Source organism: Bovifimicola ammoniilytica, from assembly GCF_025567085.1.
GTDB classification, from domain to species: domain Bacteria; phylum Bacillota; class Clostridia; order Lachnospirales; family Lachnospiraceae; genus Bovifimicola; species Bovifimicola ammoniilytica.
This window is the reverse complement of the sequence record NZ_JAOQJN010000001.1, coordinates 230,687-288,357: the sequence shown is the minus strand read 5'-3', so window position 1 is coordinate 288,357 and position 57,671 is coordinate 230,687. Positions and strand designations below refer to the sequence as shown.

The 57,671-nt window shown below is 34.2% G+C and carries 45 protein-coding genes, 1 tRNA gene and 2 pseudogenes (2 of these 48 running past the window's edge); 9 read left to right on the top strand and 39 right to left on the bottom strand.

Annotation, left to right across the window (positions count from 1 at the left end; translation table 11 throughout):
* The 34 genes and pseudogenes from uvrB to OCV48_RS01145 form a co-directional block, all read right to left on the bottom strand.
* Positions 1-1,413, bottom strand: the 5' portion of a protein-coding gene (gene uvrB, locus OCV48_RS01310) for an excinuclease ABC subunit UvrB (RefSeq protein ID WP_147590908.1). Its footprint begins 573 nt before the window's first position; only the first 1,413 of its 1,986 coding nucleotides appear in the window; the start codon lies at positions 1,411-1,413; the stop codon falls past the left edge of the window.
* 292 nt (positions 1,414-1,705) lie between these two features.
* Entirely contained in the window at positions 1,706-3,133 is a 1,428-nt protein-coding gene (locus tag OCV48_RS01305; protein WP_262558562.1) for a S41 family peptidase, read from the bottom strand.
* Positions 3,134-3,168: 35 nt separating this feature from the next.
* Complete coding sequence (locus OCV48_RS01300; protein WP_147590906.1) at positions 3,169-4,440, bottom strand: murein hydrolase activator EnvC family protein; 1,272 nt, start codon at positions 4,438-4,440, stop codon at positions 3,169-3,171.
* A 112-nt stretch (positions 4,441-4,552) separates the two neighbouring features.
* Complete coding sequence (gene ftsX, locus OCV48_RS01295; RefSeq protein WP_147590905.1) at positions 4,553-5,461, bottom strand: permease-like cell division protein FtsX; 909 nt, start codon at positions 5,459-5,461, stop codon at positions 4,553-4,555.
* On the bottom strand, positions 5,451-6,137 hold the full coding sequence (ftsE, locus tag OCV48_RS01290; RefSeq protein WP_021981986.1) for a cell division ATP-binding protein FtsE: 687 nt from the start codon (positions 6,135-6,137) through the stop codon (positions 5,451-5,453). Before ftsE ends, ftsX begins: the two co-directional genes overlap by 11 nt.
* A gap of 194 nt (positions 6,138-6,331) precedes the next feature.
* Positions 6,332-7,420: a PucR family transcriptional regulator gene (locus OCV48_RS01285; RefSeq protein WP_147590904.1), complete on the bottom strand. Its 1,089-nt coding sequence runs from the start codon at positions 7,418-7,420 to the stop codon at positions 6,332-6,334.
* Between the two features lie 138 nt (positions 7,421-7,558).
* Entirely contained in the window at positions 7,559-8,671 is a 1,113-nt protein-coding gene (locus OCV48_RS01280; RefSeq protein WP_021981988.1) for an ABC transporter ATP-binding protein, read from the bottom strand.
* 244 nt (positions 8,672-8,915) lie between these two features.
* Positions 8,916-9,953, bottom strand: coding sequence for a type II CAAX endopeptidase family protein (locus OCV48_RS01275; protein WP_021981989.1), 1,038 nt, complete (start codon positions 9,951-9,953; stop codon positions 8,916-8,918).
* A 110-nt stretch (positions 9,954-10,063) separates the two neighbouring features.
* On the bottom strand, positions 10,064-10,438 hold the full coding sequence (locus tag OCV48_RS01270) for a RidA family protein (protein WP_021981990.1): 375 nt from the start codon (positions 10,436-10,438) through the stop codon (positions 10,064-10,066).
* A gap of 88 nt (positions 10,439-10,526) precedes the next feature.
* Entirely contained in the window at positions 10,527-11,354 is an 828-nt protein-coding gene (locus OCV48_RS01265; RefSeq protein ID WP_147590903.1) for a CvfB family protein, read from the bottom strand.
* 129 nt (positions 11,355-11,483) lie between these two features.
* Positions 11,484-12,200 carry an acyl-[acyl-carrier-protein] thioesterase gene (locus OCV48_RS01260; protein ID WP_021981992.1) on the bottom strand — a complete coding sequence of 239 codons (717 nt, stop codon included), beginning with the start codon at positions 12,198-12,200 and terminating at the stop codon, positions 11,484-11,486.
* Positions 12,201-12,316: 116 nt separating this feature from the next.
* Positions 12,317-12,389: transfer RNA gene (locus tag OCV48_RS01255), tRNA-Gln, on the bottom strand.
* Positions 12,390-12,492: 103 nt separating this feature from the next.
* The gene (locus tag OCV48_RS01250) at positions 12,493-12,909 is read right to left on the bottom strand and encodes a hypothetical protein (protein WP_021981993.1); all 417 of its coding nucleotides are present in this window, start codon (positions 12,907-12,909) and stop codon (positions 12,493-12,495) included.
* A gap of 247 nt (positions 12,910-13,156) precedes the next feature.
* Positions 13,157-14,587 (bottom strand): ATP-binding cassette domain-containing protein, encoded by a 1,431-nt coding sequence (locus OCV48_RS01245; protein ID WP_021981994.1) that lies wholly within the window; start codon positions 14,585-14,587, stop codon positions 13,157-13,159.
* A gap of 38 nt (positions 14,588-14,625) precedes the next feature.
* A complete protein-coding gene (locus OCV48_RS01240; RefSeq protein ID WP_021981995.1) occupies positions 14,626-15,423 on the bottom strand; it encodes an ABC transporter permease in 798 nt (265 codons plus the stop codon).
* Between the two features lie 26 nt (positions 15,424-15,449).
* Positions 15,450-16,388, bottom strand: a complete 939-nt coding sequence (locus OCV48_RS01235; protein WP_021981996.1) for an ABC transporter permease — start codon at positions 16,386-16,388, stop codon at positions 15,450-15,452.
* A gap of 52 nt (positions 16,389-16,440) precedes the next feature.
* Positions 16,441-17,949, bottom strand: a complete 1,509-nt coding sequence (locus OCV48_RS01230; protein WP_147590901.1) for an ABC transporter substrate-binding protein — start codon at positions 17,947-17,949, stop codon at positions 16,441-16,443.
* Between the two features lie 387 nt (positions 17,950-18,336).
* Positions 18,337-18,810: pseudogene (locus OCV48_RS01225) on the bottom strand (GNAT family N-acetyltransferase); the annotation flags it as partial.
* A gap of 30 nt (positions 18,811-18,840) precedes the next feature.
* Positions 18,841-19,515, bottom strand: a complete 675-nt coding sequence (locus OCV48_RS01220; RefSeq protein WP_147590899.1) for an HAD family hydrolase — start codon at positions 19,513-19,515, stop codon at positions 18,841-18,843.
* Positions 19,509-20,033 (bottom strand): peptidylprolyl isomerase, encoded by a 525-nt coding sequence (locus OCV48_RS01215; RefSeq protein WP_021982000.1) that lies wholly within the window; start codon positions 20,031-20,033, stop codon positions 19,509-19,511. The genes OCV48_RS01220 and OCV48_RS01215 overlap by 7 nt, the downstream gene beginning before the upstream one ends.
* Before the next feature lie 113 nt (positions 20,034-20,146).
* Entirely contained in the window at positions 20,147-21,157 is a 1,011-nt protein-coding gene (locus OCV48_RS01210; protein ID WP_262558554.1) for a TPM domain-containing protein, read from the bottom strand.
* Positions 21,157-22,194 (bottom strand): hypothetical protein, encoded by a 1,038-nt coding sequence (locus OCV48_RS01205; protein WP_262558553.1) that lies wholly within the window; start codon positions 22,192-22,194, stop codon positions 21,157-21,159. Before OCV48_RS01205 ends, OCV48_RS01210 begins: the two co-directional genes overlap by 1 nt.
* A gap of 618 nt (positions 22,195-22,812) precedes the next feature.
* Positions 22,813-23,109: a helix-turn-helix domain-containing protein gene (locus OCV48_RS01200; RefSeq protein ID WP_021982177.1), complete on the bottom strand. Its 297-nt coding sequence runs from the start codon at positions 23,107-23,109 to the stop codon at positions 22,813-22,815.
* Positions 23,110-23,121: 12 nt separating this feature from the next.
* Positions 23,122-23,460, bottom strand: coding sequence for a type II toxin-antitoxin system RelE/ParE family toxin (locus tag OCV48_RS01195; RefSeq protein WP_021982176.1), 339 nt, complete (start codon positions 23,458-23,460; stop codon positions 23,122-23,124).
* A 338-nt stretch (positions 23,461-23,798) separates the two neighbouring features.
* The gene (locus OCV48_RS01190; RefSeq protein ID WP_021982003.1) at positions 23,799-25,916 is read right to left on the bottom strand and encodes a glutamine synthetase III family protein; all 2,118 of its coding nucleotides are present in this window, start codon (positions 25,914-25,916) and stop codon (positions 23,799-23,801) included.
* 313 nt (positions 25,917-26,229) lie between these two features.
* Positions 26,230-27,096, bottom strand: a complete 867-nt coding sequence (gene srtB, locus OCV48_RS01185) for a class B sortase (RefSeq protein WP_262558550.1) — start codon at positions 27,094-27,096, stop codon at positions 26,230-26,232.
* A 70-nt stretch (positions 27,097-27,166) separates the two neighbouring features.
* Positions 27,167-30,937 carry a phosphoribosylformylglycinamidine synthase gene (locus OCV48_RS01180; protein WP_147590895.1) on the bottom strand — a complete coding sequence of 1,257 codons (3,771 nt, stop codon included), beginning with the start codon at positions 30,935-30,937 and terminating at the stop codon, positions 27,167-27,169.
* Positions 30,938-31,057: 120 nt separating this feature from the next.
* The gene (locus OCV48_RS01175) at positions 31,058-33,424 is read right to left on the bottom strand and encodes a helicase C-terminal domain-containing protein (RefSeq protein WP_147590894.1); all 2,367 of its coding nucleotides are present in this window, start codon (positions 33,422-33,424) and stop codon (positions 31,058-31,060) included.
* Entirely contained in the window at positions 33,424-33,804 is a 381-nt protein-coding gene (locus OCV48_RS01170; protein ID WP_147590893.1) for a hypothetical protein, read from the bottom strand. The genes OCV48_RS01175 and OCV48_RS01170 overlap by 1 nt, the downstream gene beginning before the upstream one ends.
* A 128-nt stretch (positions 33,805-33,932) precedes the next feature.
* Positions 33,933-34,799 (bottom strand): class II fructose-1,6-bisphosphate aldolase, encoded by an 867-nt coding sequence (gene fba / locus OCV48_RS01165; RefSeq protein WP_021982008.1) that lies wholly within the window; start codon positions 34,797-34,799, stop codon positions 33,933-33,935.
* Positions 34,800-34,862: 63 nt separating this feature from the next.
* On the bottom strand, positions 34,863-37,223 hold the full coding sequence (locus OCV48_RS01160; protein ID WP_262558548.1) for a transglutaminase-like domain-containing protein: 2,361 nt from the start codon (positions 37,221-37,223) through the stop codon (positions 34,863-34,865).
* A gap of 32 nt (positions 37,224-37,255) precedes the next feature.
* Positions 37,256-38,278 (bottom strand): DUF58 domain-containing protein, encoded by a 1,023-nt coding sequence (locus OCV48_RS01155; RefSeq protein ID WP_147590891.1) that lies wholly within the window; start codon positions 38,276-38,278, stop codon positions 37,256-37,258.
* Positions 38,275-39,204, bottom strand: coding sequence for an AAA family ATPase (locus tag OCV48_RS01150; RefSeq protein WP_021982011.1), 930 nt, complete (start codon positions 39,202-39,204; stop codon positions 38,275-38,277). Before OCV48_RS01150 ends, OCV48_RS01155 begins: the two co-directional genes overlap by 4 nt.
* Positions 39,205-39,231: 27 nt before the next feature.
* Positions 39,232-42,519 carry a tetratricopeptide repeat-containing diguanylate cyclase gene (locus OCV48_RS01145; RefSeq protein ID WP_147590890.1) on the bottom strand — a complete coding sequence of 1,096 codons (3,288 nt, stop codon included), beginning with the start codon at positions 42,517-42,519 and terminating at the stop codon, positions 39,232-39,234.
* Positions 42,520-42,943: 424 nt separating this feature from the next.
* On the opposite strand from OCV48_RS01145, the pseudogene nadA reads away from it, so the two are divergent.
* The 4 genes and pseudogenes from nadA to OCV48_RS01130 all read left to right on the top strand — a co-directional run.
* Positions 42,944-43,849: pseudogene (gene nadA / locus OCV48_RS14000) on the top strand (quinolinate synthase NadA); the annotation flags it as partial.
* Positions 43,847-45,040, top strand: coding sequence for an L-aspartate oxidase (locus OCV48_RS13995; protein ID WP_394803211.1), 1,194 nt, complete (start codon positions 43,847-43,849; stop codon positions 45,038-45,040). The pseudogene nadA and the gene OCV48_RS13995, both read left to right, overlap by 3 nt.
* 10 nt (positions 45,041-45,050) lie before the next feature.
* Positions 45,051-45,902, top strand: coding sequence for a carboxylating nicotinate-nucleotide diphosphorylase (nadC, locus tag OCV48_RS01135; RefSeq protein ID WP_147590888.1), 852 nt, complete (start codon positions 45,051-45,053; stop codon positions 45,900-45,902).
* An 18-nt stretch (positions 45,903-45,920) separates the two neighbouring features.
* The gene (locus tag OCV48_RS01130; RefSeq protein WP_147590887.1) at positions 45,921-46,430 is read left to right on the top strand and encodes a transcription repressor NadR; all 510 of its coding nucleotides are present in this window, start codon (positions 45,921-45,923) and stop codon (positions 46,428-46,430) included.
* Between the two features lie 154 nt (positions 46,431-46,584).
* Here the strand turns inward: OCV48_RS01130 and OCV48_RS01125 are convergent, their stop codons facing one another.
* Complete coding sequence (locus tag OCV48_RS01125; RefSeq protein WP_147590886.1) at positions 46,585-48,339, bottom strand: ammonium transporter; 1,755 nt, start codon at positions 48,337-48,339, stop codon at positions 46,585-46,587.
* A gap of 295 nt (positions 48,340-48,634) precedes the next feature.
* On the opposite strand from OCV48_RS01125, the gene OCV48_RS01120 reads away from it, so the two are divergent.
* The 5 genes from OCV48_RS01120 (at position 48,635) to OCV48_RS01100 (ending at position 54,359) form a co-directional block, all read left to right on the top strand.
* Complete coding sequence (locus OCV48_RS01120) at positions 48,635-49,309, top strand: ABC transporter ATP-binding protein (RefSeq protein ID WP_147590885.1); 675 nt, start codon at positions 48,635-48,637, stop codon at positions 49,307-49,309.
* A 113-nt stretch (positions 49,310-49,422) separates the two neighbouring features.
* The gene (locus tag OCV48_RS01115) at positions 49,423-51,201 is read left to right on the top strand and encodes a hypothetical protein (RefSeq protein ID WP_147590884.1); all 1,779 of its coding nucleotides are present in this window, start codon (positions 49,423-49,425) and stop codon (positions 51,199-51,201) included.
* A gap of 19 nt (positions 51,202-51,220) precedes the next feature.
* Positions 51,221-52,462, top strand: a complete 1,242-nt coding sequence (locus tag OCV48_RS01110) for an ABC transporter permease (RefSeq protein ID WP_147590883.1) — start codon at positions 51,221-51,223, stop codon at positions 52,460-52,462.
* Positions 52,462-53,517, top strand: a complete 1,056-nt coding sequence (locus OCV48_RS01105) for a hypothetical protein (RefSeq protein ID WP_147590882.1) — start codon at positions 52,462-52,464, stop codon at positions 53,515-53,517. The genes OCV48_RS01110 and OCV48_RS01105 overlap by 1 nt, the downstream gene beginning before the upstream one ends.
* A 35-nt stretch (positions 53,518-53,552) precedes the next feature.
* Complete coding sequence (locus tag OCV48_RS01100) at positions 53,553-54,359, top strand: Cof-type HAD-IIB family hydrolase (RefSeq protein ID WP_021981798.1); 807 nt, start codon at positions 53,553-53,555, stop codon at positions 54,357-54,359.
* Between the two features lie 162 nt (positions 54,360-54,521).
* Here OCV48_RS01100 and OCV48_RS01095 read toward each other — a convergent pair whose 3' ends face one another.
* The 4 genes in view from OCV48_RS01095 to OCV48_RS01080 are tightly spaced (at most 36 nt apart) and all read right to left on the bottom strand, a layout consistent with a single transcriptional unit that may run on beyond the window.
* On the bottom strand, positions 54,522-55,496 hold the full coding sequence (locus OCV48_RS01095; protein ID WP_147590881.1) for an aldolase catalytic domain-containing protein: 975 nt from the start codon (positions 55,494-55,496) through the stop codon (positions 54,522-54,524).
* Positions 55,497-55,532: 36 nt separating this feature from the next.
* Positions 55,533-56,348: an amidohydrolase family protein gene (locus tag OCV48_RS01090; protein WP_262558541.1), complete on the bottom strand. Its 816-nt coding sequence runs from the start codon at positions 56,346-56,348 to the stop codon at positions 55,533-55,535.
* Positions 56,349-56,380: 32 nt separating this feature from the next.
* Complete coding sequence (locus tag OCV48_RS01085; RefSeq protein WP_021981801.1) at positions 56,381-57,142, bottom strand: amino acid ABC transporter ATP-binding protein; 762 nt, start codon at positions 57,140-57,142, stop codon at positions 56,381-56,383.
* 9 nt (positions 57,143-57,151) lie between these two features.
* A protein-coding gene (locus OCV48_RS01080; RefSeq protein WP_021981802.1) for an amino acid ABC transporter permease crosses the window boundary here: on the bottom strand, positions 57,152-57,671 show its 3' portion. It continues 134 nt past the right edge of the window; the window shows 520 of its 654 coding nt (coding positions 135-654); the start codon falls outside the window, past its right edge — the gene reads right to left on this strand; it ends in the stop codon at positions 57,152-57,154.

Sequence of the window (57,671 nt, the reverse complement as noted above, 5' to 3'; positions counted from 1 at the left end):
CCTGATTCCGACTTCTTTCATATAGTCTGTCAAATCTTCTGCCATTCGCTTGGTAAGTGTCGTTACTAATACTTTATTCTTCTTCGCAACTTCTTTATTTACCTCACTAATTAAGTCATCTACCTGACCTGCTACTGGCTTAACTGTTACTTCCGGATCTAATAATCCGGTAGGTCTGATAATCTGTTCAGCCCTTAACAATTCGTGTTCCTCTTCATATACATTCGGTGTAGCCGACACGAATAACATCTGATCTATCTTACTTTCAAATTCTTCGAAATTAAGTGGTCTGTTATCTTTAGCCGATGGAAGTCTGAAGCCATAATCTACAAGTGTCGTCTTTCTGGACTGGTCACCCGCATACATTCCCCTTACCTGTGGAATCGTAATATGCGATTCATCTACAATCATAAGGAAGTCATCTGGAAAATAATCTAATAATGTATGCGGTGTTGCTCCCGGTTCTAATCCTGCTAAATGTCTTGAATAGTTCTCTATTCCCGAACAGAAGCCTGTCTCCCTCATCATCTCTATGTCAAAATTAGTTCTCTCTGCAATTCGTTGTGCCTCTAATAATTTATCCTCACTTTTGAAGTATTCTACACGCTCTGCCAATTCCTTCTCAATACTTTTAGCTGCAAGTTCAATCTTCTCTTTAGGCACTACATAATGTGAAGCCGGAAATATTGCGATATGCTCTAACCTGCTCTTAATCTCGCCTGTCAACGTGTCAATCTCTGTTATTCTGTCAATCTCATCTCCAAAAAACTCAACTCTTACTGCATTTTCAGATGATGTTACCGGAAATATCTCCACGACATCGCCACGTACTCTGAATGTTCCACGCTTGAAGTCCATATCATTTCTAGCATATTGTATATCTACTAATTTTTTTAACACTTCATCTCTGTCCTTAACCATTCCCGGTCTTAATGATAACACCATATTCTGATAGTCTATAGGACTTCCCAGACCATATATACAAGATACACTTGAGATTATTATTACATCTTTTCTCTCTGATAATGCAGCTGTTGCTGAATGTCTTAACTTATCTATCTCTTCATTAATTGATGAATCCTTCTCTATATAAGTGTCTGTTGATGGTACATATGCTTCCGGTTGATAATAGTCATAATAACTGACAAAGTACTCTACTGCATTTTCAGGAAAAAATTCCTTGAATTCCCCATATAGCTGTGCCGCCAAAGTCTTATTATGAGCTAGTACAAGTGTAGGCTTATTAAGCTGCTCGATTACATTTGCCATCGTAAATGTCTTACCTGAACCTGTTACACCCAGCAGTGTTTCAAACTGATTTCCCTCTTTAAAACCTTTAACAAGCTCTTTAATCGCCTGTGGCTGGTCCCCTGTAGGTTTATATTCTGATACAAGTTTAAACTTCTTATCCATATTTCTGACCTTTCAAACTTATTTATAAATTAACTTAATTTCACTATAATATGTTTTTCAAACATACATTCATTTCACTATAATACGTTTTTTGAACATACATTCATTTCACTATAATACATTTTTTCGAACATACATTCGTTTTACTATAATATAGCACATATTTTTATAAAATGCTACCACTCTTTAATAAAACTCCATAACATCCCATAACAAATAAGAGCTTTTATACTTAACAAAATAGGAAAGTGAAAAATTTCTTAATTCATTATGTATAAAAGCTCTTTTTAAATTAATCTAATCCTTTTACAACTTCGATTGCCTTTGTAAGCTGTGGGTCATCTGGATGTTTTAACGCCCACACATTTGTAACATCTTCAGGAAGTTTTACTTCGTAATCAGGTTCAATACCTATTCCATGAATGTTACTGTCATCTGGAAGATAGTATTTACCAATTGTAAGTTTAATTGCAGTTCCATCACTAAGTCCGAATGTTGACTGCATTATGCCCTTACCAAATGTCTTGGTTCCAACTAGTTTACCTCTGTCATAGCATTTAACTACACCTGCAAATACCTCTGATGCACTTGCACTATTCTCATTTACCAATACACAAAGTGGCATATCTGTTATAAGTCCGTCATTCTCTGTATAATATTTCTCCTGCTCTCCATCTTTAGTCTCGCTATAGAGAAGTAATTTATCTTTTGGCAGGAAGTAATTAAGAATTGCCTGTATACATTCTAACTGTCCACCCGGGTTATCTCTAAGGTCAACAATTATTCTTTCCATACCCTGTGATTTCAAATCATTAATAGCTTCTTCAACCTGTTCCGTAGACGTTCCCGTAAACTGGTCTATAATGATATATCCAATATTATCTTCAAGCATTTCATAAGATACCACATCTATAAGAACTTCTCTTAATTTCATATCAGCATCTATGGTTTCTTCGCCTCTTTTAAGCTGCATCTTGACTTCTTTGCCTTCTTCACCTTTAATATCAACTAATAACTCATCTAAGGTTTCATCCGTAAGAACATTGTCATTTACCGAATATATCGTATCCCCGGATTCTATTCCCGCATCTTTAGCAGGCGAATCATCATATACCTTAGTTACCGTAATTACTTTAGTTTCATTATTCTGTGTAACAGATATTCCGAGTCCCACATATTCACCCTCTGATGACTGTTTAAGTGATTCAACCTCGTCCTTTGTATAATATACGGAATATGGATCATTTAATGATTCTAACATTCCTTTATACATTCCCTCTGTCAGTATGTCATTATCAACATCTTCCATAAAATATTTATCAATATATTGTTTTATAATCGAAGATTTGCTGCTTCCTGTAAGTGCTGATGTACCGACATTATCTGAAATCTTTCCTGACTCAGTAAGTTCACTCTCAATAATATTAGATAATATTATCAATATAAATACAACGGCAATTCCCCAGATAACACCTGTAATAAGTCCTGCAAAATATGACTTCTTACTGTGTTTATTTCCGTTATTTACATTATTATAAGCATTATTTCCTGTGAAATTGTTTCCGTTATTATAACCATTATTCCCACCATATTGGTTTACCGAACTATAATTGCCATTTCCAGCGTAGTTATTTCCATTATTATATCTCTGGTTCTCCGAATAGTTATTTCCGTAATAACGATTTGAATTATTTATATCATCTTTATTTTCATTATCCATTTTATTCTCCATTCCGCATTTAAAATTGCTATAGTTTAACCAATATAATTATGTGGATTAACATATGCCGGTGGCCAGCTTCCGTCATAAGTTCCTATTCCGAAATGCAAATGTGGACCGCTTGTCTGTCCTGTCAGACCGACATAACCTATTACCTGTCCTGCTTCAACATAATCTCCACCTGAAACTATATAATATGCCATGTGCATATACACGCTTATAAGATTATCACCATGATTTATAACTACCCAGTTTCCTGCTGAACTGCTACGTGTTGCCCATGCAACTACACCGCTTGCCGTAGCTACAATAGGTGTTCCGACAGGTGCACCTATATCAATACCCTTATGGAATTCACTGCTAGAGGAATTACCAAATGGATCCCCACGCAGACCATAATCAGATGTTATTCTTCTCGAACTTGGACAAGGCCATACAAAAGAACCGCTACTACTGTTATTGTTGTTATTGTTACTGTTATTATTATTTGCATTATTCTGTCCGTTTAACTCTTCCTGTCTGCGTCTCTCTTCCTCTTCCCTTTTCTTTCTTTCCTGCTCTTCTTTGAGTTTTCGTTCAGCCTCCTGCATTGCAGCAATAAGCTGTTTCTGGTCTTCGATATCTGCTTTCATTGCTTCGGCTTCACTCTCAGCATCTGATATCTCCTGCTGGGTTGCTGCAAGCTGAACACGTTTTGCTTCAACTAACTTCTCCATTGAATCCTGCTCTGCACTTGCTTCTTCTAATAGAGTCTGGAGATTATCTTTTTCTGTCTGAAGAGAAGCCTTTGTCTCTTCTATCTGCTTCTTCGTCTCTCGCATCTTATCAAGCATATTTCTATCATATGTAGTTAATTCCGAAATATACTCTGCTTTATTCAGGAAATCTCCAAGACTTCCTGAACCTAACATCATCTCCATATACTGAGTCTGTCCATTTTCATACATGAATCTGATTCTTAACTTCATAGATTCATACTGTGACTGGATATCCTCCTCCTGTGCAGCAAGCTTGACATTTATTTCATCAATTTCTGTCTGCTTAGCTGTTGCCTTATCATTCAAATCTACAATCTTAGCCGTTATCTCTTCTAGCTTACTATCCATTGTCTTGATATATTCATTCATATCATTTTTCATAGTCTCAAGCTTGTCTAATGTATTCTGGATATCGTCTAAATTATTCTCCATATCCTGCTGTTTCTTCTTCTCTTCATCGATACTGGTTGCTTTAAGAGGCTGTGCAAGTCCGATAACCATTGCACTTGCAATGAGTACACACACTAAGCCTAACAATCTTTTTTTCAAATCAAATCATCCTTTCGAGACTTCCACACACTTTCTATCTGTTTACATTTATAAGTATATCTTCTGATAGGTACCATATTAATCTTCATTATCAGATATTATGATACCGCCTTTATACATTCAGATGTTTTCTGATTGTAATCATACTACCTGTAAGACCAATTCCCGCACCTACGATTAATGCCATTGGCAAAATAAATGAGAATATAGTTGCTGAACTGATAAATGATACCTGGCTTGTAAATGTCTGGAACTGTGACATAAGGTACACAATTACCTTCTGGTATATACCCATAAGAACAATTACAGGAAGTATAGCTCCGATTAAACCGATAATTATACCCTCAACTATAAATGGGGCTTTTACAAACATATCTGTTGCACCGATTAATTTCATAATTCTAATTTCTTCTTTTCTGACTGTAATACCAATCATAACTGTATTACTTATAAGGAAGATACCTACTGCTAACAGAATTATGATTATGGCTACTGATATGTATCCAACCATTTTCGCAAAATCTGTAAGTGTATTAGCAGTTACCGGAGAATCATTAACTTTTCTTACTCCGTCTAATGATTTAAGATAAGATACTAATGCATCCTGCATCGTTAAATCATTCAGGTATATCTCATAATTTGCTGAGCTTTTAAGTGGATTGTCATCTTTAAATCCCTCTGCAAGGTCTAAATCATCTTTAAAATATTGCTTACTAAAGTTGTCCCACGCTTCAGCTGCAGAAGTATATTTTATCCGGGATACTTCTACTCTCTTCTTTATCTTATCTCCTATGTCCTTTATCTGGTCTTCTGTCACATCATCATTAAAAAATACTGTAACACAGACTGAATCCTCAGCCTCTTTAACCATATATTGAAAATTGGCAATAATAGCATAAAATACACCCATAAGAAATATACAGGCTGCTATCGTACCAATCGATGCCAGTGAGAAAAGTTTATTTCTCTTTATATTCTTTATACCTTGTCCACAATTGTATGCAAATGTACTAACCTTCATAAATGTATTCACCTTTTTTCTCGTCGCTAAGTATTACGCCTTTATGCATTGTAATTACACGTTTATTCATTGCATCAACGATTTCTCTGTTATGTGTTACCACTAATACAGTCGTTCCTCGTTTATTAATCTCCTCTAAGAGTTTCATAATCTCCCATGAGTTTTTAGGATCTAAGTTACCTGTAGGCTCGTCTGCAAGCAATATAGGCGGATTATTCACTAATGCTCTGGCAAGTGCTACTCTTTGCTGTTCACCACCTGATAATTCCTTTGGAAATGAACGATATTTTTCAGATAATCCTACTAATGATAACATTGCAGGCACTCTTTTCTTAATAACTTTCTTAGGAGTTTCCACAACTCTCTGTGCAAATGCAATATTATCATATACATTTCTATCTTTAAGCAGTCTGAAGTCCTGGAATACAACACCTATTCCTCTTCTGTGTTCTGCTACTTTTCTCTTCTTTATATTATTCAAATATCTGCCATTGACATATATTTTCCCACTGGTTGGTTCTAACTCTTTAAGTAATAGTTTGATAAGAGTAGACTTACCCGAACCACTGTTACCAACAATAAAAACAAATTCTCCTTCATCAATCTTTAAACTTATATTTTTAATTGCAGGTGCACCTGTAGAATATGACTTACTAACATCTTCTAATACTATCATACAAGTTTCCTCAACTTTCTATATCTTTTAAAAAGTCCTGCACTCAGGCAAGACTTTTTATTTTGTTTTCCAATCTGTTTATCTATATTTTTCATAATGGCTATTTTCATAAATGAAACCACCAGCATCTGCTAACTATAACCATTTGCTAATTTCATCTGCCACGATATCTACTAATTCTACAATATTTTATTCTAATAGTCCATATTTTCCATATATTTCATATATTTAACAACCATTAACGCAATCTTAAATGTGATTGCATCATCAAATACTCTTAAGTCAAGATTAGTAGTCTTTTGCAACTTATCCAATCTATATACAAGAGTATTTCTGTGTATATATAACTGTCTTGAAGTCTCTGAAACGTTCAGGCTATTTTCAAAGAATTTATTAATTGTAGACAATGTCTCCTCGTCAAATTCATCAGGCGATTTACCATCGAAAATCTCTTTAATAAACATTTTACAAAGAGGCATTGGTAACTGATAAATAAGACGGCCGATTCCTAATCGGTTATATGCAATAACTTTCTTATCACTGTAGAAAATCTTACCAACATCTAATGCAAGTTTAGCCTCTTTAAATGACTTAGATACTTCCTTAATATCGTTAACTATTGTACCATATGCGATATTCACTTTAGCCATTGCTTCTGAATTAGACATATCTAACAATGTGTTGGCAATCTTATCCATATCTGCATATGTCTGACCTTCTGCCACTTCTTTAACAAGGATAATATTCTTCTCATCAACTGCTGTTATGAAATCTTTAGATTTACCAGAGAATAATCCTCTTATAGTTTCTAAAGCATTAGTATCTTTCTCATGCTTTGTCTCTATAATAAATACAATTCGTTTCACATCTGTTTCTATGTGAAGCTTCTTAGCTCTTGAATAAATATCAACCAAAAGCATATTATCAAGTAAGAGGTTCTTAATAAAGTTATCTTTATCATAACGCTCCTTGTACGCAACTAACAGACTCTGAATCTGAAATGCTGCCATCTTTCCCACCATATATACATCATCTGTACTGCCTTTAGCCAGTAAAATATATTCAAGCTGGTTATCTTCGCTCACTTTAAAAAACTGAAAGTCTGAGACAACCTGACTATCTGCCTGAGAATCCACAAAAGCTAATACTGCTGCTTCATTCTCTTCAGCACCATTAAATGTCGATGCCAATACTTTACCTTCTGTGTCCATTACACACATATCAATTCTTGTTATGTTTTTTAGTCCTTCTATTGTATTAAGAAGTATTTGATTTGATATCATTCGCTTCACTCCCATATTTTTTAATCGGATATAGTTATATTAAACTATTTTGACAAAAAAAAAAAGAGGAAATACATATTTTTTATGTATTTCCTCAAAAATTCACATATTATTCACTAATTGAATTATAAATTCAAACTAGTTAGCAATTACCTGCTGTGTATCTTTATCAAAGATATGTAATTTTGATGTATCAATTGCAATCTTGATTGTATCACCTGGTCTTGCTGTTGTACGAGGGTTAACTCTTGCTGTACAGTTGAACTGTTCAATATCAAAGTATAAGAATACTTCAGCACCAAGCATCTCGTATAATCTGATAGTAGCTTCGATTACGCTATCCTGTCTTGCATCGATAAATACTTCTTCATCATGGAAGTCTTCTGGTCTGACACCCATAACAACTGTCTTATCAATGTAGTCACCGTCGATAAGTGCTTTAGCTTTAGCTTCTGGAACTTTGATTGAATGAGCGCCGAATACTAATAATACGTCTGAACCAGACTGTGTAACCTGTGCATCGATGAAGTTCATCTGAGGTGAACCCATGAATCCTGCAACGAATAAGTTACATGGATTATCATATAAGTTCTTAGGTGTATCTACCTGCTGTGCAATACCATCTTTCATAACTACGATTCTTGTACCAAGTGTCATAGCCTCTGTCTGGTCATGTGTAACGTAGATAATTGTTGTCTCAAGTCTCTGATGTAATTTAGAAATCTCAATTCTCATCTGTACTCTTAACTTAGCATCAAGGTTTGATAAAGGCTCGTCCATAAGGAATACCTTAGGATTACGAACAATAGCACGTCCCATAGCTACACGCTGTCTCTGACCACCTGATAAAGCCTTTGGCTTACGATCAAGTAAGTGTTCAATATCAAGAATTCTTGCTGCTTCATGTACTAATTTGTCAATCTGATCCTTTGGAGTCTTTCTTAATTTAAGACCAAAAGCCATATTGTCATATACTGTCATATGTGGATATAAAGCATAGTTCTGGAAAACCATTGCGATATCTCTGTCTTTAGGTTCAACATCATTAACAAGTCTGTCGCCTATGTATAATTCTCCACCTGAAATCTCTTCAAGACCTGCGATCATACGAAGTGTTGTAGATTTACCACAACCAGATGGTCCTACGAAGATGATAAACTCTTTATCCTGAATCTCAAGATTGAAGTCTTTAACAGCGACAAAGCCATTAGGATATACTTTACTGATGTTCTTTAATGATAAACTAGCCATTTATAATTCCTCCTAATATTTGAATATTATTATTCTCATTTTCATTACCTACCTATTGTATAACATAATCTCAAAAAAAGCCATTGACTAAAATGCCGAAAAGCCTTTTTGTGTTTTGGTAAATTTGCATAATAGGCACTTCTGTCTTTTAGCATTTTTTACATTCAAAGACTTTTTTTTAAGATATTATTACTATTTTCATATATAATGTACAAATAGCATACAAATTATAATTCAAGCCGCGTCACCACGAATATATAATCAGCATAATACACAGAATTACCGCTGTAACGAATACGAAATCAACAATTTTTCCACCGTATTCTGATGTATTTGTCTCTATATATTCTCCCGGTTTATAGTTATTTATATCAGGCATCCCGTGTCTGTTTCCGGTAAATGATGCTATTATACAATCTATGTGATATTTTCTGTGACATCTCCTGGCAATAAGCATAAGTATAACCATACCTATTATAAATGCAATTACTGCACTAAATGCTGTTGAGCTGAGTAGTGATAATTTCTGGCTTAGCGGATAGTCCGCAAATGTTACTGCAGAATCTGCCGAACTGTTAAGACTGTCTGCTAATTCTCTGAATGAACTATCATTATTTGCCATTTTATTAACGTATTTCGTTAGTATATCATAAAGTTTCAGTAACACGATACTATTTGCATTTACGAGGAAATGCATTATCATACTTGAATGCATACTGCCTGTCGCTTCTCTTACAAGTGCAAATACAATTCCCATAAAGAATGCGTAGCAGAACTGATTTACGTTCATATGAAACAATCCGAATGCCAAGGCACTTGCAAGTATGGCTCTCTTTATCGTGCTATTTCTATAACCACTGTACAAAACTCCTCTGAATATTAATTCCTCCATAATTGCCGGTACAAATGCCGTTATAAATATATTAAACAGAAAGTTATTATTGCTCATTCCGTCTAACTGACCTGACACTTCATTTTTAGCAAACATCATAGTTAAAACATTTAAAAAGCTTACAACCGGAATCATACAATATGTTAATATAACAAGCAAAAATGTATTAAGTACACCTATCCTTCTTACCTTTAAGTCTTTCAATATTTTTCCCTTTGTTACAATGAGATACAGTACAAAAGGAATGAAAATCAATGACTGTCCGATTACAATATTTGAATAATTCTTAAAACACGAATCAGGAAGTACGGGAATTACAAATAAACAACCTGCAATATAGAATACAAGCATCCATAGAAAAAATAAATTGGTCTTTCTGGCTCTAGTCATATATTCTCCTTATTTTCGATATATTTATCAATTTAATACTACAAAGTCAGAAACTCCACCTGATCCCAGTTAGAATTTCTGACTTATTCTTATCTTATATCATATATTTATTATTTTACTGCAATTGCCTCTATCTCTATTAATACATCTTTTGGAAGTCTTGCAACTTCTACACATGAACGTGCAGGACAGTCTTTTTCAAAATATTTTGCATAAACAGCATTTACCTTAGCAAAATCGTCCATTTCCTTAATAAATACTGTTGTCTTTATTACGTTGTCTGCTGATGTTCCTGCTTCTTTTAATAATGCACAAAGGTTACCGATTGCCTGGTCAGCCTGTGCATCTATTCCTTCAGGAATCTCTCCTGTTGCTGGATTAACAGGTATAACGCCTGATGTATAAACCATTCCATTAACTTCAATTGCCTGTGAATAAGGTCCGATTGCTGCTGGAGCTTTGTCTGTACTGATTATTTTCTTCATATAAATTACCATGCAGATTCTTCATCTGTTATGACCGCTAAATAGTCCGATGTCTGCAATATCCTTTCTCAAATATATTTAGCTTTTATTATTTTATTTTAATACTTTTTTCTCCAATGTCAATAAGTCCCTCTTTATATAAATGACCTACTGCACGTTTAAATGAATTCTTGCTCATTCCAAAGTCTCTATTTATTATTTCTGGTGAAACCTTGTCATTGTACGGCAGCACTCCGTCATATTCACTGATTACTTTTAAAACTTTCTCTGCATCATCATACATCTGCATATAAGCTTTTTTATTAGGGCTTAAATTAAGTTTGCCATCTTCTCTGACTTCTGTTACCCTTGCTGAAACTGTCTGTCCTACTTCAATCTTTCCATGCATTTCCTGTTTAGAAATTAATCCATAAAATTCATTATCAACCGCTACAAATGCACCAATTTCACTGTTTATCTCATATATTGTTCCTGTAACCATATCATCTTTCTGATATTTTCCTGTTGTTTTTAAATATCTGTAAACTTTCATAGTCGCTGCTAATCTGTTGCTCTTATCAATATAAAGTGCTACAAGGTATGAATTGCCGGGTTTAACCCTCTCTGTCTGTTCCTTGAATGGAAGAAATAAATCTTTCTCAAGTCCCCAGTCTAAGAATGCACCAATTTTACCTACTTCATTAACTTTAAGAACTGCCATATTTCCTAAATTAATAAGTGGCTGTCTTGTAGTGGCAATTAAACGGTCTGATGAATCTCTGTATATAAATACGTCAAGTGTATCACCCGGTCTTAGATTCTCTGGTACTTGTTTCTTAGGCAATAACACTTTTTCTCTTTCATTTTCACCCAGATAAATACCAAAATCTGTTTTATTCAAATATTTTAATGTCTGTCTTTCTCCTAATCTAAGCATATGGCTTCCTCTTCTTTTCTTATATTATTATTTCTATCATTCTATAATGTTCTGCTTTTATTTAACTTTATCACAACTTTATGCTCATTTACAATATATAATCTGCTTAATTCTTATATAACTTTGTACTTAATTTTCATTAAATTCTGTTATCGCATATACTTCATTTTCTTCATTCCGAAGCTCTATTACATATCTGCCATTCTCATAAGCTACAAAAGGAATTACTTTATTTCCTAATTTAGCTGATTTCTTATATTCAACCCTGAACGATTTTATCTTACTCTTATCCTCGATATATTCTTCTGCGATTTTAACATACCACGCATTATTCATATGTCTGTTAATATCCAAATGATAATTGTATACAATATGCTCATCTTTTCTTTCATATTCAGATGTCTTTGCAATCTTCTTTTTCGAATAATTCATATCGAGCGGCTCTTCTAATTCGTATTTCTCTGTATCTGAATCTTCCACTTTAGTAAGCATACCCGTACCGATATTCAATAACACCCACATACTGTCAGCTTCTATTATGTAATCTTTTGGCGAATCAGCCATAGCTATCGTATAATTTCGTTTGCCGCATGCCCTGTTAAATGAATATGGCCACGTAGCAACTTCTATATTATCTCCATTTTTTATCTCGCCTTTTACTTCCACCTGCCACGAACTGAGTATCCACGCTTTATTAGTCTCTTCCTGATGTTCAACGCCCACTCCAAGCATCTCTGATTGAAGATTTGAACAATCCTGAAGATAATCTATTATTTTTCCAAATGATAATTTACAGTCAGCATCTACTTCGCTAAATCGTACCCTGCTTTTAAAATCTGTTCTCATTATTTTACCTCTTTTCAATGCATTAACAATGTGCGGAGTGCTTTTTAATTTTAGCAGAAAATAATTGAATTTTTCCTGTTAAATTAAAAAAACTTCACTACAATGTAGTGAAGTAGCTGGCCCACAAGGATTCGAACCTTGAAAATGCTGGAGTCAGAGTCCAGTGCCTTACCATTTGGCGATGGGCCAATGTCTCGCGACAAATGGTATTATACACGATACTCAAATATAATGCAAGCACTTTTTAATTTTTTTTCATATTTTATCATATTCGATTATTCCGCATTAAATTCTATCTGATTTTCTTAACAAAACCATCATCTGTAGCAGGATTACTTATAAATGTCTGATATTCCATAATTATCTTATCACGCTGCATATCCGATATAGCTTTTTTAACATCAAGAGTTTCAAGATTGCTTTCACTGCCAATTAATGACTTATCCTTATTCATATCTTTAGTGACTGCCAATTCAATCACCCTGTCTGATGTCAAAAGTTTATTATCATTAGTGCTATATTTCTGATTTTCTTCATCAGATTTATTTAATACAGTATCTGAAGATGTATTATTCGAAATCTCATTTGTACTATTACTATTCTTCTTTATAACAAGTCCGTCGCTATCCTGGCGTACATTCTGATTCATATTCAATGAATTATTATAGCCTTGCAAATATCCGTAATTCATATTTATTGCTGAACTCATTTTAAACACCTCTTGCCTGTACCAGATTTTTTTTAAATATACACTATTCAATATATTTCAATCTTTACTAATTTATACATTTATATGTATTACTTACTAAATAAAATATAATGAAATTAAATTTATACATTAATATGCTTTCACTAAATTCTCAAACTGTAACCAAATACTTCTATTCTATATATATTCTAATTATCGGAACAAATATGTCTTTTCTTAACCCTGATTTTTATAGTTTATTTTCACACTATATATTAATTATTCTGTCACACATTTTATCTATTACGTGTATATCATGTGAAATGAATAACATTGACAATCCAAATTCTTTTTGAAGTGAAAGTAATAATTCAAGTATTTGTGCCTGAATCGTAACATCAAGAGCCGATACAGGTTCATCAGCAATTATGAAGTCTGCTCCACCGATAAGTGCAAGTGCAATACTTACTCTCTGTCTCTGACCTCCACTTAATTCCGCCGGTTTACGTCTGGCAAGCTCTTTACCCAGCCCAACTTTGACAAGCATTTCTTCTACCGTTTCTTTACGTTTATCGCGTTCCATATGTTCTCTTACCTTTAATGGTTCTTCTAATATCCAGCCTATTGTCTTAGATGGATTAAGTGAACTAAACGGATCCTGAAATACCATCTGGCTATACGTTGCCTTATTAATCACTTCACCTGTATATTGTTTATGAATCCCTAATAAAGTCTTAGAAATTGTAGTTTTACCAAGTCCACTTCTTCCCACAAGCCCTAAAATTTCTCCTTTATGAATCTGGAAATTCAAATTATTTATTACATAGTGTTTCTTAGAACCCTCTTTATAATAAATGCTTAAATCTTTAACTTCTACAATAGTCTCTCTGCTCTTCTCTTCCGGTTCTTTTTTGCCTCTTGGAATTGATGCAATAAGTTTCTTCGTATATTCTTCTTTCGGTTGTGTAAGAACCTGCTTTGTTTCGCCTTCTTCTACTTTTTTGCCACCATTCATTACAATTATTCTATCCGCCATATCTGCCACTACATTCAAATCATGTGTAATCATAAGAATTGATATGTTATTCTCTTTACTTATTTTTTTTAATAAATCTAATATCTGTTCCTGGGTCTGTACATCTAATGCAGTAGTTGGTTCATCGGCAATTAATATCTTTGGATTACAGACGGTTGCCATTGCTATCATTACACGCTGTCTCATACCACCTGACAGCTCATGAGGATATTTTCTATAGATTTTCTCAGGTTCAGGCAAATCTACTTTCTCAAACATTTCAATAACCTTATCCTTCATTTCCTTTTTAGAAGGTCTTTTGTCAAATGCATCAATATGAAGCTTAATCATCTCTTCAACCTGTTTTCCCACACGCATAACAGGATTTAGCGAAGTCATTGGCTCCTGGAAAATCATTGCTATATCGTCACCCATATAGCTTCTTCTTTCTTTTTTAGTAAGCTCTAACAGATTGGTTCCATCTAAGTCAATCACCCCGCCTACCACAGCATTTTTCTTAAGAAGTCCGATTATGCTTAATGCTGTCATAGATTTTCCCGAACCAGATTCACCTACTAACGCCAGAATTTCACCTTTATTCAGTTCAAAAGAAAAATTATCCACGATTATGCCATTTCCTATATCATCATTAAATGACACTGTAAGATTTTCAACCTTTAACATACATTTCCTCATTTCTATGCACTATAATCTGCTTCAACTTACTTCAGTTCACTAACACCTTCGCTTATCAATACAAACGATAATATCAATAATATTATCATTAATCCTGGAAAGATTGATGCCCATGGTGCTGAGAATATATAGCCTTTTGCCTCTGAAAGCATACGACCCAGGCTGGCATTCGGTGGCTGCACACCTATTCCTAAGAAGCTCATGCTAGATTCTGCCAAAACAGCATTATTAAAACCGATTGCCACTGATGTTATTATTGTAGGAATTGCATTTGGAAGCATATGAACAAACATAACCCTCAAATCTGACGCTTTCATAAGTCTTGCACTTTTAACATAATCCATATGCTTTAATTTGATAAATTCACTTCTTACAATTCTGGCAAAACTCGGAATAAATATTATTCCAAGTGAAATAATTATCTTATATTTGCCACTTCCTAAGATACTTACAAATATCAACGCAAGCAATATACTAGGAAATGAAGCCAGTGCATCATTTAATCTCATAAGAACCTCATCGATAATTCCACCATAATAGCCTGTAAATGCACCGATAATTATTCCAAAGAATAGTCCTATAGCCACAGTTGCAATAGCTACTATAAATGTAACTTTCATACCCTCTACCGTTCGCACATAGATGTCTCTTCCATAGTTATCCGTTCCCATAATGTGCTTGGCTGATGGTGCACTAAACTTCATATTGCCGTCCATTGCATTAGATGAATATGGCTGATAAAAAAAATTAACAATTATCATCAACAATAAAATAATCATTATAAAAAGTCCTAATTTCAGACTGAAATTCTTCTTAACTTTCATCCTATCTCCATTCCGCAGGCATTGCTCTAATTCTTTACTCTTGGATCAATAATATGATACAAAATATCTACGATACAATTAGTAATAATTACCACAAATGCAATATATACTACGATTGCCTGAACCACCGGATAATCTCTTGTTGATACCGAACTTACAAGAATTGCCGATAATCCCGGCAGGTTAAATACCTGTTCTACCACGATACTTCCTGCCATTATTTCTGCAATAATCATACCTAAAAGAGTAATAGCGGGCATCAGACCATTCCTAAGAACATGGCAGAATAATACTCTGTTTTCACCTGCTCCCTTACTGTAAGCTGTTCTTACATAGTCTGAGTCCATTTCTCTTATCAGAGAATTTTTAAGAAATTTTACCATCATTGCTATCTTAGGTATTGCTACCGCAAAAGCAGCCGGAATTAAATACATAATAAATCCATTAAAATCATCCCGGTAACTTACATATTTACCCGGTGTAAACCATTTAAGTACAAGTCCGAAAATTATAGTTATCATAATTCCTAAGAAAAATGATGGCACTGCCATTACGGACTGGTTAACAATATCAAATATTTTTGACACTTTTCTATGTCCAAATCTTGCCATAAACACACCTAATGGTATAGAAATAATTACTATTACAATAAGTGTAATAACTGCAAGATACATTGTAACAGGAATCTTATCAGAGATTAATCTCGAAACAGGCATCTTATATTTGTAAGAAATTCCAAAATCACCTTTAACAAAATCTGTAAGCCAGTTGACATATCTGACTATAACTGGTTTATTTATACCTAATTCTTCTCTGAGACTCTCGGCACGTTCCTCACTATATTCTGTTCCAAGCATTGATGTTACAGGATCACCCGGTACAATTTGAAATAAAAGAAAGGCAATAAATGAAACTAATAATAATGTACCAACTAACGTTAATGCCTTTTTTACTATATATTTCATATATTGCCTCCTTCTGATTCTTTGCAATTTAATTCATTTATCTAAATTAGTTTTACTTAAAATTTAATACTGACATATCCTGTACAAATACAGGATAGAATGTAAATCCTTGAAGTTTATTGTTTAATGCAACTAATGTTGGTGGATCCATAATGTAAATTGCTGCTGCATCATCAGCTAAAATCTCCTGTAACTGATGATAATATCCAACCTTTTCGTCCTCATTTGTTGTTGACATAGCTTTTGCAAGTACTTCATCATATTCAGTGTTAGTATAGTTACAGAAATTCTTGCTATAATCAGACTTATATCTGAGCATCATATCTGATGGTGCAAGTTTAGCATCAATACCGATAACTGTTGCTTCAAAATTTCTGTTTGTATATACATCTTCTAACCATGTTGTCCAGTCGATAAGTTCGATTTTCGCTTCTATTCCAACTTTCTTTAACTGTTCAACAATAACTTCACCTGTACTTACATGGAACTGATAGTTTGATGGAATCTTTATTGTAAATGAGAAACCATTTTCGTATCCTGCTTCTTTTAATAAAGCTTTTGCTTTCTCGATATCAGTTGTATATTTACCTGATAAATCTTCATAGTATTTACCAAAACCACTATATAAAGCACTTCCAAGAGCTGTACCTTTTCCACCTGCTACAATCGACATAATCTCTTCTCTGTCAATTGCATAATACATAGCCTGTCTTACTAATTTATTAGAGAATATTTCATTAGAATTATTCAAATATAATGCCTGAGTAAGATTTGAATTACCATCTACGATATCCATTGTTCCTGATAATTCTGTTGCCTGGCTGTCTGTAAGATATGGATATACATCTATTGAGCCTGCTTTTAAATCAAGGATTACTGAGTCTGTGTTCTGAACAATTCTGAATTCTACGTTATCAATAGTTGGAACACCTGACTGCCAGTAGTCTGCAAATTTCTCTAATTTAATGTTCTCCTGTGGAGTATATGACACAAACTTATATGGGCCTGTACCAATTGGTGCTGTTGCCTGTGAGTCATAATCCTTAGGAATTATTGCAACTGTCATATAACCTATAAATTCTGTATCTGCCTCTGATAACACTACGTCAATTGTAGAATCATCTACAATATTTACGCTGTCAATCTTAGCAAATGCACTTACTAATACATCTCCACCTGTTTTACCTGCGTTACGTTCTATAGAATATTTAACGTCCTCAGCAGTAACTGTTTCACCATTGTGGAATTTCACATTTTCTCTAAGCGTAAATGTATATACCTTTCCATCGTCAGAAACTTTGTAATCACTTGCTACTGCCGGAACTAAATCACCATTTTTATCAGGCTTGACTAAGCCCTCAAATACGTTGTATAAAACTTCTCTAGTTCCTGCCGTCTCTGCTAAATGTGGGTCAAGACTATCCAAATCATTCTGTATTCCTACAACTATTGAATTATCACCCTGAGAGGTTTTTCCACTTCCTTTGCTACCGCCAAAACATGCTGTAAGTGCAGTGCAAGTCGCAATCGTTAATAAGACTGCTAAAATCTTTTTCTTCATTCTGTCCTCTTTCCGGTATATCCACACATGAGAAATACTCATGCACGTGAATATTTCCTAATGTTTTAGTCTCTTCTAACATTTTTCTTAAATATGTACTTATCACATTGCCAGTATATCAGCTATATGTGTTCCATATCTCCTAATCCTGAAAAGACTTCTACATTGTATACTTAGTAATAATAAAAATCAAGAGAATTTTTCTTGTTTATTAAATTATACAATTTAAAGAAATCAAATTTTATAGTTGACAAATGTATATTTTCCATTATAATTATACATAGAAACGAGGACGTTCATATGATACGTCCTCGTTTTTTACTTTCCCTCACATTATACATATAAAAAGGAAGCTTGAACTCCGCACAGTCAAGCTTCTTTTTTATATTACAATATCTTCCTGTAATACTCAAATACTTTTTCAGATGATTCTATAATTTCTACCAATTTAAAACCTAATTTCTTAGCCAGATTTATCGAAGCTATATTTTTGCCATCAATAAATGCAACCATATCGTTCACCATAATTTCTTCCCTTGCAAACTTACAGACAGCCTTGCAAGCCTCAAATGCATACCCTTGATGCCAGTATGGTTTACCGATTATATAGCCGATTTCTAACTTATTTTCTCCATCAACTTCTCTGTTGCTGATACCTGCCCTGCCGATAATCTTACCATTGTCTTTAAGGCATACAACCCATATCCCGTATCCATAGAAATGATACATATTGTCAATGTATGCCCTGGTATATTCCTCTTCTTCATCTCGGTTCTCGTATAATGGTTCTATATAATCTGTCATTCCATCATATGAATATATCTCATATAATGCATCTAAATCTTCTAAACTTATTTCTCTTAGGTATAATCTTTCTGTTTCTAATACTCTTCAAGGTTCACCTACTGTATGTGCATATACCATTTCGAAAAAACTACTGTCTACATCTTCAAAACTCTGAAGAATGTAATCTGCATATTCACTGTTCTGTTCTCCCATACTCGTATTTTCATACATTACACATACCATATCAGCATTTTTAGCAGCCTTCATTCCATTTACAGAATCCTCCACAACTACACATTCCTCCGGTGATACACCAAGTCTATTCGCTGCTTCAAGAAATGTATCTGGTGCAGGTTTTGGATGACTGACAGTAAGTCCGCTTACTATTGCATCAAATTTATCTGCAACACCAAGTTTATTAATCGAATAATTAATTCTTTCCATTCCCGATGATGATGCAATCGCAAGTTTTAATCCTGCCTTAGAAAGCCTCTTTATCATATCAGAAGCACCTTTCATAACCGGATAGCCTTCTGTTCCGTTTATATCTTTAATAAATTCATCTGACATTTTCATCAATTCGTCATTTGACAGTGTTATGTTATAATCGTGCTTCAAAACCTTCCACATATTATCTGTCGTACTTCCAACAAATTGCATATAATACTGTTTATCAAATGGAAGTCCAAGTTTCTCCATTAATCTTCTATGTGCTTCTAAATGAACTGGTTCGCTGTCTATAAGCACTCCGTCCATATCAAATATTACTGCTTTTAGCATTTCTCAGGTTCCTCGTATTCAACACCGAATGTTTCAACTGTTACTTTTTTCATTACTACATCTTCAAATGGTCTGTCCATATAATCTGTTGCTGTTTCAGCTATAGCATTTACAACGTCCATTCCCTCTGTAACTTTACCAAATGCCGCATAATCTCCATCAAGATGTGGTGATGTCTGATGCATTATAAAGAACTGTGAACCTGCTGAGTTAGGAGACATTGCGCGTGCCATCGAAAGTACACCAGGCTCATGCTTTAATTCATTCACGAAGCCATTTCTCGCAAATTCACCTTTGATTGAATATCCAGGACCACCCATTCCTGTTCCCTCAGGGCAACCTCCCTGTATCATAAAGCCTCTTATTACTCTATGAAATATTAATCCATCATAAAAACCTTTATTAATAAGGCTTACGAAATTCTTAACTGTATTAGGTGCAATTTCAGGATATAATTCTGCTTTTATTATATCTCCGTTTGCCATTTCAAATGTTACTACCGGGTTCTTGTTTTCCATTTTTTTCTCCATTCCATTCTGATTTACAGAATTATATTATTTAATATCTCTTTTTATAACAGGCTTTGTGTGGCTTATACTAAATAAACCATCACAAAGCAGATAAACTTATTTTAAAGACTTCTTCCGCCTCCACCGAAACTGTGTCCGCCACTTCCGCTGCTATGTGAACCTCCATGCGATCCACCACCTCCACCACTGCTTTCCGAAGATATTCTTGTCTTCGTAGTAGTAGTATTGATATATCTGTCGCTACATACGTGCATTCTAAATTCATTTTTATCCATATAAGTATTTCCTGTTACTGTCATTCTCGCTTTATTAGAATATGACATAAATGCTACTGCAACACCTGCAACTATAAGTGCTATTATAAGACATGGTATCGGATTTCTTAGAATATAAAAAGGACCATGTTCAACATTCACATATTTTTTATCAAATTCTTCATATGTTCCATCGAACTTCTCCCAGTCATCCATGTAATCATAACCATAATCATCATAATTATCAAGCATTGTATCAGAAACTGAATCTAAAAACACATCACATACTTTATAGAAATCTGTAAGGTTCAAGTCTGAATCAATATATGCATATACATCATCAAGGATATTTTCAATATCATCATCTTCAATGAGTAATATGCCCAAACCCTCTGTTACTATATATGTCTCTTTATTATCTAAATCAACAAGAAATAATACCGCAGATTTATCAAATCTGTCATCATCTTCATATCCTAGATTATTATTAAGTACACTTTTCTGGGCATATTCTTTACTACTTAATCCTTTGGCATTAGTTGTAGTAGCTAAACCTATGTCTACTTTGCATTTATCTGATAATTTCTTACATTTCTCTACAAGTTTGACTTCTTCACCGTCAGGAATCAGTTCAGCAGCATCATCCACATATATCTTCTCTGTACTTTTAGCTACTTCATTACTATTTTCTTCACCTGTCGTATCATTGCCATTATCATCAACAACTTCATCATTATCTGCTAATACTGTATATCTGTTAACACTTAAAGTTATCATCATTATTGCTAATACAATAACTGCTAGCAGGCTTCTTATTCTTGTCATATTATATTTCAAATTATTCTGTATATTTTCCATTATCCTAAGAACCTCCCCATTAGCATTAGTGTTGTAAAGACAGTAACGACTATTCCTCCGAACCAGCTCCATTTTTTCTTCTTAGATATAGGTCTGTCGGCAACAATTTTACCTGTCTGTCCGTTAAGCGCAAACATAAAATTTTTACCCTCATAGGTGTAATTAAGTATCCACACAGGTAATAATGCATATTTTGCCTGTAGACACTTAAGACGCGGTTGTTCACCAATTACATTTACGGTCGCATAACCTTTAATTGTGCTTCTAGTAAGATTATGTATATATTCACGCACACGTTTCTCTATACGCGGTGTCATCTGTTCACTTGTATAATTATATTTCTCAGCATAATATCCTGACAAATATGGCATCTCAAATTTTTCCATATTACTATATGTAAAAGGTTCTAATTTATCCATTATATCATCTGGCATCTTCTCTGACGCATCTGCTGGAATTTTATAGTAATCTGTTTCAACTTCCCTATCCACAACAAAATGGTCTGTATGAGTATAGTAATAATCACCCTTTGTCTCATGTCTTACTTTAGTACAATTAGCTGTCATTCTCAAATCTGCATTGTAGTCATATAACCAGAATGGCACATATATTCCGGTAATCTTCTCTATCATTGCCTTACTTTTAAGCTGTGTTGGGGTAAGTATTCCTTTTTTAGCCCACATAGAATATATATGCTCGGCTTTCTCCTTATCTATCTTAAATGGTATAACATACGATGGTAATAACTCACCGGTTAGTCTGTCTTCCATCAATGTCGGTCTGCCGCAGAAAGTACAGAATGTCGCTGCTGTATTCTCATCTGTCAATATCTCAGCACCACACCCCTGACATCTGTATACCTTGAACTCTCCACTTCTTTCTCCACTATCAGCTGCATTTCCCATATTTGATTCTGCAGTATCACTGTTAAAATCATCTTTATGTACTGACTCGTACAATTTCTGTACTTCTTCTACTGTTGCTTCATATCCACAGTGAACACATTCCATTTTCTGTTTTTCACTGTTAAATTCCATAACTGACCCACAATTAGGACATACGTATGAACTTGCTTCCATCTTTCTTATCAGTCCTTTCTTTCCTTATTGCAAATTTATCTGATTGATTTAGTTTCTAATATATTTCTTATACGGAAACATTATACCAAATCTTTGTTATACGGTCAATTAAGCCCCCTTGTTCACATTTTATTCATATTTTGTTAGTTTTAGTTTAATATAATACACATTGTTTATTAATTATTATCCTTTATAGTATTTATTATAGAAAAAAGATTTTCTTTTTATATTTTTTTCATATTACTCCCTTTTTGTTTTATATAGAAAAAGTGCTTCGGCACTTTTTTTCGTTATTATAGAAGTTTTATAAATAACAAATTAATTTGTTCAGACAAGAATAAAGAATGTCGCAAGCGACATTCTCCGCCTGCGGCGGGTTGCGATAGCAACATTTTCTACTCCGCCGCAGTGTGATCCTCGCGGAGCGTTTTTGCTTACCAGGACAATTTCAACGAAATTTCCTGGTAAGCAAAAACCACATTACCGGAATCCATATTATTCCGGTAATGCGGCTTCTAAAATCACTATATCCGTCTAATTATTTATATAATTAGATATTTTTAATAGCATATATAATTATAATGATTTCTTTTTAACAATCTGCAATTCATATCCTAAAGCATCAAGTATTCTACTAAATGCTCTTATTGTCGGAATACTTTCTTTACGCTCAATTCTTGATATCACCTGCTGTTTATTTCCTGTTAATGCCGCTAATTCTTTTTGAGTCATTTTTTCTTTTTTTCGTAATGATATCATTTCTCCTATTAATTTATATTCAGCACGGGATTCATCCCAATTCTTTTTGAATTCAGGATTACTTTCTCTCTTAAGTTCAATTTTCTTTTCTACACTAGTTTGAATAAATGGCATACTCGTCACTCCTCATATAAATTTCTTTCTCAATATCTCGCCTAATTCTTTCGCACGTTTTCGAACAATATTCGCATCCTTCTTCTCAGTTTTGTTCTTCTGTTTCTTACAGGCATGAAGCAAATATATATTTTCTTTATCTGTCATAATATAGAATATGCGATTATGCTTTTGAAAATACACTTCATAAATTTTCTTTTCCCATGGTTTAAAGAAAATTTTATCAAATTCTCCCTTCTCCATATGCTGTAACACCGTATAACCGTCAACTTGCTCTTCTATTGATAACGAATCAATATACTCATATATTAAATTTCTTCCTGAAGCAGAACAATATGGTCTTATTATCATTTATAAACCTCCCATTCTTTTGTCTGAAATAATAATACAACATATAAGTTGTACTGTCAACCACTGCTACAAAATTATATACGAAATAAAGAATGTCGCCTGCGACATTCTCCGCCTGCGGCGGGTTGCGATAGCAACATTTTCTACTCCGCCGCAGTGTGATCCTCGCGGAGCGTTTTTGCTTACCAGGACAATTTCAACGAAATTTCCTGGTAAGCAAAAGCCACATTACCAGAATCTATATTATTCCGGTAATGTGGCTTCTAAAATCACTATATCCGTCTAATTATTTATATAATTAGATATTTTTTAATAGCATATATAATTATATCATCTGATTAAACTTCAAATATTAAATCACCATATGATGGCATTGGCCATAAGTCTTTATCAACAATCATCTCAAGTTTGTCAACAGGTGTTCTTAAATCTGCCATTGCTTCTCTGATTACATCTTTGAAGAATGTAGCCTGTTCTTTGCCCTCTTCTTTAGTTGCTGCTTCGGCTATAGCTTTCTTCAAGTTAGCAAGAGCTTTCTGTGTCTCTGCAAGTAATGCTGAAGTCTCAACTAAGAGTTCTTCCTGTACACTTGTATCTGCACCTACTGCTGCTGACTTAACTGATGCAATTGATGTAGAAAGTTCTGTTGTAGCTTTGATTACGGCAGGAATAATCTGTTTGCCTGCAATATCAATCATAGCCTTTGCTTCAATATTTAATGCTTTAGAATATGCTTCGTACTGTACTTCTGCACGAGACTCTAATTCTGCCTTTGTAAATACACCGAATTTTTCAAATAACTTGATAGCCTTATCTGTTGTTAGAGCCGGAATAGCATCAACCATAGTCTTGATGTTTGGTAAACCTCTTCTCTCAGCTTCAACAATCCATTCATCTGAATAACCGTCTCCATTGAATACGATTCTCTGATGTTCTGTTGCTAATTTCTTGATAAGGTCATGTAATGCTAATTCAAAATCGTCTGCTTTCTCAAGTTCATCTGCAATATCACAGAATGCTTCAGCAACGATTGTATTAAGAACAACGTTAGGGCTGGCAACTGAATCTGATGAACCAAGTGCTCTGAATTCGAATTTATTACCCGTAAATGCAAATGGTGATGTTCTGTTTCTGTCTGTTGCATCCTTCTTTAAATCAGGAAGTGTGCTTACACCTGTCTGTAATCTGCCTGCTTTTAAACTGCTTGTTGCATCACCTGTGCTGATTAACTGATTTAATACGTCACCTAACTGGTCGCCTAAGAACATTGAAATGATAGCTGGTGGTGCTTCATTTGCTCCTAATCTGTGGTCGTTGCCTGGGTTAGCTGCTGATTCACGAAGTAAATCTGCATGTTTATCAACTGCTGACATAATAGCTGTTAATACAAGCAAGAACTGTTTATTCTCATGTGGTGTCTTACCTGGGTCTAACATATTAATTCCATCATCTGTTGTGATTGACCAGTTATTATGTTTACCTGAACCATTAACACCTGCAAATGGTTTCTCATGAAGAAGGCAAACCATACCATGACGTCCTGCTACTTTCTTCATTGTCTCCATTGTAATCTGGTTATGGTCAACTGCTATATTAGCCTCGGCATATATAGGAGCTAACTCATGCTGTGCAGGAGCAACTTCATTATGCTGTGTCTTGGCAGATACACCTAATTTCCATAATTCTTCATTAAGGTCTTTCATAAATGAACCGATTCTTTCACGAATACTTCCGAAGTAATGGTCATCTAGTTCCTGTCCTTTTGGTGGCATTGCACCGAATAATGTACGACCTGTAAAGATAAGGTCTTTTCTCTTTAAATATTTTTCTCTGTCAACTAAGAAATATTCCTGTTCTGGTCCAACTGATGGAGTAACTCTCTTAGATGTTGTATTACCAAATAATCTTAAAATACGAAGTGCCTGTGTATTAATTGCTTCCATCGAACGAAGTAATGGAGTCTTTTTATCAAGAGCTTCACCTGTATATGAGCAAAATGCTGTCGGAATACAAAGAACCGCACCTGTTGCATCTCTCTTAACAAATGCAGGTGATGTACAATCCCATGCTGTATATCCTCTCGCTTCAAATGTTGCTCTAAGACCACCTGATGGGAATGATGATGCATCTGGCTCGCCTTTTACTAATTCTTTTCCAGAGAATTCCATTAATACTTTTCCGTTTGACTTAGGTGCTGAAATAAATGAGTCATGTTTCTCAGCAGTTACACCTGTCAATGGCTGGAACCAATGTGTGTAATGTGTAGCACCTTTTTCAATTGCCCAATCCTTCATAGCATTTGCAACCGAATCAGCTACTGCTGAACTTAATTCTGCGCCTTCATCGATTGTTTTTCTTAATTCTTCATAAACTTTTTTTGGTAAACGTTCTTTCATAACTGTATCGTTGAAAACGTCTTCACCAAAAATTTTTGATACGTTTAAAGCTTCACTCATGGTTATACATTCCTTTCATATGGTTAATTATAGTATTCTGACCACAATACATTTTCAATTAATTCAATATATTCCGGTACGCAATCACATAAGACTATAAAAACATTTGTAACTTAATATTGTATTTGTTCCTATAAAAAGGGCGTCCCCTAGCTAGGAACGCCTTTGTCCTCATATAATCCATATGTGTGAAATCACTTGCTGATTTCTTATATGTATAAAATAACTCATTTATATAAAAAATGCAAGTACTTTTTTATATTTATTAAATGAGGTAATTTATCAGTATTTTCGAAGTCAAAGAGTAATTTTATTAAGTAAGTTCTTCTCTTCTTACCATTTGTACAATAAATCTCTTACTCTGGTCTCCTCTTGTACATGTAGATAATGTAATTATCTTATCTGTTGGTTTAATATCATTTACACCTGTATCATATGCTCTTTTGCTCATACACAGGTCTATATATCTCTGAAATTCTTCATCATCAGCAAAAACATATGAATACGTATCACCTATCTCATCTGTCTCATAGGTTGCAAATATATAATAGCGATATCCTTTATCCTTTATATATATATCAAATGTCGGATGCTCTTTAAAATATGATTTAGATGCATATTTAATTAATGTACCAAACATTGAATTATTAAGCATATCATGTCCATATATAATACAGTTTCTGTCTTCCATTCCTTCATTAACCCTGTAATCTACGAATATAGAACCTGATTTACTCTCTCTATGTGCAGCATTATGTGTAAGATAGTAAGTGTTATCAGTCCCCTTAAGCACAGGATAACTTATAATGTTATCCTGTTTAATCCAGCCTACGGCATCTGAATTCATATTGACAAGTGCCTGATAATCATACTTCCATACCGCCTCGTTCTTGGTATTACTTATCTTGTTACCAGCTATATCAGTGGTCTGTTCATCTCCTGATATGTTCGGCACTTCGAACATCTTCTCTATATTCTCGTATTCATCATCACTGTCTTTATAATCTAAATATATATTAGTGAGTTCATATGCCGAATATGTGAATACGCATAGTGCACAAAGCATAATAAGTTTTCTGATACTCTCTATTATATAATATTTCTTGGAATGCTTCTTTAAATCTTTTATCTTATTCTGAAACCTTTCTTTCACATTAATATGTTTCATTACATAAACCATACCTTTCATCTTGGTAAAATCTATATATTATTATACCAAAGCAGATAAATAAAGCAACAAGATTATTCTCTTATGAGAAGTATTTAACACCTGACTCGAATATCTTCATATCCTGTTCACCAATAATATTTATGGCAACTGACTGTCCACGTCTCTCTGAATGAGCCATCTTACCAAAGCATCTTCCATCAGGACTTGTAATACCCTCGATTGCACAATATGAGCCATTTACATTCCATTCCTCGTCCATTGTAGGGAGTCCCTGCTCATTTACATACTGTGTTGCAACCTGACCATTTTCGAATAACTTCTTAAGCCATTCGTCATTTGCTACGAATCTGCCCTCACCATGTGAAGCTGGGTTTACATAAGTCTTACCAAGTTCAGCTAACTGTAACCAAGGTGATTTGTTTGAAACAACCTTTGTATATACCATCTTAGATACGTGACGGTTGATTGTGTTATATGTTAATGTTGGAGAATTCTCGTCCTGTCCTGTTATCTGTCCATTAGGTACAAGTCCAAGTTTGATAAGTGCCTGGAAACCATTACAGATACCAAGTGCAAGACCATCTCTTTCATTTAATAACTTATTAACTGCTTCTTTAAGCTTCTCATTTCTGAATGCTGTTGCGAAGAATTTAGCAGAACCATCTGGTTCATCACCTGCGCTGAAACCGCCTGGGAACATAATAATCTGTGCCTGTGAAATAGCATTTTCAAATATATTAACAGAATCTCTTATATCTTCTGCTGTAAGATTCTTAAATACTTTAGTTACGACATTTGCACCGGCTCTTTCAAATGCTTTTGCGCTGTCGTATTCACAGTTTGTTCCAGGGAATACAGGAATGAATACTGTAGGTTTTGCAACCTTATTCTTGCATACATAGATACTTCCTGCTGAATATACGCCTGTATCTACAACGCTCTTATCATCTGTTGACTTAGTCTGGAATACTTTTTCTAAAGTTCCCTCCCATGCTGCTAAAGCTTCGTCCATTGTAATTGTTACATCACCATATACAAATGATTTTGTATCAGTAACTTCACCAATTACTTTTGCATCTTTTACTTCTGATAATTTAGCTGTGTCTACTTCTGCAACGATATTAGCAATTCCCTTTCCAAATAATGTTTCTACAGTTACATCGTCATTTACTTTAATACCAAGCTTGTTACCAAATGCCATCTTGCTGATTGCTGCTACAACGCCCTTGGCATCTACTGAATAAGCTGCTTTAATTACGCCTTTACCGATAAGTTCATGAATCTCATCATATAATTTCATTACTTTATCATAAACAGGTAAATCGTATTCATCTCTTTCTATCTCGAATAATACGATTGAATCACCCGGTGTCTTAAATTCAGGTGTAATAATGTCTTTCTCTTTAGCCACATCAACTGCAAATGAAACTAATGTTGGAGGTACATCTATATTATTAAATGTTCCTGACATACTGTCCTTACCACCGATAGATGGTAATCCGAAACCTAACTGTGCATCATATGCACCAAGTAAAGCTGCAAATGGCTGGCTCCAGCGTTCAGGGTCAGAATTCATTCTTCTGAAGTATTCCTGGAATGTGAATCTTATCTTCTTATAATCACCGCCTGCTGCTACTATCTTGGCAACCGACTCTGTTACTGCATATATTGCTGAATGATATGGGCTCCAGCTTGAAAGGTATGGATCAAAACCGTAACTCATCATTGTTACTGTATCGCATTTACCTTTTAATACAGGAAGTTTAGCAACCATTGACTGTGTCTCAGTCAACTGGTAACGTCCACCAAATGGCATAAATACTGAACCTGCACCGATTGAACCATCGAATCTTTCTACAAGACCTTTCTGTGAACATACATTTAAGTCTGCAAGAGTATCTGTCCATGCTTTCTTAACATCTTTCACTTCAACATCTTTGAAGAACTTATTATTCTCGTCAGGCATATCTACCTTAACTGCATTTTCCTGATGCGCACCGTTTGTATCAAGGAATGAACGTTTAAGGTTAACTATCTCTTTACCTCTCCATTTGAGAACAAGTCTTGGCTCTTCTGTTACGACTGCAACTTCTGTAGCCTCAAGGTTCTCTTCGTTGGCATATTTCATGAATTCTGCAACATCCTTAGGATCAATAACTACTGCCATTCTCTCCTGTGATTCTGAAATAGCTATTTCTGTTCCGTCAAGACCTGCATATTTCTTAGTTACTTTATCAAGATTGATATCAAGACCATCTGCTAATTCACCGATGGCAACTGATACACCGCCTGCGCCAAAGTCATTACATTTCTTAATTAATTTACTTACTTCTTCTCTTCTGAATAATCTCTGAAGTTTTCTCTCTGTAGGAGCATTACCTTTCTGGACTTCTGCACCACATGTTTCGATTGAAGCCTCTGTATGAACCTTAGATGAACCTGTTGCACCGCCACAGCCATCACGTCCGGTTCTTCCACCTAATAAGATAATGATATCTCCCGGATCAGAGTTCTCACGTTTTACAGCATATCTTGGAGCCGCTGCTATAACTGCACCGATTTCCATTCTCTTAGCTACATAATCAGGGTGATAAATCTCTTTAACAAGTCCTGTTGCAAGACCAATCTGGTTACCATATGAGCTGTATCCGTTTGCTGCTCCACGAACTAACTTCTTCTGTGGTAATTTACCTTTAAGAGTATCTTTCATCGATTTGGTAGGATCTGCTGCACCTGTAACACGCATTGCCTGATATACATATGTACGTCCTGACAATGGATCTCTTATTGCACCACCAAGACATGTAGCAGCGCCACCAAATGGTTCTATCTCTGTAGGGTGGTTATGTGTTTCATTCTTAAAGTTGACAAGCCACTCTTCTGTGATAACACCTTTGCCGTCCTCTTTATCTATTTCTACTGGTACTACGATACTACAAGCATTAATCTCGTCAGATTTCTCCTGGTCGTCTAACTTGCCCTCTTTCTTTAACTTACGCATTGCCATAAGTGCTAAGTCCATAAGGCAGACAAATTTATCATCTCTTCCCTTGAAGATAACATTTCTGTCTTCAATATATCTTTCATAAGTCTTAACGATTGGTGCCTTATAATAACCATCTTCAAACTCGATATCTGTTAATTCTGTATTAAATGTTGTATGACGGCAGTGATCTGACCAATATGTATCGAGAACTCTTATCTCTGTCATTGATGGATCTCTGTTTTCATCATTCTTAAAATAATTCTGAATATGGAGGAAATCTTTAAATGTCATTGCAAGTCCTAAAGAATCATATAATTCTTTAAGTTTTCCCTCTTCCATATCTTTAAAGCCATCAAATATAATTACATCAGCAGGCTCATCGAATACTGTCACAAGTGTTTCAGGTTTCTCTAATCCTGTTTCTCTTGAATCTACAGGGTTAATAGAGAATGCCTTGATACTTTCGAATTCTTCGTCTGTAACCTTTCCCTCTATTACATATGTAGTTGCTGATTTAATAACAGGTTCTTCATCTTCATTTAAAAATTTTACACACTGTACTGCTGAATCTGCTCTCTGGTCAAACTGTCCCGGAAGAAATTCTACACTAAAAACACGGTCATTTTCTGCATCATATGGAAATTCTTCTTCATATAATGTATCTACCGGAGGTTCTGAAAATACTGTAACTAACGCCTGTTTATAAGTCTCTTCCGATATGTCTTCAACATCATATCTTACTAAAACTCTGACACCTGTTACAGTTTTAATTCCGAGATAACTTGATATCTCATGTTTAAGTTCCTTAGCCTTAACAGCATAAGGTGCTTTTTTCTCAACATAAACTCTTCTTACTTTGCTCATAAGTACCTCCATATATTTTGAGTTGCCAGTACAAATTCTGACTAATCCATAATAATGCAAGTTTACAATAACATTAGGTCATTGTCAAACGTATATTGCATAATTATATTTTTAATCTTATCACACATACTTCCAGAAATGCCTTACAATCTCTCCTGCATTTTTGCTGTCAATAACTTTGACATCATTCCATTCCCTCGGAAATAGCTGTCTGTAATCTCTCCTTAGAAATCTTTCATCTAACAGAGAAATGACTCCATAATCTTCATCCGTCCTGATAACACGCCCTGCTGCCTGCAAGACCTTATTCATTCCCGGATATCTGTATGCATAATCAAATCCATTTCTATTATTCTCATCATAGTAATTCTTAAGTATCTCTCTTTCAGAGCAGACCATAGGAAGTCCCGTACCAATGATAATACTGCCGATAAGTCTTTCATTCTTAAGGTCTATGCCCTCCGAGAATATTCCACCAAGCACACAGAAGCCAATAAGGCTTTTATCCCTGTCCACTTCAAATGTTGCTAAGAATTCTTCCTTTTCTTTTTCTTTCATACTTCCTGTCTGGCAGAATATCTCATATTCTTCTGTAAAACCCTCTCTTATGGCTAATTCATATATATCTTCTAACATTTTATATGATGGAAAAAATACCATATAATTTCCGGCACATCCACCTACCACTTCTCTTATAATATTTAACATTCTTATATATTCATTTTCATTTCTTCTTGTGTATTTACTGCTTACATCTCTGCATATTGAGACCAGTCTTTTATGTGTATCAAATGGAGAATCAATATAAATCGCATAGTCCTCAATATCTCCGCTTAATAATTCCTTATAATAATTAACCGGCAAAAGCGTTGCAGAGAAGAACATTGTCGCAATTCCTGTCTGCATACAATCCTGCAGATTACCCGATGGGTTTACGCAGAAAAGCTTCACAAAGAATTCGCCTTTCTCATTAAAGTCAGAATATATAACGTATTTGCTGTCAACAAGTTCATATATATCTAAATATGTCCTTACCGCAAAATATAATTCTAATACTTCATCTCTTTTATCAAATTCCTTATTATCATCTAAGAATTTCTCTAGTGCTGTCTGTAATCTTAAAAGCGACAGAACTAAGTCCTCAGTTTCATCAAGAAGTGTGTATGAATACCGGTCTGAAGTTCCTATACACATTCTCTTAAGACTTAACATTTCGCGATTGCATTTATCAAGAGCATTTGACACTCTCTTGCTTCTGTCCCTGACAATCTTTTTACAGCTTAAGAAATCTTCCTTAGTAATTATGGCACTATACATTTCCCTTGCACGCTCCACAAGATTATGTGCTTCATCTACGAGAAATACATATCTGCCTGTTATTCCCTCCGTAAAATATCTCTTAAGCTTGGCATAAGGGTCAAAAACATAATTATAATCACAGATTACTCCATCCATAAAATTACTTATGTCTAATGACATTTCAAACGGACATACCTCATATTCATCTGCATATTTCTCGATAACTTCCCTTGTTATTGATGATTCATTGGTAATTACTTCATATATTGCACTGTTTACCCTGTCAAAATGCCCTTTTGCACGTTTGCATTTATCAGGATTACATATAGTCTCATCACATGGACAGATTTTCTCTTTTGCGGTTAATGTAACCGTCCTGAAATGTAGTCCGTTTCTCCTTAATACTTCGAAAGCTTCTTCTGCTACAGTTCTAGTTATCGTCTTGGCGGTAAGATAGAAGATTTTATCCACATCTCCTGTTCCTACAGTCCTCACAGCCGGATAAATCGTCGAAATAGTCTTACCTACGCCTGTCGGTGCCTGAATGAACATATTTCTCTTAGCAAGAATTGATTTATAGACAGATACAACAATATTTCTCTGCCCGTTTCTGTATTCAAATGGGAATTCTAAATGCTGTATTGAATCCATCTTCATCTTCTGCTCGTCTGCAATATAGTCTGCCCATCTTATATATTCAGCCATTACACTCTCGAACCATACTTCTATTTCTTCAAATGTATATACGGTTCTGAAACGTTTGATTTCCTCGGTATCAAGATTGCAATATGTCAGCTGCACACAGATTTTATCCAGATTATGTTGTCTGGCATAAATATACGCATAACACATTGCCTGTGCCTGATGCACCTGCTGTGCTTCTGTGAATTTCATCACATCTGCATACATACTTTTTATCTCATCTACCACTACTATATCCTCGGCTATGATACCGTCTGCTCTTCCCTCCAGATTAATGCAGTAATTATCATATTCAAGTGCTATCTTTAACGTAACTTCAGCTTTATATTCTATACCCATCCGTCCCTGAATCTTCTTATGCATCTTCGTACCCTCTGCCATTGCCTGCTTGCTCATTGCACCGGCTGTACGGTTATCAATGTCACCTGAACGCATAATAAATTCCACAAGATTTCGTACAGAAATATTTATAGTAAACTTCTCCATTATTTATTAAATCTTTCCGGTATATTTTCGCCCAATTCTGCCCTATGCTCTAACAATTTATCATACTGCTTATACATTTTCTGGACACCATTCTCTAACAGATAATAATGTTTTATATAAGGTATAAGTAAGACAATAAGCAAAAGTGCAAGCAGAAGCAGACCTATGTTATTCACTATCAGATATGTAAATATCGTCATAAAAGTACCAATTGCAAATAAAACAGTTACGATTAGATGAACAAGTCTTTCGTGCATAAAGAAGCCTATCTGCACCATATGATTCTTCAATATCTTCTGTAAGTCCATCTCTTCTCCTGATTCTATTCGTTCTAAAAGGTCGTCCATATACTTTAAATATTTTGTTATTCTCTCTTTCATAAGCTTCTCCTGTTCTAGGTAATCTACTCTGATGATTATTGTATTAAATTGAAAAAATAGGTAATAAATACCTGAGTATCTATCACCTATTTTAACCAATATCTCTCTATATTGCAATTCGATAATTATTAGTTAGCTTTACCAACTGAACCAAATAATTCCATTTTTTCCTTAACTGTAGCTTTGATTGCTTCAAATCCAGGAGCTAATAATTTACGTGGGTCATATCCTTTACCCTGAAGGTCTTTACCCTCTTCGATATATTTACGTGTTGCTGCTGCAAATGATAACTGGCATTCTGTGTTAACATTAATCTTAGCTACACCTAATGAGATTGCTTTCTTAATCATATCGTCTGGGATACCTGTACCACCATGAAGAACTAATGGCATATCACCTGTAAGTTTCTGAATAGCATCAAGTGTTTCGAAACTTAATCCTTCCCAGTTATCTGGATATTTGCCATGTATGTTACCGATACCTGCTGCAAGCATTGTTACACCAAGATCTGCAACTGCTTTACACTCGTTAGGATCTGCACATTCTCCTCTGCCGATTACACCGTCTTCTTCTCCACCGATAGCACCAACTTCTGCTTCAAGAGACATTCCTTTTTCTTTAGCTATCTTAACTAATTCTGTTGTCTTAGCAACGTTCTCATCGATTGGATAATGTGAACCATCAAACATAATTGAAGAGAAACCTGCTTCAACACACTTTAAACATCCTTCGTAGCTACCATGGTCTAAGTGTAATGCTACAGGAACTGTGATGTTTAATTCTTCCATCATACCATTAACCATACCTACAACAGTTTTGTAACCTGTCATATATTTTCCTGCACCTTCAGAAACACCTAAGATAACTGGTGAGTTTAATTCCTGTGCTGTTAATAAGATTGCCTTTGTCCACTCAAGGTTGTTAATGTTGAACTGACCTACAGCATAATGTCCTGCTTTTGCTTTTTCAAGCATCTCTTTTGCTGAAACTAACATATTTTATTACCTCCGTAAATTAAAATTATCATTTGAAAAATGTTCATCTACATTTTTCCTATATTATACCTTATTTTTAAAGTATTGCAAACTATTTTTAAATTCTTCAACATACTGACGAAGTTTATCTGTATCTTTCTCTGTAAAACCGGCATTTTTATCAGCATATTTAGCCCTGTATATAATGCATATAACCTCTTCTGTATCTGATGTGTCAGGAATAATTCCACCTGATTTAGTATATTTACTATCCTTATCCATATCAGCTTTCTTAAGTCTACCGATTAATTCGTTGATATCGTTACATATATCACTTGTGCTTCGGTTTATGGAATAATCTATTCCTGCTTTAGTAAGGAGCTTTTCAAAAATCACAGTCAGTACATCTATATTATGTCTTAAATCGTCTGTATTATAATCAGATTCTTTAACATCTCTCTTATGCTGTAATATATTATATAGTTTAACAGAAACAATTAATACTATGACTACTGCTGCCAATAATGCAAATATAATAATTATATTTTTATCATTCTTCTTATCTGTCTTTTTATCCGTTTCTATTTTGCCATTTTTAATAGTTGTTTCTTTACTGACATTTTCTTTATTTGTTGTACTCTTCTCTGCGGCTTCTGAAGAGATCTCATCCGATATGCTCTCTGGCGATGTTGTTGGTTCTGCCACATTATCAACATTATCTGACAGGCGAAAATATCCGGGAGTCACTTCTACCGGAACAAATCCAAGACCTGTAATGTAGATTTCAGGCCATGCATGTGCCGACTCATCTTTGACAATTGCCTTTACCTCGCCATTATCTGATTCATTCTGGTCGCTGCTTGTTATAACGTATCCCTCAACATATCTTGCAGGAATTCCCATATATCTGAACATCATTACACCCGCCGATGCAAATGAAGTACAATATCCTGCTTTCTTAACTGTCAGGAAATCAACTATAAAATCATCACCTTTATCTAAGGCTCCGGGACTTAATGTATATATAGCATTTACAGACAAATATTTCTGTACATATTTTATGCAATCTATAAGACTTACAGCTGTTCCGTCATAGACTGGTGAATCAAGCATCTCTTTTGAAAGAACTTCTGCGACTTCATTACTTATGCTACAACTTATATTTGTAAATTCTTCAAATTCTTCAAGACTCATTTCATCATCTTTTATCATATTAATTGCTTCATCTAAAGAAATATCATATACATTAAATACTTCATTACCTATCGAGTAATCCGTACTTAAGCGCATCTCTTTTTCATTATCTGAATAATACTGGTTAACATAGTATGGCATATATCTGTACTTTCTCTGATCCTTAATATATCTGATTTCAAATTTATCAGCAATTTTCCCATCATAGAACTTCTCTATATAATCATAGTCTGTAACTAAAGAATTCGACCTTCCACCCATAATTTCAATAGTCTTGACCAGTTCCCTGAGATTATCTGTGTTTATTTCAGTCCATTTATTTCTATCATATTCATTCCCGACAAAGCCCTTAAGATAAATATTATTATCTGTCTGTGTCATATTTACTCTAAGCATTTCTAAGCCGGTATTCTTTACTTCATCTACATTACCAAGTCTGCCACCGTTAATCCCACCATATGCCATACTGCTTTTTCCATCTGATGATGCCCGTTCAGTACCAGAAGAAATATCTAGTTTAAATTTTTGAGCAATATTTTCCAACACATCACGATATTTCAAATATTTGTTCTCATTATAATTCTTTGGTCTCGCTATAATTAATGTAAATAAAGTTACTACAGCTATAACTCCCGTCATAAATATCATTCTTCTTATGTAAATGTGCCTGTTTCTCCCATACATCACACATAATACATAATAAAGTATCAAAAGAATTGTCCATATTGTTCCCGGAAATAAGCCAAGTAACAGACCGGCAAATGTAATACCTGCAGACAGCAGAATGTGTATTGACGAAAACACTTTATATATCGAAGCTGTCACAAGTATATATGCATATTCTATTATTATCATACACAAAGTAAATGTAACACTCTGCTTCGTCGAACTAAAGAATATCGGTTTGCCAAAATCTATAATGAACATATCCGATTCTGTAATTCCCGCATAATAGTTATATGCATCTATTATTCTGTTAGCTATATAATATATTCCACACTTTATTCCATTCCAATTGATGAGTATAAGCAATATCACCGTTACAAATATCCCTGTCATCGCAAGGTGCTTATGCCTTGCCCTTGATGTAGTCATAAGTAAAAACGTTATACAGATTGTAAATAAACTTACTGCCACCTTTGATGCCGGAATATTAAACATATCAATAAAGCCGCCTGCTGTAGCAATTATACCCAATGAGATAATCAGACTCTTTCCGATAAAATCTGGAATTTTAAATTTATTTTCCATATCAATCCTCATTTTTCACACTATTAGTTTCCTTATGATAATATAAACATATTGTAGACTTCATGATTCTCATTCATAAATCTCTCCAATATCTTTTCTACATTTTCATCTACTTCATACATATCATATTTCATAACCTCCGATACAGCATTTTCTATATGTTCATATTCAGATACCAGACTTCGTCTTAATGTCCACGCATCTTTATCAAACCACATTATATAAAATGCATATCCGAGATTTCTCATTTCATAGGCTATTGAAATCGACTTTTCTAATCCTTCGTCAATATTTATCCTCTTAGATAAGTCGAAATATACATATATATTCGTCTCTATTGCTGCTATCGAATCTCTTATCATTAATTCGTCGGTTTTAGAACTCAGTTTCCAATGTATTTTGTTCATTGAATCACCATCGTGAAATTCACGTATCTCAAACGTTTCACTGCTGTCTCTTCCTCTGTCCTCATGAAATATCTCTGATTCGTCACCACTAACAAACGGCATCTTCGGTAATTCTATATCTATCGGTTTCGGTGTCGGCATTACCATTACATTTACATTTTCGGATATATTATTAATACTTAGTGAACCAAAACCTAATATATCGTATATATAAGCATTTTCAATTGTAAATGCAGTATATCCACACGGAAGACTCTCAGTAACTACTTTCTTACTCTCGATTCTATTGTCATTCAATTCCAACACTATTCTCTTGCTGCGTTCTCCCTGACCATATTTGCTTTTGTACTTTAAATTAAATTCAACTTTCTTATAGGGATAAATACTTCTCTTATTAATAACCACTGATACTGACACTTTCTCTTCTCTTACTATATATGGTTTGTCTGGCTTAAGTTTTATATCCACTTTGCACGACAATATCCGGAAAAGAATATATTCAATAATTGAAACACTAATAATTATTCTTAATGGAAGTGTTGAACTATACTCACTAAACAATATCATTAAAACTATCAATATTATTATTAATGCAACAGACACAATAATATTTTTAGCCTTATGGATTTTTCTGTTTGCACGCATCACTTCGTGGCTGCCTCCCTGCTTATATTACTAATTACTTTATCCACACTTAAACCACCTGTTTTCGCTCTGGCATTGAGAATTATTCTGTGTCTTGTACATGGATATAATACTTCATTGACATCCTCAGGAATCACATAGTCTCTTCCTCTTGCGTATGCATTCGCCTGCGAAGCTTTCATTATGGCTACGCTTCCTCTTGGACTTATTCCTAACTCTATCTCTGATTTATTACGTGAAATATCTGCAATTTTAGCAATATATTCATATATTTCATCACTAATATAGACTTTTCTTACTTCTTTCTTAATTATGTCTAAACCTTTAGAATCAATTACAGGCCTTACTTCATCTAATGGATTTTTACAGAATTTTTCTTTAAGCATAATAGCTTCATCACTGACAGTCGGATATCCCATTGATACGCAGAACATAAATCTGTCTAACTGCGATTCAGGCAGCATATGTGTACCTATTGAACCTACAGGATTCTGTGTTGCTATTACATTAAAAGGAGAGGGCAGCTTATATGTTACGGAATCTACTGTAACGTTGCCCTCTTCCATAGCCTCTAATAATGCTGACTGTGTTTTTGATGAAGTTCTGTTAATCTCATCTGCCAAAAAGAGATTACACATTATGGCACCTTGCTTGAATTCGAATTCATTAGTCTTCTTATTAAGCATTGTAAATCCAGTTACATCAGATGGTAATACATCTGGTGTAAACTGGACTCTGTTATAATCAAGTGCCATTGCTTTTGAAAATGACAATGCAAGTGAAGTCTTTCCTACACCCGGTATGTCATCTATTAATATATGCCCATCGGCTATCATAGCTGTCATTACCTGAAATATAACCTCATCTTTGCCCACTATAACCTTCTTAACTTCATTTATTACTTTCTTAACTGCCTCATAACCTGTCATTTTCTTTTCTCCAATCATATTTCAAATTTACATATCTTTATTATATTGTACCATTTCTCCACGCCCATTCTTCTTTACATAATATAATGCTGCATCTGCATGTTTCTGCATCTCTGATATCTCACTTGACTTAGTCATCTCAAGCCCCAAATCAAGTCCGATTGAGCATGTAGCCCTGAAATTGTCAGGAATATTTACATCACTCTTAACATATTTCTTAATGAGTTCTATAAAACCATCTTCTTTCTCTATCAGTTCGTATATTCTTGAAGAAATTTTATTAATCTCATTGATATCTGTTGTAGTAAGAAGCATAACGAATTCATCGCCGCCAAACCTTACTACATATCCTTTATCACCACATGCCTCTGTAAATATATCTGCGAAACGTTTAAGTATCGCATCACCTACATGATGACCGAATGTGTCGTTATAATATTTGAAATGGTCTAAATCAATATACATAAATGCACAATTTAACTTCTCATTTCTGTCGCAATGCTCTTTTAGTATCTTCTCTATCACTTCATAATATCCCTTACGGTTTAATAATCCTGTAAGTTCATCTGTTATAGCCTGTTTAATAAGTCTTTCATTAAGTCTGTATTTTTCTATCGCATCAAGTATCTGTCTGAAAACAATCATATACATGTCCAGGTCATTTTCGTCTAAGACCTCTCTGTTCATTACTGAATTCCAGCTCTCAGGTATCTTTACAAATGTAATAAAGAAGCTGTGCAGCTTATCATATTTATAAATAGGTGCTGCAATAATTGAAAATACCTTGCTTCTGTCGAATATCTTCATAATCCGGTCAAAACTATGATAGTTATTACTGAATTTAGAAAGTGCAAATCCTTCTGCATTATGTTTGAAATGATCCACTAATATATCCATCTCCATTTCAGACAATTCATATTCTAAATCACTGTATCTTATCTCCGGACACTCATTTTCATAACTTACGAATAACATATTATCCAGATTGAAATTATTCTTAAAGTTCGTTATAAGTGTATTAATCTCGTTTTCAACCGAAGTATATGTATGATTAACAAGTTCCTGGAAAGTTCCAAAGAATTTAATCTGAGCACTTCTTACCTGTGCTTCATGCTCGATGCTTTCTGTTCTTACAAGTTTCATAATGTTATCAATACTTACTTCTGTCATCGACAAAATAACACTAGGATATTCCCATTTATCAGTACAGATAAGGTCATCAAACATCTTAACACGTAAAAAATTGCCCTTACTGTTAAAGTATGCCCTTGCCTCTGTCAGAAGATTCCTGCTCTCTTCATATCTGCCTAATGTACATAGAAGTCTTGATTTATCTACTGCAAAGTGTACATAAGAGAAGAATTTATTACCAATTCCTCTGCTCATATATACTTCTGCTTTATCATAATTGCTTAATGCTTCTTCATATCTTCCACTTCTTGTATCTATAAGCGCTGATACATAGAAGAACAAGAACATATCATCATCCCACAGATAATTATAGAATTCATCTTCCCTGTAATCTAAGATGCCCTTAAGGAAGTTTTCTGATTTATTAATATATATCTGTGACATATAATAATTACCCTGCTTAAATAATGATAATGCAAGTAAGCCGAAGATTTTAGAAATATTACACACTCTTAAAGTGTTCTTCTTAAGCTGCTTAAGCATATTGCTTACCGTCATAAGATATTCTGTCGCATGTGTATAGTCTCCTGCCAGAATCGCATTTATTCCCATATTATATAGTGTCTCTATAATATAGTCGGTGTTTTTCTCATCATAGAATATCTTTAATGCCCTGTTATAATAACGGTTTGCTTCAATATATTTATCAGTAGTACAACAGATGAAACCAAGTCCGTTATAGATATTGGCCTCTTCAAATTTATTATTTTCTCTCTTAACGATTTCTATTGATTTACTGTAGAAATATCCTGCTGTCTGGAATAATCCGTTACATGATGCTACCATAATATTCTTACGATATGCTTCCACTAGGAATTTCTCATTATTAAGCTTCTTAGCTAATAATATACCCTTTGTAACATTAGGTGTTCTCTCTTCAATACCCTCTACAACTGTATATAATCTGTAATCATTATCAAAACAATATACATAAATATGTGCTAAATGATTAAGATAATTATACTTATAACATAATGAAATAAGCTCGTCCGGAACCTCTACATGCTTATCACATATCCATATATCTTTCCAGCCTGAAAGCTCTGACATATTTTTTATAAGCATACTCTGAAAATGTTCATATTCTCGCCCGATTTTATCTGCCATCTTCTCACACAGAATAGCATTCTTTCTAGCATCATCTTCATTTCCGATATACATATTGGCCATCGTCTGAAAATAATAGTACAGATAGTTTTTTTCATCTTCAAGTTCAAACGCATTAATCCTGTTTAATCTTTCACACAATACAAGTGCATATGAATAATTCTCTCTGTAAATACTTACCATAATATAAAGGGTTAACATATTTATTCTGAATTGTATCGTTACATCTGCTTTATCTAATTCTACTTTCTGATAAATCATTGAAAGATAGTAATTAGCCTGTCCGAATGCATATGTGTAAAACATTGTACAGATATCCTCTAATTCATCAGAAGAAGTATCAAATACATATGTATACTCTGGCTCTTCTGTCTCGTAATAATCTTGAAAAGGCCAGTCTGATACTATACCTTTTAAGTCACATTTCTTAATAAATTCATTATATGAATCATTAAGGAAACCTTTTACATTACCCATTTCATTAACAAACACTAATATATGTAATGTACTGCTCGTTCTTGATATTAATTCTTCTAATACAAACAGAACAGATTCACTCATCTGGTTAGCCTCATTAAGCATTATGAATATAGGCTTCTTCTCTGAGAGCATTAGCAGCAAATCAACAATTCCCTCTACAAATTTCTTACGGTCATATTCTTTCTCTGCAAGTATAAGATTCTCCTGACTTCTTGCCTTGCCTGTAGTTATATAGCTCTTAAATATACTTCTGTTAAGACTATATATGTTTGCATCTGCAAATACTTTATCTATATCAAGATTTAATTCAAAAATACAATCTCTTATTATATCCATAAATGGCTCATATGCCTTTAACATTCTTCTGCTAAGATAATCACAGTAGACCTTCTTCGTATCGTCGCTTACCGGAAGTTTAATAAAATCTTCTTTTGTAGGTTTCAAAGCATAGTTCTGTTTCACAATTCTTACAATACAATTATCATTTATAACATTTTCTATAAAATTAGATAAATACTCTAATCCTTCTTTTGTCATTGACTCCACCGTCCTTTTCTGTAAATTAGGTTCTGCTTTTCATTTACGGTTAATCTTCTCTATTCATTTCAAATATTCTCTTATTATTTTCACGCAATTTATATGTATATATTAATAAATTTATTATCATAAGTCAATGAATTGTTGTGTAAATCATACAAATTACAACATATTTTTCTTAGTTATGACATTACATAACAAATGGCTTGTTTTAACATTTACACATATATTAACATCTGTCTTGTCAATTGTAAATATATATGTTAATATATGTTCACTTTGTAACATTTAAAGTTTGATACACATTTGTGTACTCATATGTTGCACAGTTTTTTCAAATATTATGCTTTTAAATATTATTCTGCGCCGAAGCGTCGCAGGCAGTTAAATAAGCCTTATATTTATCCCCTTTTAACGCTTCAGAATGGAGACCAAAGTGAAAGACTCAATCAAGGAACAAATTAATAAATTAAAGAAAGAAAACAATGCCGTAATTCTAGCTCACTACTATGTGTCAGGCGATATCCAGGATATTGCTGATTATGTAGGTGATTCATTCTATCTGAGTAAAATTGCCACACAGACAGATGCCGATGTAATCGTTATGTGTGGTGTTGAATTTATGGGCGAAAGTGCTAAGTTACTTAACAAGGACAAAACCGTATTATTACCCGACACTAATGCAGACTGTCCGATGGCTCATATGTGTGATGCAGATAAGATTAAAATTGTCAGGGATACCTATGATGATGTTGCGGTTGTCTGTTATATCAATTCAACTGCCGAATTAAAATCATTGTCAGATGTGTGTGTTACTTCTGCCAATGCTAAAAAGGTCGTAGAGAATCTTCCTAATAAGAATATCTATTTTATTCCTGATGAAAATCTCGGAAGATATATTGCTAAACAGCTTCCTGATAAACATTTCATATTCAATGACGGTTTCTGTCCAATACATAAAGACTTAACTATTAATGATTTACGTGTAGCTAAACAGGCCCACCCTGAAGCCTTAGTGCTTGCTCACCCTGAATGTACTGAGGAAATCCTTGAAAATGCAGATTATATAGGAAGTACCTCTGAGATAATTAAATATGCCAAAACAAGTTCATCTAAATCATTCATAATTGCAACAGAAACCGGTGTATTTCATAAATTGCAGGCTGATAATTCTGATAAAACTTTCTATCCGGTCTCTGATAGACAGGAATGTCCTGGAATGAAATTAATTACTCCTGAAAAAGTTATCAATGTATTAAAGAATAAATCTAACCAGGTAATCCTTGATGAAGAATTCAGTAATCTTGCAAACAAGCCACTTGAGAAAATGTTATCTCTCTCTTCTAAAAATACTATTAAAACAGATTATGTAATAGTCGGCTGTGGCGTATCAGGTCTATATACTGCACTTAATCTTCCTGATGATTCAGATATCATTATGATTTCTAAAGAAGCTTTTGACCATAGTGATTCGTTCCTGGCACAGGGCGGCATATGTGTCCTTACTGATGATGATGATTATGACAGTTATTATGAAGATACGATGAAAGCAGGACATTATGAAAACAATCCTGAAAGCGTGGATATTATGATTCGTTCATCAAGAGAGCTTATTAATGATTTAATTAATTATGATGTGAATTTTCAGACAAAATCAGGTGAAATGGTGTATACTAAAGAAGGCGGTCATTCTAAGCCACGTATCCTCTTCCATGAAGATATAACCGGCGAAGAAATAACCTCTAAACTTTTGGCCGCAGTCAGGAAGAAATCTAATGTCAAAATGCTTGAATACGTGACAATGACTGATTTAGTCACATATGGCAATAAATGTCTTGGTATCGTTGCTAAGACATCTGATAATAAAATATTAGAAATTCTTGCTAAAGATACCATATTAGCTTCAGGTGGCATTGGAGGATTATATAAACATTCAACAAATTTTCCACATTTGACTGGAGATGCACTTGAACTGTCTAAGAAATATAATATTGAATTAGAGCATTTAGATTATGTGCAGATTCACCCAACCACCTTGTATTCTGACAAGCCTGGAAGAAGGTTTCTCATATCAGAATCAGTTCGTGGAGAGGGTGCAATTCTGCTTGATAAAAATGGGGAACGCTTTGTAAACGAACTTCTTCCAAGAGATATTCTTACACAGAAGATTCGTGAGCAGATGGAGAAAGACGGAACTGATTATGTTATGCTTTCAATGGCTCCTATTCCAGAAGAGACTATATTAAAGCATTTTCCTCATATCTATCATCATTGTTTAGAAAATGGATATGATGTAACTAAAGAACCTATACCTGTCGTTCCCGCACAACACTATTTTATGGGTGGAATCAAGGTTGATTCTAATAGCCACACTTCAATGGATAACCTGTATGCAGTCGGCGAGACAGCCTGCAATGGTGTCCATGGCAAGAACCGGCTTGCAAGTAACTCTCTGTTAGAGAGTATGGTTTTCGCAAAGCGTGCTGCACTTCATATGCAGAAAAATGCAGAAAGGAATTAAGTAGAAGAAAATGAACAATATTACAATGAAAATCAATGCCGATGAGCTTATTATGATGGCGCTCAAAGAAGATATTACAAGTGAAGATATTACAACTAATGCAGTTATGCCTGAATTTCAGTTAGGAACTGTAGACCTTATATGTAAGCAGGACGGTATTATTGCCGGACTTAATGTATTTAAACGTGCATTTGAATTATTAGATGATACTGTCAAAGTCGAATTGTTCTGTAAAGACGGCGATACAGTTACTAATGGTATGCACCTTGCAAAGGTAACCGGGGATATTCGTGTTCTATTATCAGGCGAACGTACTGCTCTTAACTATCTTCAGAGAATGAGCGGTATCGCTACTTATACTAATAAAATCGTTGAATTATTAAAGGGAAGTGGCATAACTCTTCTAGATACCCGTAAAACAACTCCTAATATGCGTATCTTCGAGAAATATGCCGTTAAGGTCGGTGGCGGTTCAAACCACAGATTCAACTTATCTGACGGAATACTTCTTAAAGATAATCATATCGGTGCTGCCGGAAGTATTACAAGAGCTATTGAAATGGCTAAATCATATGCTTCATTTGTCCGCAAAATCGAAGTCGAGGTTGAAAATCTTGACATGGTAAGAGAAGCTGTTAATGCCGGTGCAGATATTATTATGCTTGATAATATGTCTCATGATGATATGAAAGAAGCTGTCAGAATAATTGATGGACGTGCTAAAACTGAATGTTCAGGAAATGTTACCCTTCAGAAAATCAATGCTTTATCCGATATAGGGGTTGACTACATTTCTTCAGGTGCTCTCACTCATTCAGCGCCTATACTTGATGTATCTCTTAAAAATCTTCATAGCATTTAAGAAAGGACACTATAAATTATGACCGGAAAAGAGCGAAGAGATTCCATAATTAAAATGATAAGCGATAAATCACCTGTTTCCGGTGGTTCACTTTCTAAATCACTTGATGTAAGCCGCCAGATCATAGTATCTGATATTGCACTTCTACGTGCCGAAGGCTATGACATCATTTCTACAAACAGAGGCTATTTTCTTAATTCTCCGTCTGGTGCTACAATCGTCGTTAAAGTTAATCATACTGATGAACAGACCGAGGATGAATTAAATACCATTGTAGACCTTGGCGGTGCTGTTATCGATGTATTCGTACATCATAAAGTCTACGGTAAAATAAGTGCTGATTTAAACATCCGCTCAAGACGTAATGTAAAAGAGTTTATCGAAAATATAAAAAGTGGTAAATCTACACCGCTTAAAAACATAACCTCTAACTACCACTATCATACAATCTCTGCTGAAAATGAAGAAGTTCTGAATATTATCGTGGAGGAGCTTAAGAATAAAGGGTATCTTATGAAAGAAAACTGATGAAGGCAGATGCTTTATATCTATCTAATATGACATTAGTCAAAAGAAAAACCGGATAACTTTTCAGCTATCCGGTTTTTCTTTGTGTTTTTCGTGTTTTTCGTGTTTTGTGTGTTTTATTTATGTTAAAAATGTAATGTGTTTTCGCAAGCGATTAAGCTAATAAATCGTCATCACCCTGAAGTGCATCGAAGCCCTGCTCACCTGTTCTTACTTTAATTACATTTTCTACATCGTATACAAATATCTTACCATCTCCGATGTTGCCTGTATAAAGTGCTTTCTTAGCTGCATTTACTACATCCAATACTGGAACTTTACTTACTACTACTTCTACTTTAACTTTTGGAAGTAATACCATATCTAATTCAACACCACGATAGTATTTAACATTACCTTTCTGTGCGCCACAGCCAAGTACCTGTGTTACGGTAATTCCCATTACGCCAATTGCATTTAATGCATCTTTTAATTCTTCAAATTTACTCTGTTTACAAATAATATCAACCTTAGAAAGTTTAACATCACTTGCAACTGGTTTATCATCTGATACTAACTGTACCGGAACTGCTTCTGATACTGGAACTTTTGTTTCTTCTTTATCTTTCTTAGAAGATGAACCTAATATAGTAGGAACTGATGCCGGCATAAAGTCTGCATATGATGATTCAAGATTATGTTCTGTAATATCAAGACCAAGAATTTCTTCTTCTCTTGAAGCACGTAAACCAATTGTATGTTTAATTGCTAAGAATACAAGTCCCATTGTTATGAATACCCAGGCACATACTGACACAACACCAAGTGCCTGAACACCAAGTAATTTGGCACCACCGCCTGTGAATAAACCTTTTACAGATTCACCATCAATTGCTGTTGTAGCACCATCTGAGAAAAGTCCTACACAGATTGTACCTGCTAAACCATTTAAGAAATGTACACCAACTGCACCAACAGGATCATCTACTTTTAATACTTTATCTACAAATTCAATACCAAATACTACTACGAAGCCTGAAATTATACCAATGATTGCTGCACTTATTGGTGAAACTGTATCACAGCCTGCTGTAATAGCTACAAGTCCTGCAAGCGAACCATTAAGTGTCATTGAAACATCAGGTTTCTTATATCTTATCCATGTAATAATCATTACTGTACATGTTGCAACTGCTGCTGCAAGGTTAGTTGTTACGAAAATCTTTCCTGCTAATGCAATTGAATCGCCTTCCATCGAAACTGTTGAACAACCATTGAAACCGAACCAGCAGAACCAAAGGATAAATACACCGAGTGCACCAAGTGTTAAACTGTGTCCCGGAATAGCTTTTGGCTTTCCGTCTTTACCATATTTACCAATACGAGGTCCTAATATCCAGGCACCGATAAGAGCTGCTGCACCGCCACACATATGTACTGCTGTTGAACCAGCAAAGTCGTGGAAGCCTCTGGTAGCTAACCAGCCACCGCCCCATATCCAGTGTGCTTCAATAGGATAGATAACTAAACTAATAATAAAACTATATACGCAATAAGAAATAAATTTTGTTCTCTCTGCCATTGCTCCCGAAACAATTGTTGCTGCTGTTGCACAGAACACTGTCTGGAAGATTAAGTATGCATAAAATGGAACTCCATCAGGTAACATTCCTGTTCCGTAATTAGATGCGGTTGCAATACCTTTAATAGAACCTACGAAACCATTTCCTTTACCAAACATCAATCCAAAACCAACTAACCAGAATACCGGAGTACCAATACAGAAGTCCATCAGGTTTTTCATTATAATATTACCGGCGTTCTTTGCTCTGGTAAATCCAGTCTCAACCATCGCAAAACCAGCTTGCATAAAGAATACTAAAGCGGCACCAAGAAGTACCCATATCGTGTTAACAGCACTAAATTCCATAAACACTACCTCCATTCACATTTCTTTTCTCTTTTCAAATATTTTGCATCTTGCGATGCACCAGGCTAGTTCGCGAAACAAAAAAAGACGTCTAAGAAATTAATCTCAGACGCCTTCGCCGTTTATGTTGTGTATTATACACCCTCTGAATAATATGTCAAGCACTTTTTAGAAGATTTTTATTTTGACACCATTATTATTGCATAAATTCCCCTATTATGTTATATTTTCTACGAATTACATTTTAGAAAGGCTCACATAAACTTTATATAAGTGAGAACTAAGTGAGGTCTATATGATAGAAATAAAAGGAATTAGTAAAAGCTACGGCAGACACAAGGTTCTTAATAATGTATCATTTTCTGTTAAACCCGGGGATTGTATCGGCATCGTAGGTGCAAATGGAACGGGTAAGACAACTTTACTTTCTATAATAAGTGGACTTAGCAAACCCGATAGTGGTGAAATTCTTCTAGATGGCAATAATATTCTTGGCTCATCTAAGAAAGCCAGAGATAATATCAGCTATGTTCCACAGGAGAACCCATTGATTTCAGAACTTAGTGCAATAGACAATCTAAGTCTCTGGTACAACGGTAAGAAAAAAGATTTGGTAAAGCAATTAGAATCAGGTATATTAAAAGAACTCGGCATAAATGAGTTTGCAGAAAAAAAAGTTATGAAAATGTCTGGTGGAATGAAGAAACGTCTAAGTATTGGAATCGCATTACTTAATAATCCATCTCTTTTAATCCTGGACGAGCCAAGTGCTGCACTTGACATCGCTGCCAAACACGACATCAGAAATTATATGAAGTATTATACTTCTAAATTAAATGATTCTATAATTGTCGTATCGCACGACCAGAATGAGCTGTCTGTATGCAACCGATTATTCTTACTTAAAGATGGCTGTTTATCAGAGATTTCCACGAACCTTACAGATGATGAACTTGTTAAATTACTTTAATTCATATTCAGTTAAATGCGTCACAGGTGTCACATTTAACTTTTACCGCATATTGAATCTGATATTCAGTTTGCAGATTTTCCGACATATACACCTGTGGAATGGAGAATACAATGAGAAATAATAAAAAAGAGCCTGTAAATATTAATAATGACTCTAATCAAAATGTCGCAACTGACGCAGCAATCAGTAATCTTTTCTTTACAAATGTTTCTGAGGAAGCTGAAGACAACACAACTAATGTAAAATCTGAAGATAAGACAACTGATATAAAAGTTGAAACTTCTATTGAAGATAATAGTAATAATAAAACTAATGCACAAATTGATAAAGTCGAAGATAATTCAACAGATGTAAAATCTGAAGCTCCTGTTGAAGATAAAGTAACTGATTCAAAAACCGATGCTTCTATCGAAGATAATAGTAACAACGACACTAATGATAATGTTAGTAACAAAATTGACAATAACATTAATGAGCGAAGAAATATTGCACCTAAGCCTGCTAAGACACGTAAGCCAATATTCCCTGTGGTTATAGCCTGTCTTATTCTTGCTGTCGTAGTTGGTGGTATCGCATATATCCTTAACAACGGTAAATCTTCTAAGAAAGATTCCCTTGCCAATAAGCCATCTTTATTTGAAGGATTGTTCGACTTTACATCACCTGTTGATTCAGCTATTGGAAGTTCAGAACTTATTGCAAACTACAATAAATGTGGAAGTCTCAGCTCAACAATTACTGTTGATAACATATATGCCGATACAGATATTAGTGGTGCAACTTTAAATGCTACATTTAATCATAATACAGCTTCAAAGCAAGCATCACTTGATGCAGACATTTCTTATAGAGGAATGAAATTATATTCTCTCTTATCCTTTTTCAATGATAAGAAGATAATGTTTAAGATACCTACTTTTAATGAGTCAGTGTATACATATAGCGATAAATTATTTAAAAATGCATTTGATTCATTCAATAATACTGATATAATAAGTCTCTATGTATATGCGATTAAAGAAACATATCCTGATGATTTCAAGACTATCCTTTCAGGAATATCAAGTAATGATACTGATGCTGATTCATATGGTAATAAAGGTACTACCTACACAATCAGCGAAGATAGTGTGAAGCTGTTTATTTCTAAACTAATTACTGTAACATTTGATAACAAAGAGTTATTCGCAAGTATTGAATCATTATATGACAAAGATGAAATAAGTGACCTCAAAAAACAAGCTGAATACGTTGCACATAATTCTGCAAAAGCATATTCGGGCGATATTGCATTTACAGTATGGAAGAACAAGAAAGGTCAGTTAACTAATTTTAATTCTAACAATTCCATCGAAATATCTGGTGAGGAATTCAATATTGATTTCTCAATCGAATCATATGACGAAATCAATCCTGCCGATAGTATGATATTTACATTAACGATTACGGATTCAGATAATAATTTTTCAATAATATATGACAGAACTAAAGAAGTCGAAGATAATACTACTTATTTAAGCCATGATATTTCAGTCCTATCTGGCTATGACTCCTTATTAGAATTAAATGTAGCTGAAGATTTTAACGCAGATTCTAACGACTACAATGTTGAAGCAACACTTAATACTGATACAATTATTGTGTTACAGGGTAAATTTAACAATATCAAAAAAGGAAAATCTTTTGATTTTGACATGACAAGCTTTCAGGTTGCACAAGGATATAATAAGCTGATAACACTTAATGGCAATTTATCTCTTGATACTGGTAAGCCAAAGATTACTAAGCCATCCGGTTCAACTGTAGATATCAATTCACTGTCTGATTCAGAGAAATATAACCTTATAGGCAGTATTAGTAATTTCTTCACTAAAACTATTGAGGATTAAATTTGAAGCTGGTGAAAATATGAATAAGTTAATTTATTTAAAACTTGAATTAAAAAGAAAATTTAAATTAATTCCCCAGATACTAATAGGAACAATTGCCCTGTCACTCGTGGTAGGGGCAATTGTTTTTTGTGCTTCTAAATTACTATATTCAGATGTCTCTATAAAAGAAAAAAGAACCATTGTATTTACGTCACAAGACGATTCAGAAATGACAGGACTTATAGTCTCTGCTCTCAGAAGTTCTAAAAGTATTAATTCTGTTTGTAATATAATTGAATCTGATTATGATACCGCTATTAAAATGGTTCAAAATGAAGATGCTATAGCTGCAGTAATAATACCTAAAGATTTTATGAACAGCCTTATGAATGGCGAAAACTACCCTATATCCATACGTTATTCGTCTACAAAATCTATTTATACTATGATTATAACTGAGCTTACAAAAGCTGCACAGTATACACTTCAGACTGCCCAGGCAGGCGTTTATACCCTTCACGACTATTATAAGGCTAATGATGTATTAGAATATGAAAACAAAGCTAATAAGTCACTTAATATGATTTATCTTGGCAAAGCCTTTAATAGGGGCAAATTCTTTGACAGACATATAATAACCGCGACTGGTAATTTAAGCACGACTAATTATTATTTTGCTTCAGGAATTATGCTTATCCTGCTACTTCTTGGCTGCGTATTTATTCTTAAGAGTAAAGATACTGACGAGGTTATATCTTTAAAACTGCACCAGAATGGAATTGGTGCATTTTCACAAACCCTGGCACATCTTATCAGTAATTTTACTGTCTTATATGTGCTTGCATCAACATTTATGATTATACTATATGCCTTAAATTCAAAGATAGATATTGGCTTTCAATTAAGCCTTAAGAACATCTTAATTAACAACTTATTTATATGTCTGTGTTGTTCAGCATTTATGTGCTTTACAGGTAATCTTATGTCCGGTAAATACAGTGCAATCCTGCTACATTTCATCTTAGTTATAATATGTTCATTTATTTCAGGCGCATTTATTCCAGATATACTGCTTCCTGAACCAATATCGAAAATTGCTGATTATATGCCAACGACCTATATTCTTAACATTATTGGAACAATGTTTACAGGTGAAATCTTTACAGAACACATAATTAAATTGCTAATATTTACTGGCATTTTTACATTATTAACGACTATATTTATTAAGATACATTTATTAGAAATTAAGCATTTCGGAAAGAGAGGTAATGACTAGTGAAGAAACTTATACTATGTAATTATCTTTTTATCAAAAGATGCCTTAAACGTACATCATTTATAATATTACTTCTGTTAATTCCAATTTTATGTATGGTTTTTAAAACTAATATCGAGGATACTAAAATCTCAATAAAAACAGGACTATATATAGAAAGTGAAGATAATCTTACAAACAAAATATGCAATAATCTAAAAAATAATTATGAAAGTGTTACTTTTGAAAAGTGCAGCAGTCTTGATGAACTTACATCAAGAGTCGCTTCCGGTGATTATGAATGTGGATATGTATTTAACTCAGATTTCAGTGAAAAAGTCTATGAAAATAAGACTAATAACCTTGTAACTGTATATAAATCACCAGGTACACTTACTGATGCCATAACCGATGAATATGTATTTTCAGAGGTTTTTGCAGAGTATGGCTTTAACGAATTGGCCGAGTTCATAAGCTCGCAGAAGATTTTCACCATTAATGATACAGATTCTTTAAGAAGTACTTTAAGACCAGAATATGATTATTATATGGCAGGAAATGATACGTTTTCATTTGAATATATCAATGCTGACAATGAAACTATTGATAATTCCTCATTGCTTTCATCTTACGTGCTTCTGTCTGTAAGAGGTATTATAACTTTATTTATTATGTTTGCAGCATTTATCGGAACTTTCAATCTGTATAAAGATTCTAAAACCGGAATATTTAATGCATTTAACAATAAAATAAGACCGTTTTGCAAAATGAGCGAAATATTTTCCTTAACTTTATTAGCCGGGATATTTGGCATGTCAGGAATATATTTAAGCGGATTATCTGATGGAATATGGCTTGAAATCTTTAGAATTTTATTATATTCTATAATCTGTACGCTGTATTGCTATATTTTATATAAAATAATTCCTAATTCATTTGCATTTGCAGCACTTATTCCTGTGTTGGTATTAGGAAGCATAATTTTCTGTCCGATATTCATGGATGTATCAGAGATAATACCTATTGTAAAATATATAGCGTGGTTATTCCCACCTAAATATTATTTTGCAATTTAAGATATAAACTATTTATACAAGAATGGAGACAATTTATGAATTACAAAATTATTGTTTTAGATTTAGATGGTACATTAACTAATTCCAAAAAAGAGATTTCAAAGCCTACCCTTGATGCCCTTATTGATATTCAGGAAAGAGGCTATAAAGTAGTATTAGCTTCCGGCAGACCCACTCCCGGCGTGCTTCCATTAGCTAAGGAAGTACAGCTAGATAAATTCGGTGGCTATGTTCTCTCATACAATGGTGCGAAGATAATTGACTGCCGCACTAATGAAGTAATATACCAGAAAACTCTTCCCGGCGAGGTTATCCCTGAACTGTATAATGCAGCCGTTGAATCAAATGTAGGCATTATAAGTTATGATAATGATTGCGTCGTTGTCGGTCGTGAATTAGATAAATATATAGAATTAGAGGCACGAATTAATCATATTCCGCTTAAAAAAGTTGACAATTTCGCAGAATATATTGATTATCCGGTTAATAAATGTCTTATGACTGGTGAACATGAGGTTCTCTTAGAAGTCCAGAAGAAGTTACAGAATAAATATAAATCATTACTCAGCATCTATTTTTCCGAACCATTTTTCTTAGAAATAATGCCTCAAAATATCGATAAAGCACATTCCCTTATCAAACTGCTTAACACCATCGGTATTACGAGTGAAGAAATGGTATGCTGTGGTGACGGTTTCAATGACATTTCTATGATAGAGATTGCCGGGCTCGGTGTCGCCATGGAAAATGCGCAGGACGTAGTTAAGCAGGCTGCTGACTTCATCACTTACTCAAACGATGATGATGGAATTCTTCATGTGATTAAGAAATTCTTCAAATAAATAGGATACTCCAAAGTAACAAAAATAACAGGACATATATTTTGCTCTCACTCCATTATCAGAACATTTAACAGTATTTAATCGCTTTCATTGTACAAATACTGTTAAATATTCGTCTAAGGTCACAATTCGCATAATATATGTCCTGTTATTTTCTTTACACTATTCTCTTTCTAATAACCATTGGTAGAACTCTGAATAGTCTTTTCTCTTTTCTTTCGTAAAATCAATTGCTGCTGATGGATGCTGATTTAAACGTCCTGTAAGAAGGTATGGTATATCATATCCCCATACAACACCCTCCTGCTGTAATTTAGCAATATGTTTCTCTATGAACTGTAATACAGGGAATAAATTATATTTAGGATTTTTAAGAAAACCTAATAATAATTCCATTGCACAGTTTCCTGCACCTCTTCCCATACTGCTCATTGTAGCATCTAAGAAATTAACTCCTCTTGATACTGACTCAATTGTATTAGCAAATGCAAGTTGCTGATTGTTATGTGCATGAATACCTATCTCTTTGCCGTATTTCTCACCAACTTCAACATATTTATCAGCTATTACTCTCATCTGTTCAGGGTAAATTGAGCCGTAACTGTCTACGATGTAGATTCCGTCAACACAGCTTTTACCAAGCATCTCAAGTGCGATATCAATATCTGTTTCATTTGCATTAGATATAGCCATAATATTACATGTTGTTTCGTAACCTTTTCTGTTAGCATCTTCTATCATCTCAATTGCTGCTGGCATTGTATTAATATATGTTGCTACTCTTACCATATCAACAGCACTATCACTTCTGTTAACAATGTCATTCTTGTAATCGCATCTTCCAACATCTGCCATTATAGAAATCTTTAAATCACTTACATTGTCACCAACGATATCTCTTATATCATCTTCATTACAGAATTTCCATTTTCCAAATTTATCTACATCGAATATTTCCTTTGAAGCCTTGTAACCGAATTCCATATAGTCAACACCGGCTTTTACATTCGCTTTATATAAATCTCTTACAAATTCATCTGTAAAGTAGAAATTATTAACTAATCCACCATCTCTTAACGTTGCATCCAAAATTTTGATTTCAGGTCTGAAATTCATTATTCTCTTATTCTCTTCCATTTTTATTGTTTCTCCTTCTTATTTAAATTTTCTATTTTATTTAATTTGTATTTTAAATATTCTCATTGCATTTCTATACATGAGGTCAGCATAGGCCTCTTTACCTATCTTCTCTTCTAATCCATTAAAATATTCTCTATACAATGACGGTTCGCCTGTCCGGTTGTAATAATATGTATCTATTCCATCAATCGGACTGTCCGTTCCAAATACCACTCTTTCGCTGCCGTATCTTCTTATGACTTCCATAGTCGTACTTACAGGAACCCACGTAGTATCTGCATACAGATTATCTGCTTTAGCCATTAGCTCTACTGCCTCTTTATTATCAGTTCCAAGTCCCATATGTACCATAATAAATTTGACATTAGGATATTTCTTCGCCATATTGTATACATGGATTGGCATAGCCTCTTCGCATCCACCCGTATGTGATGCAACTGGCAAATCATATTTATCTGCAAGCTTAATATATGCTTCAACTTTCTCAGAATCAAAATATGTCTTAGAATGATATGGATGAACCTTTATGCCTTTCACTATATCTAAATTATCCACAAGCATTTTCTCAAATGTCGCATCTGCCGACTCTGTAGCTGGTTTAATACATGGCATAATTCCTATTCTGTCAGGATTTGCTCTTGCGAACTTAATTGCTCTTTCAAATGATGCTTTCTGCGATTTCTGTATATTCATAGGAATTGGTGTCAAATCATGATTATACTCAGCCGAATCTATATTCGATACAACACAATAATCTATATGATATTTATCCATCATTTCTATAACCATTTCTTCAGTCATCACAAAATTAAGCATATTACATATATGAACATGCGTATCAATAATCATAATTTTCATCCTTTCCATACATTTTCATATAATTAATCGCTAAAATTACTTAAGAATTCTTTAGTCCTTGGATTCTTTGGATTAACTATTACTTCTTCCGGAGTTCCGTCCTCTACAATATATCCATTCTCCATAAATATAACTCTGTTCGATACATCTCTTGCAAAACTCATCTCATGGGTAACGATTACCATAGTCATATGTTCATTTGCCAGTTCTTTGATTACTTTAAGAATCTCACCTGTAAGCTCCGGGTCAAGTGCTGATGTCGGTTCATCAAAGAATAATATCTTAGGATTCATTGCAAGTGCTCTCGCAATTGACACTCTCTGCTGCTGTCCGCCTGATAACTGACATGGATATGCTTTAGCCTTATCCTCAAGTCCCATTCTCTTCAATAAGTCCATACATTCTTTTCGAACTTCTTCTTTATCTCTCTTCTGGACATGAATCGGTGCATCCATAAGATTTTTAAGTACGGTATAATGTGGAAATAAATTAAAATTCTGAAATACTAATCCGAAATATCCCTGTATTCTTCGTAAATCTTTCTTCTTAGCATATACAGAAACATTTTTCTCATTATTAGTTGCCGCATGCTCTCCTAAATATATCAGGTCACCACCGTCCATCTTCTCAAGCATTGTGGCACATCTTAACAAGGTTGACTTTCCTGAGCCTGATGGTCCTATTATGGATACTATCTCGCCCTCATCTACTGACAGCGAAATATTTTTAAGGACTTCTAAATCATCAAAACTTTTTCTAATATTATTTATCTCTAATAAAGCCATAACTACCTCCTAATTCTTGTAATAATCCAGACGTTTTTCTATTCTTCCCATAACGAATGCAACTAAGAAGTTAAATATGAAATAGAATACACCTGCAATTACAAAAGGCATCATGGTCGTCTGTGCTGCTGCTATCTTCTTGGCAACCGAAAACATCTCTACATAGGAAATTGCAAATGCAAGTGATGTATCTTTTACCAAGGTAATTACTTCATTTGTCACAGGAGGCAATATCTTCTTAATAACCTGTGGAAGTATAATCTTGAAAAATGTCTGTACTTTATTATATCCTAACACTTTAGCCGCTTCATACTGTCCTACCGGCATAGCTTCTATGCCTGAGCGATAGATTTCTGCGAAATATGCTGCATAATTCAATACGAAACCGATTATTACCGCATAAAATCTATACTCTAAAGTAAGACTTCTGTGGAATATATAATATGGTCCGAAATATACCACTAATAGTTGTAACATTAATGGTGTTCCACGCATTACAGCAATATAAAGTTTTGTAATATTTCTTATA

Bases quoted from the DNA above. Each gene is read 5' to 3' on its own strand.
- OCV48_RS01305 (WP_262558562.1), bottom strand. From the start codon at position 3,133: ATGGATAATGAAAATAAAGATGATATAAATAATTCAAATCGTTATTAC.
- ftsX (WP_147590905.1), bottom strand. From the start codon at position 5,461: ATGAAGGTTAGTACATTTGCATACAATTGTGGACAAGGTATAAAGAAT.
- ftsE (WP_021981986.1), bottom strand. From the start codon at position 6,137: ATGATAGTATTAGAAGATGTTAGTAAGTCATATTCTACAGGTGCACCT.
- OCV48_RS01285 (WP_147590904.1), bottom strand. From the start codon at position 7,420: ATGATATCAAATCAAATACTTCTTAATACAATAGAAGGACTAAAAAAC.
- OCV48_RS01280 (WP_021981988.1), bottom strand. From the start codon at position 8,671: ATGGCTAGTTTATCATTAAAGAACATCAGTAAAGTATATCCTAATGGC.
- OCV48_RS01275 (WP_021981989.1), bottom strand. From the start codon at position 9,953: ATGACTAGAGCCAGAAAGACCAATTTATTTTTTCTATGGATGCTTGTA.
- OCV48_RS01270 (WP_021981990.1), bottom strand. From the start codon at position 10,438: ATGAAGAAAATAATCAGTACAGACAAAGCTCCAGCAGCAATCGGACCT.
- OCV48_RS01265 (WP_147590903.1), bottom strand. From the start codon at position 11,354: ATGCTTAGATTAGGAGAAAGACAGACATTAAAATATTTGAATAAAACA.
- OCV48_RS01260 (WP_021981992.1), bottom strand. From the start codon at position 12,200: ATGAGAACAGATTTTAAAAGCAGGGTACGATTTAGCGAAGTAGATGCT.
- OCV48_RS01250 (WP_021981993.1), bottom strand. From the start codon at position 12,909: ATGAGTTCAGCAATAAATATGAATTACGGATATTTGCAAGGCTATAAT.
- OCV48_RS01245 (WP_021981994.1), bottom strand. From the start codon at position 14,587: ATGTTAAAGGTTGAAAATCTTACAGTGTCATTTAATGATGATATAGGA.
- OCV48_RS01240 (WP_021981995.1), bottom strand. From the start codon at position 15,423: ATGAAAGTTAAGAAGAATTTCAGTCTGAAATTAGGACTTTTTATAATG.
- OCV48_RS01235 (WP_021981996.1), bottom strand. From the start codon at position 16,388: ATGAAATATATAGTAAAAAAGGCATTAACGTTAGTTGGTACATTATTA.
- OCV48_RS01230 (WP_147590901.1), bottom strand. From the start codon at position 17,949: ATGAAGAAAAAGATTTTAGCAGTCTTATTAACGATTGCGACTTGCACT.
- OCV48_RS01220 (WP_147590899.1), bottom strand. From the start codon at position 19,515: ATGCTAAAAGCAGTAATATTTGATATGGACGGAGTGCTTATAGACAGC.
- OCV48_RS01215 (WP_021982000.1), bottom strand. From the start codon at position 20,033: ATGGAAAACAAGAACCCGGTAGTAACATTTGAAATGGCAAACGGAGAT.
- OCV48_RS01210 (WP_262558554.1), bottom strand. From the start codon at position 21,157: ATGGAAAATATACAGAATAATTTGAAATATAATATGACAAGAATAAGA.
- OCV48_RS01205 (WP_262558553.1), bottom strand. From the start codon at position 22,194: ATGGAATTTAACAGTGAAAAACAGAAAATGGAATGTGTTCACTGTGGA.
- OCV48_RS01200 (WP_021982177.1), bottom strand. From the start codon at position 23,109: ATGCCATTTATTCAAACTAGTGTAGAAAAGAAAATTGAACTTAAGAGA.
- OCV48_RS01195 (WP_021982176.1), bottom strand. From the start codon at position 23,460: ATGATAATAAGACCATATTGTTCTGCTTCAGGAAGAAATTTAATATAT.
- OCV48_RS01190 (WP_021982003.1), bottom strand. From the start codon at position 25,916: ATGAGTGAAGCTTTAAACGTATCAAAAATTTTTGGTGAAGACGTTTTC.
- srtB (WP_262558550.1), bottom strand. From the start codon at position 27,096: ATGGTTTATGTAATGAAACATATTAATGTGAAAGAAAGGTTTCAGAAT.
- OCV48_RS01180 (WP_147590895.1), bottom strand. From the start codon at position 30,937: ATGAGCAAAGTAAGAAGAGTTTATGTTGAGAAAAAAGCACCTTATGCT.
- OCV48_RS01175 (WP_147590894.1), bottom strand. From the start codon at position 33,424: ATGGAGAAGTTTACTATAAATATTTCTGTACGAAATCTTGTGGAATTT.
- OCV48_RS01170 (WP_147590893.1), bottom strand. From the start codon at position 33,804: ATGAAAGAGAGAATAACAAAATATTTAAAGTATATGGACGACCTTTTA.
- fba (WP_021982008.1), bottom strand. From the start codon at position 34,799: ATGTTAGTTTCAGCAAAAGAGATGCTTGAAAAAGCAAAAGCAGGACAT.
- OCV48_RS01160 (WP_262558548.1), bottom strand. From the start codon at position 37,223: ATGGAAAATAAATTTAAAATTCCAGATTTTATCGGAAAGAGTCTGATT.
- OCV48_RS01150 (WP_021982011.1), bottom strand. From the start codon at position 39,204: ATGACAGGTTATGAGGCAGTTAAGAAAGTAATAAATGAAGTTAAGAAG.
- OCV48_RS01145 (WP_147590890.1), bottom strand. From the start codon at position 42,519: ATGACAAAAGAAGGATTAGAGTATTTATCTAATTTTATAGAAAATGTT.
- OCV48_RS13995 (WP_394803211.1), top strand. From the start codon at position 43,847: ATGTTATCTCTCTCTTCTAAAAATACTATTAAAACAGATTATGTAATA.
- nadC (WP_147590888.1), top strand. From the start codon at position 45,051: ATGAACAATATTACAATGAAAATCAATGCCGATGAGCTTATTATGATG.
- OCV48_RS01130 (WP_147590887.1), top strand. From the start codon at position 45,921: ATGACCGGAAAAGAGCGAAGAGATTCCATAATTAAAATGATAAGCGAT.
- OCV48_RS01125 (WP_147590886.1), bottom strand. From the start codon at position 48,339: ATGGAATTTAGTGCTGTTAACACGATATGGGTACTTCTTGGTGCCGCT.
- OCV48_RS01120 (WP_147590885.1), top strand. From the start codon at position 48,635: ATGATAGAAATAAAAGGAATTAGTAAAAGCTACGGCAGACACAAGGTT.
- OCV48_RS01115 (WP_147590884.1), top strand. From the start codon at position 49,423: ATGAGAAATAATAAAAAAGAGCCTGTAAATATTAATAATGACTCTAAT.
- OCV48_RS01110 (WP_147590883.1), top strand. From the start codon at position 51,221: ATGAATAAGTTAATTTATTTAAAACTTGAATTAAAAAGAAAATTTAAA.
- OCV48_RS01100 (WP_021981798.1), top strand. From the start codon at position 53,553: ATGAATTACAAAATTATTGTTTTAGATTTAGATGGTACATTAACTAAT.
- OCV48_RS01095 (WP_147590881.1), bottom strand. From the start codon at position 55,496: ATGGAAGAGAATAAGAGAATAATGAATTTCAGACCTGAAATCAAAATT.
- OCV48_RS01090 (WP_262558541.1), bottom strand. From the start codon at position 56,348: ATGATTATTGATACGCATGTTCATATATGTAATATGCTTAATTTTGTG.
- OCV48_RS01085 (WP_021981801.1), bottom strand. From the start codon at position 57,142: ATGGCTTTATTAGAGATAAATAATATTAGAAAAAGTTTTGATGATTTA.